Below are 57,110 nucleotides of genomic sequence, written 5' to 3' on the forward strand. Positions count from 1 at the left end.
GGACGCGTCACCTCGGGATGCTCGATATCGAACCACTGATAGCACTTGGGCGGCTTGCCGCCAGTGCCGCGCGAGCAGTTCGAATAGCCGAACGGCAGACCCATTTTGTAAGCGAAATAGGCGCGCAGGAAATAGACGAAGTCGGCGCAGTCGGGGCGAAGGCCAGAGCGCGCATTGTCCTCGCCGCGGCCGAGATGATTGAACAGGAAGTTGCGCGACCGGTCGTGCAGCACTTCATGCCACACCTTCCAGGACAGATCCTGGTCCGGCGGTGCGTCGAACAGTTTTTCGATCCAGGCAGCGAACAGTGTTTCCGTGGTGCTGTTCCAGCCGCCGCGCACCTGCCAGAAGCTCGCCGCGGTCACCGGCACAGGCGCAGGTTTCTTTGCGCTCACGGCGATGTCGCGCGTGATGGTGCGGCATTCCGCCGGGCCATCGTTCAGCGCCAACGTCGCGTGCCAGGTGCCCGCAGCCGGTGCGGCAATCTCGGCGAGCCAGAAGTACGGCGAGCCGCCGTGCCGGTCGGATGACTTCGCCGCCACGCGTCCATCAGGCGCGGTCAGCGAGAACACGCCCTTGAGCGGCTTCTCGGTGACGACCATGACCCGCAGCGGTGCGCCCGTCCAGGGCGCAAGCGGCGAAGGCAGAACCGTCAACTCGGCGGAGTCCTTGCAGATGCCGGCTGGCGCCTGGGCCTGCGATTCCATTGTCGAGAGGAGCAAGAAGAAACCGGCGATCAGCAACCATGCCGTCGCGGCAACAGCAAACCGACATGCGAGACGCATTGGAGTTGACCCCGCTGAACGCCCCCGTACTGCATTCCCCCGAGGGCGAATGAGAGGATACGAATAAGCGGGGCATGAGTCAGCCGATTTGTCGGCTATTTTGCGATGGTTCCCCCACGCTCTCGACCGATCGCGAGGGCGACATCGTCAGTCGGGCACGCCGGGTCCGACACTCAATCGGTCAACTGACCGATTCCATTTTCCCGCGCACCAGTTCCACTTCACTGATTGGCGCTGCCGCAGGCACGTCGTTCGTCTTGCGGCTCCATACGATCATGAGCGCGCAGACAACATAGAAGCAGGCGCCGAGGGCATATGTCCTGGCGATGCCGAATTCGATCGACAGGGCCATGCCCAGCACCGACGCAAACATCGATGTGATCCCGTTGGCGCTCCAGAAGAAAGGAAGCAGCTCGGAGTGACGCCGCCAGATGCTGAGTCCGAGCGGGAACATCATTCCCATGCAGAACGCCGGAGGCGCCAGCAGCAGCACCGACAGCAGAATGCGCGTCTCGGTTGCTTCGGATCGCGCCCACGTGGTGAGCCACGGGGTCAACAGCCCCGCGACGACGAGCGTTGTCAGCAGGGCAACAATCCGCACGGCAACCGACACCGGCCGGGGAGCCTGCGCGCCGACCGTGGCGCTGCCGATCCCGCCAAAGAGAAGAATCGTGAAGAGCACGACGCTCAGCCCGTAAACAGGATGTCCGAGGAAAACCATCAGCCGCTGCATCTGGGAGATTTCGATCAGCATGAAACCCATGCCGATCGCACAGAAGTACACCACCGGCGGCGCCAGTTCCGAAAACGGCATCTTCCGCGCGAGAGGGACGAGAGGGCCGACGACATAGTACGCGCAGGCGCACAGCGTCAGGACGATGAGCAGCAGCGTCGTGCGGATCGCGGCATTGTTGTTCGCGATAGCCGTCGCGGGTTTGGCGGCAAAATCGCCGAAGCGGGCTGTAAAGAAAAAGAACGGATTATCGTCCGTCGAAGGCGTGATGTTTTCCGGCAGCGACGCAAAGTAAGCGGCGTCGGCCGTGCCGGACATCAGCTTCGACGCAACGGCGTCGAACGTGACATCGGGACCCAGCAGGATCTTGAAGCCCTGCGCGGTAAGCCTCTCGCGCGCGCCCTGCCACTGCGCATCGGTCAGCGCATCTGGCCGGGTAATCACAGTGACGATGTTATCGACATTCAGCGCGATCACATGGCGCGACAGCTCGGCTGCGGGCACGCCTTTGCGCTGGAGCGCGCTCGATGCGATGGCCAGCAGGCGATAGAACTCGGCGCGGTGCGTGTTCGGATCGTACCATCGCGACACCGACAACATCCCGCCGGGATTCAAAGCCCGATAGAAATCATCCCATGCCTCAACGGTATAGAGGCGGTTTTCCGTGAGCGTCAGGCCGCCGGCAGCCGTCGCGGCCCAGGTGTCGATCAGCGAAATCTGGACGAGGTCGTATCGATCGGAAGAATGGTTGATGTAGCTGCGGGCTTCGGCGTTGACCAGCGACACACCTTGCAGGCGATCGAGATGGCCGGAGAAATCCGCGAATTTATCGGTCAGGACTTCAAATATCGCGGGATTGATCTCGATGCCGGAGATGCGCTTTGCGCCGAAATAGAGTCCGGACAGGATATCGCGGCCGCCGCCGACGCCAACGACAGCCACGCTGGCCTGCGGCTGCACCAGATAGGCGGCGTTGATGACATCGTCCTTGAGGTAGGACAGCTTGCTGATATCGCCGTCGAACCGGGTGATGACCGTGCCGGCGTCGGCATCGATATCCAGACGCTTCTGCTCAATCCTGGTTGTCTGCGTATGCGCAAAACCCCAGCCGAACGGAACGGATTCGCCAAGCTCAGTGACGCGCACCCGCGAGTAAGTGTTCCAGCGCTCAAACAGCGTGCCCATCTGCTCGACCCCCTTGGCCCAGACGACGCCAAGATGACCTTTGCCGGAAACGCTAAACCCGGTGTGCGCAGTCGCTGCGAGCGCGAGCATAAGTGCAACAGCGCCGCTCAGGCGCAGGGTACGCAGGTCGCCGCTGTTCCGCACTACCATCCAGCCCGCGCCGGCCGCGAAGGCGCCGATCCACAGTGTGGCGCTCACAGGATCGACAACGAGCAAGACGAAGATAACCCCGAGGCAACCCAGCGCCGCGCCCAACAGGTCGGCCGCATAAAGCCATCCCCCGCCATACGGCAAACGCGTCAGCAACAGCGTGATGCACACGCCGCTTTCGGTAAACGGAAGAACGAACGTCAGCGTCGCAATGGCCAGAACGACCGGCACATAGTCCACAGGCGTGATGAGCGGCAGGCACAGGAAGACGATCATGGTGCCGACGCCGGTGATGGCGAACCACGAGGCGTGGCGCGCGAATTCCACGCCAACCCGCTCGGGCGCATAGCGCTCCGGCTTGCCGTAGACCTCCATCGCTCCGCGCGTCAGCCCAAACATGGCTAATGAAATCGCAGCAAATGCGAAGTGATAGTACAGCATGACGCTGAAGAAGCGGGTGATCAGGATCTGGTAGGACAGGGTGGCAGAGGCCAATACGAAAATTGCGAAATAATAACGGCTCGGGATCCTGGAAATTGCTTGCAAGGCACTGCCCCTCAATAACGTTTTCAACCCATATGAACGGCAAACCCGCTCGCGATCAGGCTGAATGAAACCCCCTAACATCCCGCTAAATCTTCTTCTCCGTTTGTAACCGATCCGATCCATTTGATGATGAGCGAACCCGCGCGCGCGGATGCTTTCGCTGACATGTTCCCGCGGACGTCAAATGCACACTATATTCACCACAAATCCCCAGCTAGAATGATGCCCTTTCGTTGATGCCAGACTTTAAGGCTGTCCCTTGATCCGTCTTTACATTCGCGTTCTTGAATTGCTCGGCAAGGAATCCCGGCTCGGCTGGTTTCTCGCTGCTGCCAACCTGGCACTCGCTGTGGCGCAGTTCGCCGAACCGGTGCTGTTCGGCCGCATCATCGATGTGCTGTCCGGCAAGCCGAGTCCGGACACGCTGTTCGGCGCGATCACGTCACCATGGCCGCTGCTCGGCGCGTGGGTGGCATTCGGACTGTTTACGATCGTCTGCAGCGCGTTCGTCGCCTTGCAGGCGGATCGCCTCGCACACCGGCAGCGGCAGGCGGTTCTTACCGGATATTTCGAACACATCATGCAACTGCCGCTTACCTTCCACACCGGCACGCATTCCGGCCGTCTGATGAAGGTGATGCTTCAGGGCACCGACGCGTTGTGGCGGCTGTGGCTGAGTTTCTTCCGCGAGCATTTCGCGTCGATCGTCTCGCTGGTCGTGCTGCTGCCGCTGTCGCTGTACATCAACTGGCGGCTTGCGATCCTGCTGTTCGTCCTGTGCGTCGTTTTCACCATCCTGACCACGCTCGTGGTGCGCAAAACCTACGGCCTGCAGATGGAGGTCGAGGAGCATTACGGCGATCTCGCTGCTCGTGCCTCGGACGCCCTCGGCAACGTGGCGCTGGTGCAGAGCTTCGTGCGCGTCGAAGCCGAGGTGCAGGGCCTGCGCGGCGTCGCCGACAAGCTGCTGTCGGCGCAATTGCCCGTGTTGTCATGGTGGGCGCTGGTGGCGGTGATGACCCGCGCATCCACCACGATCACGATTCTGGCGATCTTCGTGGTCGGCATCATTCTGAACAGTCAGGGACAGGCCAGCGTCGGCGAAATCGTGATGTTCGTGAGTTTCGCCACCATGCTGATCCAGAAGCTCGAACAGGTCGTCAGCTTCATCAACAATGTCTTCATGGAAGCGCCCCGGCTGCGCGAGTTCTTCGACGTGCTCGACGCGGTGCCGGCAGTGCGCGACCGGCCCGACGCCATCGATCCCGGCCGCCTCACCGGCCTCGTGGAATTCAACGACGTCTCGTTCTCCTATGACGGCAAGCGTCCCGCCGTCGAGGACGTCTCGTTCACCGCGCTGCCGGGACAGACCTTCGCGCTGGTCGGCGAAACCGGCGCCGGCAAATCCACCGCGATTGCACTCCTGCATCGCGCGTTCGATCCGCAGTCGGGCGTCATCAAGGTCGACGGCATGGACATTCGCGGCATGACGCTCGCGGCGCTGCGCCGGAATATCGGCGTGGTGTTCCAGGAAGCGCTGCTGTTCAACCGCTCGATCGCCGAGAATCTGCGGGTCGGCAAGCCCGACGCGACTGATGAGGAACTGCGCGCAGCGGCCGAGGGCGCGCAGGCGCTCGACTTCATCGAACGCAGCGACCTGAAATTCGAAACCAATGCCGGTGAGCGCGGCCGCATGCTCTCCGGCGGTGAACGTCAGCGCCTCTCGATCGCCCGCGCGCTGCTGAAAAATCCGCCAATCCTGATCCTGGACGAGGCGACCAGCGCCCTCGATGCGGTCACCGAAGCTAAGGTCAACGCCGCTCTCGATACCGTCATGCAGGGCCGGACCACATTCGTGATCGCCCACCGGCTCTCGACCATCCGCAATGCGACGCGGATTCTGGTGTTCGACAAGGGCAGGGTGATCGAAAGCGGAACGTTCGATGAACTGGTGGCCAGCGGCGGTTATTTCGCCAGGCTCGCAAGGGCGCAGTTCATGGTTCAGGAAGGTGCTCACCCGGAACCGGCGGTGCGACCGACCGCAGTTTCGCGGACATAAAGTTGTGGTGCATCACCGGTCTTGTCCCGGTGATCCCGATAAATTGAGCACAGTGCCCCGTCCGCCGGGACGGCCGGAACAAGTCCGGCCATGACAGAACCAAGTCCGGCCATGACAGAACAACGTGTGGGCATTGTCGAATTTTGGCCCATTTCATGCTTGATTGAGCCTCAAAGCCCCTGTTCGGACGGGTGCGCTACGGTATAAGTATTGTGCGCATCTGATTTGGCGATTTCGATTGCTCTCAACCCGCATGCAACACGCCGAGGAGACCATGGTTTCATTCGCCGCAGGCGTGCTCTTGAACATCGGAATCCGGTAGTGGCGTTGCTCCCTGCCCTGTTCCGGCTGCTCCCGCTGCGAGCGTCTGCGCTCGTTGCAGCGATGCTGATCGTGGTCATCGCGCCGCGCATCGCGCAGGCCGAAGCGCTGCTGCTCATCGAGGCCGACACCGGCAAGGTGCTTCAGGCAGAGAACGCGACCTATCCGTGGTATCCCGCATCCGTCACCAAGATCATGACGGCCTATGTCGCGCTCAAGGCGGTCAAGGACGGCCGCATGACGCTCGACACGCTGCTGACCGTGTCACCGACGGCGGCTGCGCAAGCGCCCTCGAAAATGGGCTTCCGGCCCGGCACGCAGGTCACGCTCGATAACGCGCTCAAGATGATGATGGTGAAGTCGGCCAACGACATTGCCGTTGTCATCGCCGAAGGCGTCGGCGGATCGATCGACGGCTTCTCCGCCGAAATGAACAAGACCGCGCAGCGGCTCGGCATGACGCAGACAAGCTACGTCAATCCGAACGGCCTTCCGGCGGAAGGACAGATCACTTCGGCCCGCGACCTCGGCATTCTGGCGCGCGCGATCATCCGCGATCTGCCCGAGTACGAATATTTCATGCACATTCCGGCCATCAAGTTCGGCCGCCGCGTGACCGCGAATTTCAACAAGCTGATCGGCCGTTATCCCGGCGCCGACGGCATGAAGACCGGCTTCATCTGCGCCTCGGGCTTCAACCTTGTCGCCACCGCGACACGCAACAACAGGCGGCTGATCGCCGTCGTGCTCGGCGCACAGTCATCCGCGCAGCGTGCGGCGAAAGCAGCGCAACTGCTCGAACGCGGCTTCGGCGGCAACAAGCTGTCGTGGCTGAAGCCCTCGCTCGGCACCGTCGATGCGCTGGCGCCGATCGACGCATCGCCACCGAACCTGCGCGACGAGATGTGCGGACCGAAGCGCAAGCGGCCGGGCGCCGAGAACGAAGAAGACGATCCGGATATCGTGGCTGACAACAACAGCAGCAATAATGAAGCCGGCGTGTCGATGTTCACGGCCGGGCTTCAGCCGCCGACCATGAAGGTGTCTGACCTGCTGGCGATGCCGGCTGCCGCCGCAACACCGGTCATCGTCTATACCGGCCCGGCCCGGACCGGCGCGGCCATTCTGGAAGCCGATGCCGCCGAGGCCGCCAACCAGGCAGCGTCCGTGGGGAAGCGGAAGAAGGGCGCCAAGGCGGCAAAGCTCGCCGCCAAACCGGATGCCGAGGCCGCCAGGAAGGACGCAAAACCCGCCGCGAAGCCTGACGCCAAACCGGCGGCAGCGGCCCCAAAGCCGAAGGCTGCCGCAGTGACGCCTGCCGGCGCGCCGAAATCCGACAAGAAGCCGGATGCGTCCGCCAAACCTGCTGCGGCCAAACCTGCAACTGCCAAGCCCGCCGCCAACTCGGCAGCCAAACCTGCCGCCGCTCCCGCCGCCAAGCCGGCGGCCAAGCCCGCCGCCCAGCAAAAGCCCGACACCGCGCCTCGCGGCTAACTCGCTCATCCGGCTAGGATTGTGCCTTGCGAAATCCGCATGCGTGAGCGGCCGGAGGCCCGCGTTTAGAGCCTCTCAAGTGCGTCGTTACCACGCACAGGCTTGCTATGGCCTGCGGCTTCGCTCAATACTTATTTCAATACTTGAGAACATAGCCCGAGCACCCCGCCACAAGACGGGGGCCATCAGGAAACATCTGAGGGGAGTCATCATGGAACGTATCTGGCTCAAGCAATATCCGGCCGGCGTACCCGCCGACATCGACGTCAACCAGTATCCGTCGCTGGTTGAACTGCTGGAAGAGAGCTTCAAGAAGTTCGCCGACCGCAAGTCCTTCATCTGCATGGACAAGTCGATCACCTATCGCGACCTCGACGAAATGTCGGCGGCGATGGGCGCCTATCTGCAAAGCAGGGGCCTGAAAAAGGGTGCGCGCGTCGCCATCATGATGCCGAACGTGCTGCAGAACCCGGTCGCATCGGCGGCCATCCTGCGCGCCGGCTTCACCGTGGTGAACGTCAATCCGCTCTACACGCCGCGCGAACTCGAGCATCAGCTCAAGGACTCCGGCGCCGAAGCGATCCTGCTGCTGGAAAATTTCGCCACCACACTGGAGAAGGTGCTGCCGAACACCAGCGTCAAGCATGTCATCATCGGCTCGATGGGCGACCTGCTCGGCTTCAAGGGCGTGATCGTCAACTTCGTCGTGCGCAACGTGAAGAAGATGGTCCCGGCCTATTCGATCCCGAGCGCAGTGTCGTTCAACGATGCGCTCGCCGCCGGCCGCAAGCTGAAGCTGGCCAAGCCGGCGCTGACCGGCGACGATGTCGCGTTCCTGCAATACACCGGCGGCACCACCGGCGTGTCCAAGGGCGCGACGCTGCTCCACCGCAACATTCTCGCCAACGTGCTGCAGAACGATGCATGGCTGCAACCTGCATTGAAGAAGCCGCCGCATGTCGATCAGCTCTTCATCGTCTGTGCGCTGCCGCTCTATCACATCTTCGCGCTGACCGCGTGCTTCCTGCTCGCGGTGCGCGCCGGCGGCGTGAACCTCCTGATCCCGAACCCGCGCGACATGGCGGGCTTCGTCAAGGAACTGTCGAAGTATCAGGTCAACAGCTTCCCGGCGGTGAACACGCTCTACAACGGCCTGCTCAATACGCCCGGCTTCGACAAGCTCGACTTCTCCAAGCTGAAGAGCTGCTTCGGCGGCGGCATGGCGGTGCAGAAGCCGGTGGCCGACAGGTGGACGCAGGTGACCGGCGTGGCGCTGTCCGAAGGCTACGGCCTGTCTGAAACCTCGCCGACGCTGACATGTAATCCGGCGGACACCGACAAGTTCTCCGGCTCGATCGGCATCCCGGTGCCCTCGACCTGGCTGTCGATCCGCGACGACGACGGCAACGAAGTGCCGCTCGGCCAGCCCGGCGAAATCTGCGCCAAGGGTCCGCAGGTGATGGCGGGTTACTGGAACCGGCCGGAAGAAACCGCGAAGGTGATGACCGCCGACGGCTACTTCCGCACCGGCGATATCGGCATCATGTCGCCGGACGGCTACACCAAGATCGTGGACCGCAAGAAGGACATGATCCTGGTCTCGGGCTTCAACGTCTATCCGAACGAAGTCGAGGAAGTGATCGCCAGCCATCCGGGCGTGCTCGAATGCGCGGTGATCGGCGTTCCCGACGCGAAGTCGACCGAAGCTGTGAAGGCCTTCGTGGTGAAGAAGGACCCCAACCTCACCGCCCAGGACGTCATCAAGTTCGCAGCGACCGAACTCACCGGCTACAAGGTGCCCAAGCACGTCGAGTTCAGGACGGAATTGCCGAAGACAAATGTCGGCAAGATCCTGCGCCGCGAACTGCGCGACGAGAAGCCCAAGGCCGCCGCCGCTGCGGCGAGCTGAGGCGGCGATGATCCTTCACCTCTCCCCGCCTGCGGGGAGAGGTCGGATCGTGAAACGATCCGGGTGAGGGGCAGCCCGCATGCGCGGACCGGATCACAAAGCCACCGGTATCGCTCGCAAATTGCGAGGCCTGCAAACAGACGCCGAAACAAAACTATGGCGTCACTTGCGGAACCGGCAGATCTCCGGCGCCAAGTTCGTTCGTCAGGAGCCCGTCGATCGGTACGTTTGCGATTTCGTCTGCCGCGAACTGAAATTAATCGTAGAAGCGGACGGCGGCCAGCACCTCGAATCCGGCACAGACGCGGTACGAGATCGTAATCTTTCTGAAATCGGCTATCGCGTGTTGCGGTTCTGAAACAACGACATTCTTCAAAACATTGAAGGTGTCGTGCAGACGATCGAATCCGCTATTCAAGATGCCCCTCACCCCAACTCTCTCCCCGCAAGCGGGGAGAGGGAGTAAACGAGAACGATGACCGATATTCTTCCTTCCCCCTCCGACGTCCTCACGTTCTGGCGCGACGCCGGATACGATCGCTGGTACGGCAAGGACGACGCGTTCGACCAGCAAATCCGCGACCGTTTCATGGGCGTCTGGGAAGCGGCCTGCGACGGCAAGCTGGACGCGTGGCAGGACTCCGACGACGGCGCGCTGGCGCTTGTGATCGTGCTCGACCAGTTTCCCCGCAACATGTTCCGCGATGATCCGCGCGCATTCTTAACCGACCCGCTCGCCCGCGCAGTTGCCGCACGCGCCATCGCGGAAGGCCGTGACTTGCGCACCGAGAAAGCCCTGCGTGCTTTTATCTATCTGCCGTTCGAGCATTCCGAGAACATGGCCGATCAGGAGCGCAGCATCACCCTGTTCGCGCCGGTCGGTGAGGACAGCCTGAAATGGGCGGTGCTGCACGCCGACATCATCCGCAAGTTCGGCCGCTTCCCTCATCGCAATGCCGTACTGGGACGAGCCACGACGCCGGAGGAAGCGGTATTTCTGGCTGAGGGTGGATTCAAGGGGTAGGACCAGCCTTGCGCAAATCGACTCCCAATTGTCATGGCCGGGCCTGTCCCGGCCATCTCGATGACCGAAGCGCCGTGCTCACCTGATCGAGATCACCGGGACAAGCCCGGTGATGACAGCTTGGAGTATCATCTCGCTTCTCCATCCTCGCGGGGCGAGGTCACAACCACCAAATCTTAACGAATCCTTGCTAAGGCGCATTCTGCCGCCGCGTGGCGGAAGAGGATGGAATGCCGTGGCGGTGGTGGAAGCTGAAAACGCATCGGAAGCAAGGCCTGCAGGCCTGATCGCGCGGCTGCGCGATGTGCTCACCGGCACCTCCGAAGCCTCACTGACCAAGCGGCTCGCGGGCACCGTGTTCCTCATTCGCGTGCTGAGCGCGGGCCTCGCCTATTTCTCCCAGGTGCTGCTGGCGCGCTGGATGGGCGGCTCCGACTACGGCATCTATGTCTATGTCTGGACCTGGGTGCTGCTGCTGGGCAGCGTGCTGGACTTCGGCATCGCCGTGTCCGCACAAAAAATCATTCCCGAATATCGTGCCGGCGGACAGCTTTCGTTGCTGCGCGGCTTTCTGTCGGGCAGCCGCTGGATGACGCTGGCCGCGTCGACCACCGTCGCGCTGCTGCTCGCGGGTCTGGTGACAATCCTGTCGCCGTCGATCGATGCGAAGACCGTGCTCCCGCTTTACATCGGCTGTCTCGTCCTGCCCGCGTTCGTCGTCGCCAACACCCAGGACGGCCTCGCGCGTTCCCATGACTGGATGCGCCTGGGTCTGATGCCGCAGTTTATCATACGGCAGACGCTGATTATCGGATTCACCGCAGGCGCGGTGGCGCTCGGCATGAATCTCGGCGCGACCGATGCGATGATCGCCAGCGCAGCCGCGGTGTGGATCGCCATGATCGGCCAGTTGATCGTTCTCAATCGCCGCCTCAAGGCCAGCGTCGAACCCGGACCGAAGACCTACGATGTGCAGAGCTGGCTGAAGGTGTCGCTGCCGATCATGATGGTCGAGGGCTTCTACCTGCTGCTGTCGTACACCGACGTGCTGGTGCTGCAGCAGTTCCGGTCATCGGAAGAAGTCGGCGTCTACTTCGCCGTGGTGAAGACGCTCGCGCTGGTGTCCTTCATTCACTATGCGATGTCGGCGACGACCGCTCACCGTTTCAGCGAATATCACGCCTCCGGCGACAAGGAGCGCCTGTCGGCCTATATCGCGCACGCGATCAAGTGGACGTTCTGGCCTTCGGTCGCGGCGACCGCCGTGCTGCTGGCGCTGGGGAAGCCGCTGCTCTGGCTGTTCGGGCCGCAGTTCACCGCCGGTTATGGCATCATGTTCGTCGCCGCGATCGGCCTGATCGTGCGCTCCGCCATCGGCCCGGTGGAACGGCTGCTCAACATGCTCGGTCACCAGAACATGTGCGCGCTGGCCTACGCGCTGGCGTTCCTGGTCAACCTCGTGCTGTGCGTGCTGCTGGTGCCGCGCTTCGGCGGTTACGGCGCCGCCGCCGCAACCTCCATCGCGCTGGTGTTCGAGACGGTCCTGCTGTTCTGGATCACCCGCACGCGGCTGGGCTTCCACGTTTTCGCGTTCGGGAAGAGAGCGCTCTCAACATAACCGTCATTCCGGGACGCGCTCTTCGCGCGGGCCCGGAATCTCGATCAGTCTGACATCAGAACTTATAGCATCTGGATTCCGGGCTCGCTCGCTATGCTCGCGCCCCGGAATGACGGCGATAATTACGCCGCCGTCCAGCCGCCGTCGATGGACAGGTTCGCGCCGGTGATCTGTGCCGCGTCGTCGCCGCAGAGGAACAGCGCCAGCGCTGCGACCTGCTCGACAGTGACGAATTCCTTTGTCGGCTGCGCATCGAGCATCACGTCGTTGATGACCTGCTCCTTGGTCATGCCCCGCGCCTTCATGGTGTCGGGAATCTGTTTCTCCACCAGCGGCGTCCAGACATAGCCCGGCGAGATGCAGTTCGCGGTAATCTTGTGGGTCGCAAGCTCCAGCGCCACGGCCTTGGTCAGGCCCGCGATGCCGTGCTTGGCCGACACGTAAGCCGACTTGAACGGCGACGCGACCAGCGAATGCGCAGAAGCCGTGTTGATGATGCGGCCCCAGCCGCGCTTCTTCATGCCGGGCACCGCGGCGCGAATGCTGTGAAACGCCGACGACAGGTTGATCGCGATGATCATGTTCCACTTGTCGATCGGGAATTCCTCGATCGGCGAGACGAACTGGACGCCAGCATTGTTCACGAGGATGTCGACCGAACCGTAGGTCTTCTCACCGAGCGCAATCATCTCGGCGATTTCCTCGGGCTTGGTCATGTCGGCGGGCGAATGCACCGCCTTGACGCCGAAATCCTTCTCGATGGCCGAACGCTCTTTCTCGATGTCGGCCGGCGCGCCGAAGCCGTTGATCACGATATTCGCGCCCGCGCCCGCGAAGGCCCGCGCATAGGCGAGACCAATGCCGCTGGTCGAACCCGTCACCACTGCCGTCTTGCCGGAAAGAGTACCCATTCTTCGCTCCTGTTTACTTCTTGATATACTGCAACCCGCTTTCGCACAGGTCATACATCACCATGGTTTCGTCGGATTGCGGCCGCTCCAGCCACTCCGGATGGTTCATCGAAGCGTAGACATCGCGCTCACCCGCTGCCCAGTGCTCGACCATCCCGATCCGCGAGAAATCGTAATCCTTCGACGAGGCTTCATGGGTCTTGCTGCGATAGATCAGGTGAACCACCGTGATGGTGTTTTCTTTCGCTGCTTCGTTGAGCTGCGCAACCAACGGATCGCCCTTGAAGCTCTCCGGCAACTTGGCGATCAGTTCACGCACCGCCTTCTTGGCGTCGTGAATCCTTTTGGCCTTGTCGGTGTTCAAGCGGGTGCGGCTGGAATAGCGGATGTCTTTTTCGCGCTCGGCCGCATCGATCAAGCCCTGCGGTAGCGGCCCGCGCGCGCTGAACAGATCGACCTGGAAGATCAGGAGATCCGTTTTGGTTTCAGCATCGAGCACATAGTCCAGCGGCGTGTTGGATGCGACGCCGCCGTCCCAGTAATGCTCGCCCTCGATCTCGATGGAGGGAAAGCCGGGCGGCAGCGCGCCGGAGGCCATGATGTGCTCCGGCCCGATTTTCTTGCCCAGCTTCTTGAACTCGACATTGTCGAAATAACGGAAGTTGCCGCTGGTGACGCTGACCGCGCCCACGCTGAGCCTTGTTTTCAGATCGTTGATGCGGTCGAAATCCACCAGCCGCTCCAGCGTCGCGCGTAGCGGTGTGGTGTCGTAATAGCTCTGCGATTGCGGGCTGCCCGGCGGCCAGACCGGGGCCGGCGGAAAGCGCGGCGTGAAAAAGCCCGGCACGCCGAATGTCGCGATCAGCGCGGCGCTGGTCTCGTTGAAGACCGAGCGCGCCTGGTCACTCTGCACCAGCGGAGCCCATGGCATCGGCGAACCCGACGACACCATTTCCCAGAACTCCTTGAGCTTGCCGACCCGCTTGTCGCGGTCATTCCCGGCGATGATCGCAGCATTGATCGCACCGATCGAAATGCCTGCAACCCACTTGGGCTCGAAATCATGATGGCAGAGCGCCTGATAGGCGCCGGCCTGATAGGAGCCGAGCGCACCACCACCTTGCAGCACCAGCACGCGCTCCGCCTCTGCGGGGATCGATACGGCGGTCTCTCTATGGGGGGAAAGCTGATCCATGGCCATCACTCACCTAGCGTCCCGTATCCGAGGTTCGTTTCGGTATGCATCACTCTCCGAGCGAACCCCGGATATGTTGCAGCACGGTGGCCCCAGTTCGCAGCCGCGTCAATTGGCGAAAATTGCGGTTATGTCACAGAAGGTTTATCTGGAATCCGGCGCAGCCAGGATCAGGGTCCAGAACACCTTGTATTTGGTATTCGGAACGTAGGTCGCCGCGATGCCCATTTTTGTGACACCGCTGGCCAGCATGTTGGCCTTGTGCGGCGGCGAGTCCCGCCAGCCAGAGAAGGCTTCCGCGAGGGTGTGATAGCCCGCCGAGACGTTCTCGACCGCCTTGGTGGCGTCGAAACCGGAAGCCTTGATGCGCTTGTCCAGCGGACCGGCGACATTGTGGTCGAGCTTGTTGCGGCTGCCCATGGCCTGGGACTGGGCTTCCGCCGCCTTCATCAGCAGGGGATCGACCTGGACCGCGCCGAGGCCGTTGTTCTGCCGATAGCCGGAGATCATCGAGGCCGCGACATTCGGGTCGAGCTTCGCGCCGGCACTGGCCATGCTGAGATAGAACGCCGGCTGCTCGGTGGACGGTTCGCCGCCCGTTCCGCAGCCGCTCAGGATCGTCAGCGCCAGAATGGCCCCCGCCACGCGTATCATATGCTTCCCCAACCAATGGTCGGCATTTGTTGCACACCAACCGTGGCTGAAAGGTGAACGCGGCGTTGATTAGGGGGAACCTTGTTGATTAGGGGGAACCTTCCATTCCGGCGACAGTCCCAACCGTCATTGCGAGCGAAGCGAAGCAATCCATTCTTGGGAAAGCTGGATTGCTTCGTCGCTTGCGCTCCTCGCAATGACGGAAAAGAGCGATCAGGACGCGGCCGGGAACAGCCGGTAGCGCCGAGGCTGAAGGCTGACCACGTCGCCGGGCTTGAGATCGCGGTCGCGCGGCGCATCGATCTCGATCAGGGTCTCGGTCGCGCCGTTGTGCAGCACCACGTCGGCGCGCTGGGTCGGGCCGAATGCCCGCACATGCTTGACGTCGCCCTCGAAGATGCCGCTGCCGTTCGGTACGATCGAGACGTCATGGCGACGGATGAACAGGTTCGACGGACCCGACGCGGCGTCGCGCGGCTCGAGGTTCAGAATCTTGTCGCCGAGCCGGACCTTGCCGTCGGCCACCTGCACCGGCAGCACGATGGATTCGCCGATGAAGCCGTGAACGAAGGCGGTGGCCGGATTGTCGTAAACGTCGCCGGGCGTGCCGATCTGTTCAATCTTGCCCTTGTCCATCACCACCACGCGGTTGGCGACTTCGAGCGCCTCTTCCTGATCGTGGGTGACGAAAATCGAGGTGACGTGAATCTCGTCGTGAAGCTGGCGCAGCCAACGGCGCAGCTCCTTGCGCACCTTGGCGTCCAGCGCGCCGAACGGTTCGTCCAGCAGCAGGATGCGCGGCTCGATGGCGAGCGCACGCGCCAGCGCGATGCGCTGCCGCTGACCGCCGGACAACTGGCTCGGATAGCGGTCCGCCAGCCAGTCGAGCTGCACCAGATCGAGCAGCTCCTTCACGCGTTTCCTGATGTGCGCCTCGTCCTTGCGGATCGATCGCGGCTGCACGCGAAGACCGAACGCGACGTTCTCGAACACGCTCATGTGGCGGAACAGCGCGTAGTGCTGGAACACGAACCCGACGTGGCGCTCGCCGGCGCCGCGGGACAGCGCATCCTCGCCGTCGAAGATCACCGAGCCTTCATCCGGCCAGTCGAGGCCCGCGATGATCCGCAGCAGCGAGGTCTTGCCCGAGCCCGACGGCCCGAGCAGCGCCACCAGCTCGCCGGTCGCGACCTTGAGATCGACATGATCGAGCGCGGCAAAGGTACCGAACTTCTTCACGATGTTACGGACTTCAATCGTCACTTGCGGTTTGTCCTTCTTCGAGATGGCTTTCGAGGACCGTTTTCACGATCAGCGTGACGAGCGCCAGGAATGCGAGCAGCGAGGCGATCGCGAACGAAGCCACAAACTGGTACTCATTGTACAGGATTTCGACGAGCAGCGGCATGGTGTTGGTCTCGCCGCGGATATGGCCCGAGACCACCGAAACCGCGCCGAATTCGCCCATGGCGCGGGCGTTACAGAGCAAAACGCCGTAGAGGATGCCCCATTTGATGTTGGGGATGGTGACGCGCAGGAAGGTGCGCAGGCCGGACGCGCCGAGCGAAATCGCCGCCTCCTCCTCCTGGGTGCCCTGCTCCTGCATCAGCGGGATCAGTTCGCGCGCCACGAACGGAAACGTCACGAAGGTTGTCGCCAGCGCAATGCCGGGCACCGCGAACAGGATCTGGACGCCATGCTCCATCAGCCAGGTGCCGAAATAGCCCTGCGCGCCGAACAGCAGCACGAACACCAGACCCGAGATCACCGGACTGACGGAGAACGGAAGATCGATCAGGGTAACCAGGAACACCTTGCCGGGAAATTCGAACTTCGCGATCGCCCACGCCGCGATCACGCCGAACACGAGGTTCAGTCCCACCGAGATGACCGCGACGGTCAGCGTCAGCCTGATGGCGGACAATGCCTCGGGATCGGAGAGCGCGGCGAGATAGGCGCCGATGCCTTTCGAGAACGCTTCGGTGAACACCACCACCAGCGGCAGCACAACGAAGATCGTCAGGAAGCCGACGGCAATGGTGATGAGAAACCAGCGCACAAATGCGGGCTCGGTTCTGACCTGATACGCGGGCGCGATGCGTTGTTTGGTGGCCATGACGCCGCTCAGACCGAAACCGCGACGCCGCGCGTTTGCGCCCAGCGTTGAATGCGGTTGATGGTGAAGATAATCAGGAACGAGACGACCAGCATAATGACAGCAATCGCCGTCGCATCCGCGTAACGAAACTCCGACAGCCGGATCACGATCAGGAGCGGCGCGATTTCCGAGACGTTCGGCAGGTTGCCGGCGATGAAGATGACAGAGCCGTACTCGCCGACGGCCCGCGCGAACGCCAGCGCGAAGCCGGTGAGGATCGCCGGCGTCAGGCTTGGCAGGATCACGCGCCGGATAATGTCCCAGCGCGACGCGCCAAGACTTGCGGCGGCTTCCTCGACCTCGACTTCAAGATCGAGCAGCACCGGCTGGACCGTGCGCACCACAAACGGAAATCCGATAAAGATCATCGCGACGAAAATGCCGATCGGCGTGAAGGCGACTTTAATGCCCCACTCCGCCAGCGGCGCGCCGAGCCAGCCCTTCTGCGCGAACAGCGCCGTCAGCGCCACGCCCGCAACGGCGGTCGGCAGCGCGAACGGAACGTCGACAATGGCGTCGAAGATGCGGCGGCCGGGAAACCGGTAATGCACCAGCACCCAGACGATCACCATGCCCATCACCAGATTGACGATGGCGGCGAGGAACGCGAGGCCGAACGAAATCTTCAGCGCGTTGAGGGTGCGGCGGGCGGTGAGAATGTCCCAGAACTGGAACAGGCTCAATTCCGAGGTCTTCAGGAAGAGGCCCGCGAGCGGAATCAGCACAATGATCGACAGCCACGTCAGCGTCAGCCCCATGGTAAGGCCAAAACCCGGCAATGCCCGTCGTCGTCCTGCTCCTCCGCTCACGATGCCCCCATCACTCCGCGATCAGATCAGTTCTTGTAGATCTGATCGAAAACACCGCCTTCACCGAAGTGCTCCTTTTGCGCCTTGGTCCAGCCGCCGAACACGTCGTCGATGTTGAAAAGGTCAACCTTTGCAAAGGCGTCCGCGTATTTCTCGCCGACCGCTGCGTCGCGCGGGCGATAGAAATTCCGCGCCGCAATTTCCTGGCCTTCCTTGGTGTACCAGTATTTCAGATAGGCTTCAGCAGCAGCGCGGGTGCCCTTCTTGTCGGCGACGGTGTCGACCACCGCAATCGGCGGCTCGGCCAGGATCGACAGCGGCGGCGCCACGATCTCGAACTTGTCCTTGCCGAATTCCTTCACCGCGAGGAACGCCTCGTTCTCCCAGGCCAGCAGCACATCGCCGACGCCGCGCTCGACAAACGTCACCGTCGAACCGCGTGCACCGGTATCGAGCACCGGCACGTTCTTGAAGATATCGCCGACGAACTTCTTCGCCTTGTCCTCAGAGCCGTACTTCTTCAGCGCGTAGCCCCAGGCCGCGAGATAATTCCAGCGCGCGCCACCGGAGGTCTTCGGGTTCGGCGTGATAACCTGCACGCCGCTCTTGATCAGATCGTCCCAGTCCTTGATGCCCTTCGGATTACCCTTGCGCACGAGGAACACGATGGTCGAGGTGTACGGCGACGAATTCTGCGGCAGGCTCTTCTGCCAGTCCTTCTTCAGCAGCCCCTTGCCCGCGATCGCATCGATGTCATAGGCGAGCGCCAGCGTCACCACATCGGCCTGCAAGCCGTCGATCACCGAACGCGCCTGCGATCCCGAGCCGCCATGCGATTGCTTGATCTCGATGCTCTTGCCGGTGTCCTTCTGATACGCGGCAGCGAACGCCTTGTTGAAATCACCATAGAGCTCGCGCGTGGGATCGTACGACACGTTGAGGAGCGACACATCCGCGGCAAGCGCCGAGCCTGCCCAGACCAGACTTCCGATCACGAGAAAACGGCTAATCACTGAATTGGGGCGAACCATTTCAAACTCCATTCGAACTGACGACATCATCGCCATCAGGGAAGGCGTGAAATTCTGGAACTCGCGTGGTTATGTCAACGAAACCGGATTTCATTGTTAGCAGGATTGCAGGACAAACGTTCCAGGAAATACCGATTTTCAAGAAGGCAAAATTTTACGAAGTTTTGGTGACGTGAATCCCGCACTCCGTCTTGCCGCGGTCGCGCCAGCGGCCCGCGCGCGGATCCTCGCCGGGAAGCGTGCGGCTGGTGCAAGGCATACACCCGATCGAGGTGAAGCCGGATGCGACCAAAGGATGCGGCGGCAGATTCATCGTTGCATACAGCGCCTTGAGTTCCTCCAGCGTCGCGTTCGCCAGCGGATTGAATTTCAGTCGCGCACCGTCGGCTTCGACGACCGGAATGGCGGCGCGGTCGCCGCCCTGGAAACGCTTGCGGCCATTGATCCAGCCATCGAACGACGACAGCGCACGCGCAAGCGGCTCGACCTTGCGGATGAAACAGCATTGATCGGGATTGGAGAACCACAGGTCGCGGTCCTTGTCCTCGCGCTCCAGTGTATCGTTCAGCGGATGAATGGTGCGGACATCGGTCAATCCGAGCAGCTTCGTCAGCGTATCGCGATAGGCCAGCGTTTCCTCGAACAGCCAACCGGTGTCGAGAAACACCACCGGGATCGCCGGATCGACATCCGCCGCAATCTTCAGCAGCGCTGCGGACTCGGTGCCGAACGACGACACCACGGCGAGCTTGTCGCGCCCGACAGCCTTGATGGCAGCCGCGATGATCTCTCCCGGCGACGCCTTGGCGAGCGCGCGGTCGAGTTCGGCCGCTTCGGCAACGATCAGCGATGACGACGGTGTCTCGGGAGACTGCGACAGGAATGAGGGTGCAGCAGTGGTCATGAACGCACTCCTTCCGGCAGATGCATCAGCCGGCGGTGAAACGCCGTGACGCGGCCGTCGCCGGTCGGCTGATAGAACACCGAATAACGCTTCGCGACGACGGCGAAAGCTTCGGCGTCGCTCTGCTTCTTCACTTCAAACGCATCGAACCCGGCGCGAAGCATGAACACGAACTGATCGCGGAGCACCTGACCGGTTGCGCGGAGTTCGCCGCGGAACTTGTAACGCTCCCGCAGCAGGCGCGCCTGCGTGTAGGCGCGGCCGTCCCGGAACACCGGAAACACCAGCGCCACCGCCGCCAGTCTGCCGAGATATGGCAAGAGATCGTCGACGTCGCGGTTGTTCGGCCAGATCACGCCGGTTTTGTCCTTGCGCGAAAGCGCCTTCTCTGGATCGGCAAGAAAGCGCTCGGCCGAGACCAGCACCGCGCCGTCCGCGGGAAGCTCCGCGTCGTCGGCAAGATGCACGAATTCGTCGGTGACGATGGCGTTGCCCTTAACGAGTGGCATAGACCCGCTCCTTGAAAGGCTCGACGCCAAGACGCTTCACCGCATCGACGAACAGCTCTTGAGGACGCTGGCGCAGCGCCAGATAGGCCTCGACGATATCCTCGATCACATCGGCCACCTGATCGAACGGCACCGCAGGCCCCACGAGATGGCCGAGCACGGCATTCTCGTCGGCGCGGCCGCCGATGGTGATCTGGTAGAATTCCTCGCCGTTCTTTTCGACGCCGAGAATGCCGATATGGCCGACGTGGTGATGACCGCAGGCATTGATGCAGCCCGAGATATTGATGTGCAGCCGGCCGATCAGGTTCGCGGTGTCGTGATTGGCGAACCGCCGGGTGATCTCCTGTGCGATCGGAATCGAACGGGCGTTGGCGAGCGAGCAGTAGTCGAGACCGGGGCAGGCAATGATATCGGTGACGAGGTTGACGTTCGGCGTCGCGACCCCGATCCTGTCGAGCGCGCGCCACAACGCCGGAAGATCGCGCCTGGCGACATGCGGCAGCGCCAGATTTTGCTCGTGGCCAACCCGGATTTCGCCGAACGAATACTTGTCCGCGAGATCGGCGATCTCGTCCATCTGCTCGGCGGTGGCGTCGCCCGGAGGCCCGCCCACCGGCTTCAATGACAGCGTGACGATGCCGTAGCCGGGCTGCTTGTGCTCAGCGACGGAGTTCTTGTACCAGGCCTCGAAATTCGGATTCAGCAACGCCTTCTTCAGTTCGTCCGGCGTGTCCGAGAGCTTTTCGTACTTCGGATAGAAGAAGCGTGAGCGGATATCCTCGATTTCGGCATTATCGAGCGCCAGCGCGCCGTCGCGCATCTGCACCCACTCCTCTTCGACCTCCTGCTTGAACTTCTCGATGCCAAGCTCGTGGACCAGGATCTTGATGCGTGCCTTGTAGATGTTGTCGCGGCGGCCGTACTGGTTGTAGACGCGCAGGATCGCCTCGACATAGCTCAGGATGTCGCGGTGGCTGACGAATTCGTTGATGGTCTTGCCGATGAACGGCGTGCGGCCAAGACCGCCGCCGACCAGCACCTCGAAGCCGGTCTCGCCCGCGGCATTCCTGTGAATGCGCAGGCCGATGTCGTGAACCTTGATGGCGGCGCGATCGTGTTCGCTTGCGGTGATGGCGAACTTGAACTTGCGCGGCAGGAACGAGAACTCCGGATGCAGCGTCGAATACTGACGCAGGATTTCGGCCCAGATGCGCGGGTCTTCGACTTCGCCTGGCGCCACGCCCGCCCACTGGTCGGACGTCACGTTGCGGATGCAGTTGCCTGAGGTCTGCATGCCGTGAATGCCGACCTCGGCGAGATCCGCCAGCGCGTCGGGCAGTTCAGCGAGCTTGATCCAGTTGTACTGGATATTCTGCCGGGTGGTGAAATGGCCGTAGCCGCGGTCATACTTGCGCGCGACATGCGCCAGCGCGCGCATCTGCTTCGACGACAGTGTCCCGTACGGGATCGCGATCCGCAGCATGTAGGCGTGCAGTTGCAGATAGACGCCGTTCATCAGGCGCAGTGACTTGAATTCGTCTTCCGTCAGTTCGCCGGACAGACGGCGCGCCACCTGATCGCGGAATTCCAGGACGCGTTCGTTGACGATGGTCCGGTCGAGTTCGTCGTAAGCGTACATAACGATTGCCTTGAAGGGTCGCGGCTCAGGCCGAAACGAGAAGATCGATGGTGACGCCTTGCTGGCGGATTTTCTCGCGCAGATTGCCCGGCTGGATGCCGTCCTCGCCGATCTCCACCGGCGCGATGTAGGCGCCTACGGCGCCGACGTCATCGGCGACGGATTCAGCGAGCAGGGCACGCGCATCATCTGCGTTCCGGACGATGGCGGCGTCGGACAGCCTGACCGACCAGCCATGAGAAACGGTGCGATAGATCACGGCTCCATCGCCGGTGCGGTTAGCGGTGACGATGGACGGGCCGGTGATTTTGATTTTCTGTTGCAGAGGTGAGGTCATTCGGCAGCCATTAACAGGTCAGAGATGAGGTCATCCGGGTTCGCATTGCGCCACGGGGCGGATCGAGCGACGACGTCGCCGATAATCAGGATTGCAGGACCGCGTTCGACCTGTTCGGCGAGCGCAGGCAGATCGCGAAGCTTGCCGACCACGGCCTTGGCATCAGGCCGGGTCGCGCGCGCGAACACACCGACCGGCGTGTCGGGCGATCGTCCAGCGGTCAGCAGGCCTTCGCGAATGGTCGGCGCAGCCGTCATGCCCATGTAGACCACGACGGTCATTTTCTTATCGGTCAGCGCCGACCAGTCGACGTTGCCGGCATCTTCCGCCTTGTGGGCGGTCAGGAAGGTGATGCGCAACGCTTCCTGGCGATAGGTCAGCGGCACCTCGGACTGGGCTGCGGCGCCCAATCCAGCGGTGATGCCGGGAATGACGGAATAAGCCACGCCTGCCGCGCGCAGCGCCGCGATCTCTTCACCGCCGCGCCCGAAGATAAAGGGATCGCCGCCTTTCAGGCGCACAGCACGTTTGCCGGATTGCGCGGCCTCGATCAGCAAGCGATGAATCTTGTCCTGTCCGATGCCGGGCTTGCCGACACGGCGGCCAACCGGCACCCGCGCCGCGTCACGGCGCACGCGATCGAGAATTTCAGGTGAAACGAGGTCGTCGTAGAATACGACGTCAGCGTCCTGCAATGCGCGCAGCGCCTTGACCGTCAGCAGGTCCGGATCGCCCGGCCCCGCGCCGACCAGCGTGACGAAACCTTCGCCGCCGCTCGCCGCGAACGCCACCGGATCATGAATCGAGATCAGCTTGCGCTCGGCGTCCTGTACGCGCCCCGCAAGAATGTCCGCGCCGATCGGCCCGTCGATCACGCGCTCCCAGAACAGCCGGCGCATCGCCAGGTCGGGAAGCCGCGCCTTGATCGAATCGCGCCAGCGTCCGGCGAAGGACGCAAGATCGCCGATCCGCGCAGGCAGCAGCGCCTCGATGCGCTCGCGCACACGGCGGGCGACAACAGGCGATGTGCCGCCGGTGCCGACGGCGACCACAACGTCACCGCGATCGACGATGGCCGGGACGATGAATGTGGAATGCGCAGTTTCGTCCATCACGTTGACGGGAATGCCGAGGACGCGTGCACGCGCCGCCATGGCGTGACCGGTATCACCGGCGCCCGCGCAGAGAATGGCAATGACATTGGCAAGATCGGCGCTGAGCGGATCGCCCACGGCGCGCTCAATGCGCTCGGCCGACGCAGCATCAAGCCGCGAGACATCATGATTGCCGTCGGTCGCGAACCATCGCACGCGCGCATCCGCCGCCAGCAGCAGGCGCAATTTTGCCTGCGCAGGCTCGCCTTCCCCCACCAGAACGATGGGGCCGGCTTGCAGATCAAGGAATACCGGCAGAAACCGCATGCGAAACTCCGCTTCCCCATTTACAGGGTTGACTGAAATTATTTTCTATTTATGTATCTTGCAAGCGGCATAAAGAGAAAATTATTTCTTCTACGCTGCGCCGCAAAATTAGAATTTGGTACCACAAACCGCGCGCAAAAGAGATGCATCTTCTCATGACACATCTGGATGGCGATCCGTCCCGTCTGAGTGCCGCTGCATCCCGCGAAACCGATGGCCCGTGGGCGCCGTTCGCGTCCAGGATGGAGTAACGTCATGGCGACTTCTTCCACACCTTCGAAATTGTCCGTGCCTTCCATGGACCATCTCGATGAGCTCGAAGCACAGAGCATCTACATTTTCCGGGAAGCCTTCGCGCGGCTGAAGAAGCTCGCGCTGCTCTGGTCGCTCGGCAAAGACTCCAATGTGATGATCTGGCTGGCGCGCAAGGCGTTCTTCGGCAAGGTGCCGTTCCCGGCGCTGCACGTCGACACCCAAAAGAAATTCCCCGAGATGTACGCCTTCCGCGATCAGTACGCGAAGGAATGGGGCCTCGACCTGAAAGTCGATTTCTGCCCGCCGATCGAGGAGATCGATCCGACGCTGCCGCCCGCCGCACGCTCTGCTGCGCGCAAGACCGAAGGCCTGAAGCTCGCACTCGCCAAGTATGGTTTCGACGGACTGATCGCCGGCATCCGCCGCGACGAAGAAGCGACGCGCGCGAAGGAGCGCGTATTCTCGCCGCGCGGGCTTGAGGGCGGCTGGGACGTGCGCGATCAGCCCCCGGAATTCTGGGACCACTTCAATGCCTCGCCGCCGCAGGGCGCGCATCTGCGCATCCATCCGATCCTGCATTGGACCGAGGAAGACATCTGGGCCTACACCCAGCGCGAAAACATTCCGATCATCCCGCTCTATCTGTCGAAGAACGGCAAGCGCTACCGCTCGCTCGGCGATCAAGACATCACCAATCCCGTTGTATCGAACGCCTCGAACATCGACGAAATCCTGGCCGAACTGAAAGCCACGAAAGTGCCGGAGCGCGCCGGACGCGCGCTCGACCACGAAACCGAAGATGCCTTCGAGCGGCTTCGTGTCGCCGGTTATCTCTGACGTTAGATGAGCGCCCCGATGAACATCGCTGTTTCCAAAATCGAGTCCAAGGCTTCAATCGCCCCCGCGCCGCATAGTGCGACCCGTCCTCAGGTCCGCATCGTCATCGTCGGACACGTCGATCACGGCAAGTCGACGCTGGTCGGACGCCTGCTGCATGAAACCGGCAGCCTGCCCGACGGCAAGCTGGAGATGCTGAAAGCCGTCAGTGCGCGGCGCGGCATGCCGTTCGAATGGTCGTTCCTGCTCGACGCATTGCAGACCGAGCGCGACCAGGGCATCACCATCGACACCACACAGATCCGCTTCCGCACGCCGTCGCGCGATGTCGTGCTGATCGACGCGCCGGGCCACGCCGAATTCCTGCGCAACATGATCACCGGTGCCTCGCAGGCCGACGCCGCAGTTCTCATCATCGACGCGCTCGAAGGCGTGCGCGACCAGACCCGCCGTCACGGCTATCTGCTGCATCTGCTCGGCGTCAAACAGGTCGCCGTTGTGGTCAACAAGATGGACCGCGTCGATTACAGCGCGGCGCGCTTCAAGGAGATCAGCGACGAGATTTCCGCGCATCTCACCGGCCTCGGCGTCACGCCGACCGCCATCGTGCCGATTTCGGCGCGCGACGGCGATGGCGTTGCCGAACGTACCGCCAATATCAACTGGTACAGCGGACCCACGGTGGTCGAGGCGCTCGATGCGCTGACCCCGGCACGGGCGCTGGATGAGCTCGCACTGCGGTTTCCGGTGCAGGCGATCTACAAGTTCGATGACCGCCGCATCGTCGCAGGCCGTGTCGAATCCGGCAACATCGGCACCGGCGACGAAATCGTGATCATGCCCGCGGGCAAGATCGCCAAGGTCAAGTCGGTCGAGAGCTGGCCGCAGACGCCGTTGCTCGCGCGGCAAGGCGCGGGCCGCTCGGTCGGCATCACGCTCGACCGCGAACTGTTTCTGGAACGCGGCGACATCATCGCGCATTCGCACGCCACGCCCCGCGATACCCGCCGTCTCCATGCCCGGATTTTCTGGCTGCACGATACGCCGCTGAAATCAGGCATGTCGGTTCTGGTCCGTCTTGGCACCATGGAGACCCGCGCCACCATCGTCGAGATCAACAAGGCTGTTGATCCCGGCGAGCTTGCGAGCGTCGAGACGACCGCGATCGGCCGCAACCATGTCGGCGAAATCGACATTGCGCTGGCGAAGCCCGTCGCAGCCGACCCCTATACCGACAATCCGCGCACCGGACGCCTTGTCATCGAAGTCAACGGCCGCATCGCGGGCGGCGGCCTCGTGCTCAGCGTCGATTCCGGTCAGCGCGCGATTCCCATCGACATCGTGCCGGTCGAATCCGCACTGCGCCCGGAAGAGCGTTCGGCGCGTTACGGTCACGGCGGCGCCGTGGTCTGGCTGACCGGCCTGCCCGGTTCGGGCAAGTCGACGCTGGCGCGCGCCTTGGAACGCAAGCTGTTCAGCCGCGGCGGTTCACCGCTGCTGCTCGATGGCGACACCTTGCGCGCGGGTCTCAACGGCGACCTCGGGTTCTCGCCGACGGATCGCACCGAAAACATCCGCCGCCTCGCCGAAATGGCGACGCATCTGGCACGCAACGGCCATATCGCCATTGTCGCCGCCGTCTCTCCCTCCAGCGACGACCGGGCACAGGCGCGGCGCATCGCCGACGACCTGTTCCGCGAGGTCTATGTCGCCACGCCGGCCGAGGTTTGCGAAAGCCGCGATCCGAAAGGCCACTATGCCAAGGCGCGCGCGGGCAACCTGCCGAGCTTCACCGGCATCGCCAACGACTATCAGCCGCCTGCCAACGCCGAACTGACCATCGACACCTCGACACGTTCGGTCGCTGACGCCGCCGACGAGATTGAGCGGCTGCTGGCAAATACCGGCGTTCTGTTCGGCGAACTCGGCGATCTCGCCGCCAACATTTAAGAAACCGCTCGACGCGTACAGGAGATTCTATTGCGCAAGACCCTCATCGCTCTCGCCGCCAGCCTCAGCTTCGTCACCGCGGCCCACGCGCAGACGCCGAACACGCTTCTGAACGTGTCCTATGACATCGCCCGCGAACTCTATGCGGCGGTCAATGTCGAATTCGCCAAGCAGTGGAAAGCCAAGACCGGCCAGGACGTCACCATCAACCAGTCGCACAATGGCTCGACGCGTCAGGCCCGCGCCATTCTCGAAGGCCTCGAGGCCGACGTCGTCACCTTTAATCAGGTGCCGGACGTGCAGGTGCTCGCCGACAAGGGCAAGCTTATTCCCGCCGACTGGCAGAAGCGGCTGCCGAACAACTCGTCTCCGTACTATTCTCTTCCGGCATTCCTGGTGCGTGCAGGCAACCCGAAGAACATCAAGGACTGGGACGATCTCGTGAAGCCCGGCGTGCAGGTGATCTTCCCGAACCCGAAGACGTCGGGCAACGCCAAGTACACCTATCTGGCCGCCTATGCTTACGCCAAGACCAAGTATGACAGCGCCGAGAAGGCCGACGAGTTTGTCAAGAAGCTGTTCGCCAACGTTCCGGTGTTCGACACCGGCGGCCGCGCGGCGACCACCACCTTCGTCGAGCGTCAGACCGGCGACGTGCTGATCACCTTCGAGGCAGAGACCAACGGCATCCGCGACATCGCTGGCGCCGACAAGTATCAGGTCGTCGTGCCCTCGCAGAGCCTGCTCGCCGAATTTCCGGTGGCTGTGGTCGACAAATATGCCGACAAGCACGGCACGCAGGCGCTCGCCAAGGCCTATCTGGAATTCCTGTACACGCCGGAAGGGCAAACCATTCTGGCCAAGCAGTACAACCGCGTGAACGACAAGACCGTCGCCGAGAAGTTCAAGGACAAGTTCCCGGCGGTGAAGCTCGTTACCATCGAAAAGGAGTTCGGCGGCTGGGACAAGGTCAACGCCGAGCACCTCAATCCCGGCGCGAAGCTCGATCAGTTGTTTGGCGGCGCCAACAGATAAGGCGATTTTCGTCATTGCGAGCGAAGCGAAGCAATCCACCGGTCTATGGAAGATGGATTGCTTCGTCGCCAATGACAGGGAAAGATCGTTCTTTCACTTCGGAAGTGGATGATTCAATTTGCGACGCCGGGTCATCCCAGGTTTCGGATTGGCGCTGGGAACGACCGTCCTCTATCTCGGGGCGATCGTCCTGCTTCCGCTTTGCGCGCTGCTGCTGAAAGCCTCGGGCATCGGCGCGGCGCAGCTCTGGGACATCCTGTCGTCGCCCCGCACGCTGTCGGCGATCCGGGTCACGGCGTCGATGGCCTTCGCGGCCACCATCTTCAACGCCATTTACGGTTTGCTGCTGGCATGGGTGCTGGCGCGCTACGAGTTTCCCGGCAAGCGCATCCTCGATGCGCTGGTCGACGTTCCGTTCGCGCTGCCGACCGCGGTCGCGGGCCTCGCGCTGACCGCGCTGTTCGCCAAGAACGGCTGGTTCGGTGCGCCGCTCGACAAGATCGGCATCGCGGTCGCCTACACCCCGCTCGGCATCGCCATGGCGATGGCGTTCACCAGCATTCCGTTCGTGGTGCGCACGGTGCAGCCGGTGATCGAGGATCTCGGCTCGGAAGTCGAGGAAGCGGGCCGCTCGCTCGGCGCCAACGATTTCCAGATTTTGTGGAAGATCATCTTCCCTGCGATCTTCCCGGCCTTCCTTGCCGGCTGCTCGCTGTCGTTCGCCCGCAGCCTCGGCGAGTTCGGCGCGGTGATTTTCATCGCTGGCAACCAGCCGATGAAAACCGAAATCGTCGCGCTGCTGACCTACATCCGGCTCGAGGAATACAACTATGAGGCCGCGGCGGCGATCGCCACGATCATGCTGCTGATGGCATTCGTGATGCTGCTGTTCACCAACGCGGTGCAGGCCTGGCACCTGCGCTATGTCGGGCGCGGGGAAGTCTGATGTCCATTATACCCGATCGCGCCAGCGAACAGGCCGAGTGGATGCATCACCCCGTTGGCGGGGGCACGGTGACGCGGCGGATCGTGCTGTGGACCGTGCTGGTGCTGACGGCATTTTTTCTGGTGGCGCCGCTGGTGCTGATCGTCACCTCGGGTCTCTCCTCCGGCGTCGGCGTTTTCATGCGCAACCTCTCGGAGCCCGCGACGGTCCACGCCATTTTCCTCACGCTGCTGACGGCGCTGATTGTCGTGCCGATCAACATCCTGTTCGGCCTCGCGGCGGCATGGACGGTGACCAAATTCGAATTCAGGGGACGGACGCTGCTGATCTCGCTGATCGAACTGCCCTACTCGATCTCGCCGATCGTCGCCGGTGTCGCCTATCTCTTCGTCTACGGCTCGCAGGGCCTGTTCGGGCCGCTGCTTGAATCGCTCGGCATCAAGGTGATGTTCGCGCTGCCTGCGATCTTCCTCGCGAGCCTGTTCGTGACCGCACCCTTCGTCGCGCGCGAACTGATTCCGCTGATGCAGGTGCAGGGCACCGACGAGGAAGAGGCCGCGGTGACGCTCGGCGCAGGCGGCTTCACCACATTCTGGCGCGTTACGCTGCCGAACGTGAAATGGGCAGTTGTCTATGGCGCCATCCTCTGCAACGCGCGCGTGATGGGGGAGTTCGGCGCGGTGTCGGTGGTCTCCGGCAACATCCGTGGCCAGACCACCACGCTGCCGCTCCAGATCGAACTGCTCTATCAGGACTACAACGTCGCCGGTGCCTTCGCCGCCGCGACGGTGCTGACCGCCGTGGCGCTGGTCACTATCCTGATCAAGGTGGCGCTGGAACGGTACAGCAGCGAAGTACCGCACAGCGGAATTGGCCACTAACCGCTGCAGAATGGCTTGTGAAACGCAGCGGTTGACGGCCCCTGCGGACGGGGTGGTATACGCCTTTCGGACGAGGGAAGGGCCTTCTCATAGGCCCGCCTTTGGCGCTAAAACCTTTCGCACGACGCCACTTTTCCGTGGCCATCACCACCTTACCTGAGGCCTCAAAACAGCGTTTCAAAACGCCGTTTTCCGTGGGATTTATCATGAAACGTATCGACGCCAGCGGTCTGAAGATCGCTCCTGTTCTGTTCGACTTCATTGCCAAGGAAGCAACCGCCGGCACCGGCGTTTCAGCCGACGCCTTCTGGGACGGCCTTGCGGGAATCGTCAAGGATCTGGCTCCCCGGACCCGCGAACTGCTCGCCACCCGCGATGCGCTGCAGGCCAAGATCGACGGCTGGCACAAGGCGAACAAGGGCAAGGCGTTCGACATGAATGCCTACACCGCCTTCCTGAAGGAAATCGGCTACCTTCTGCCGGAGCCTGCCGCAAAGGAAGTTCAGACCGCGAATGTCGATGAAGAACTCGCCTCCATGTTCGGGCCGCAGCTTGTGGTTCCGCTCACCAATGCGCGCTACTCGCTGAACGCGGCGAACGCCCGCTGGGGCAGCCTTTATGACGCGCTCTATGGCACCGACGCGATCCCGCACGATCCGTCCGAGGGCGGCAAGGGCTACAACAAGGCGCGCGGCGACAAGGTGATCGCCAAAGCCAAGGCGTTTCTCGATTCCGCCGTGCCGCTCGCAACCGGCAACCACAGCGACGTCACCGGCTATCACATCGAGCACGGCCAGCTCGCCGCCAAGCTCAAGAGCGGCAACGCCACCGCGCTCAGGAACAAGGCCCAGCTCGTGGGCTATCAGGGCGATGCCGCCTCCCCGACCTCGATCCTGCTGGTCAACAACGGCCTGCACATCGACGTGCAGATCAACCGCAACAGCCCGATCGGCAAAGACGATCCGGCCGGCGTCGCCGACATGATTCTCGAGTCCGCCGTCTCGACCATTCTCGACATGGAAGACTCGGTTGCCGCCGTCGATGCCGAGGACAAGGTTCTGGTCTACCGCAACGTGCTCGGCCTGATGGACGGCACGCTGTCGGCCGACTTCGAGAAGGGCGGCAAGACGCTGACCCGTGCGCTCAATGCCGACCGTGTCTACACCGCGGCAGACGGCAAGGGCGAAGTGAAGCTGCACGGCCGCAGCATGATGCTGATCCGCAACGTCGGCCATCACATGTTCACCGATGCCGTGCTCGACAGCTCCGGTGAGGAAATTCCGGAAGGCCTCCTCGACGCCGCCGTCACCGGCCTGCTGGCGCTTCACGACCTGAAGGGCAAGACCAAGCTGAAGAACAGCCGCAAGGGCTCGGTCTATATCGTCAAGCCGAAGATGCATGGCCCGGATGAAGTCGCGCTGACCGTCGATCTGTTCGGCCGCGTCGAGAAGATGCTCGGCCTTCCGGCCAACACCATGAAGGTCGGCATCATGGACGAGGAGCGCCGCACCACGGTGAACCTCCAGGCGTGCATCCAGAACGCCGCGCAGCGCATCTGCTTCATCAACACGGGATTCCTCGATCGCACCGGCGACGAAATCCATACGTCGATGGAAGCGGGCCCGATGATCCGAAAGAACGACATGAAGGCGCAGCCCTGGATCAAGGCTTATGAAGACTGGAATGTCGACATCGGTCTGGCCAACGGCCTGCCGGGTCACGCCCAGGTCGGCAAGGGCATGTGGGCCGCTCCCGACAAGATGGCCGACATGCTGGCGCAGAAGATCGCGCATCCGCAGGCCGGCGCATCGACCGCGTGGGTCCCCTCGCCCACCGCCGCAACGCTGCACGCCCTGCACTATCATCAGGTGGACGTCGGCGCGCGCCAGAAGGAACTGAAGAGCCGTCCGAAGGCGAAGCTGTCGGACATCCTGACCATTCCGGTGTCGCAGTCGAACTGGGCGCCGGACGACGTCAAGCAGGAGATCGACAACAACTGCCAGGGCATCCTCGGTTATGTGGTGCGTTGGATCGATCAGGGCGTCGGCTGCTCCAAGGTGCCTGACATTCACGATGTCGGCCTCATGGAAGACCGCGCCACGCTGCGCATCTCCGCGCAGCACCTCGCCAACTGGCTGCATCAGGGCGTCGTCACCAGGGATCAGGTGATGGAGTCCCTGAAGCGCATGGCGGCGATCGTGGACAAGCAGAACGCAGGCGATGCGCTCTACAAGCCGATGGCGCCGAAGTTCGACGGCGTCGCATTCCAGGCCGCCTGCGACCTGATCTTCAAGGGCCGCGAGCAGCCGAACGGCTACACAGAATTCATCCTGCATGCGCGCCGCAAGGAAGCGAAAGCGGCAGGCTGATCGGCCGACTTCATTGACGTGAAGATGAAAACCCCGGCGCACGCGCCGGGGTTTTTGTTTGAGCGGTATACCGATGTCATCCGTTTTACGGTTTACGCCATCTTAACAACGGGTCGTGAATGATCGATTCGGTGGCACGCCTCGCGCTGACCACCCTCAAAGACGGTCCCGCCCTTCCTGCGCGAATGCAGGCTTCAAACAAGGAAGAAGAACTCTATGCGTGCATCGCTTGCCACGAAGCTGTCCTCTATGGCCGCGATCGGCCTCGCCGCAGTCACCGGCGCCAGTCTCTGGATCGCGGACGCCAGCATCGAATCCGAACGGCAGGCGGTCGCACGGCAGGCCGAATTCAAGCAGTTGGGCGCCGATCTCGCCGCCGGCTCCGACTTGCTGACCAACGAGGCGCGGCGATACACCATTTTCGGCGAGAAGAAGCATTACGACGCGTACTGGCGCGAGGTAAATCAGACTAAAACCCGCGACCGCGTCGTCCAGCGCCTGACCCAGCTCGGCGCGCCGAAGGCTGAACTGGACTTGATCGAAAAGGCCAAGGCCAATTCCGACGCCCTGATCAAGACCGAGGAAGCGGCGATGGCCGCCGTGCAGAAAGGCGATCTCGAGCAGGCCCGCAAGCTGATGTTCGATACGAACTACGATCGCAACAAGGCCGTGATCGTGCAGCCGCTCGATGAATTCCAGAACAAGATGAACACCCGTGCCCGGCTCGAAGCGGAAAGCGCCCAGAACCGCGCACGCTGGATGGGCAACATCGCCGAGGTGATGACCATCCTGTCCGCCGTCACGTTCATCGCGATCCTCTATTTCGTATTCAACCGCCGTGTGGTCACGCCGCTGACTCAGCTTGTCACCGTCGTAACGCGCCTTGCCAAGCAGGACTACGCCGCCGAGGTGCCGAACACGCAGCGGCAGGACGAAATCGGCGACATGGCCCGCGCCGTGCAGATTTTCAAGCAGAACGGCATCGATCGCGAGCGGCTGGAAGCCGAGCAGCGCGACGAGCGCTCCGCAAAGGAACGCCGCGCCGCGCAGATGGAGCGGCTGACGCTCGAGTTCGAAGGAAAGGTCGGCAATCTCGTTCAACTCCTGTCGAAGGCGTCGAGCGACATGCAGATGACAGCTCAATCGATGTCGGCGACCGCGGAAGAAACCAACCAGCAGTCCACCGCCGTCGCTTCCGCCGCGGAAACGGCGTCGCTCAACGTCGAATCGGTCGCCGCGGCGGCAGAGGAGCTTTCATCGTCGATCGGCGAAATCAGCAGGCAGGTCACGCAGTCAGCGACCATTGCCAACACCGCAGTGGCCGAGGCTCAGCGCACCGACCAGACCGTGCAGGCGCTTGCCCAAGGAGCCCAGAAGATCGGCGAAGTGGTCACGCTGATCCAGACCATTGCGTCGCAGACCAACCTGCTTGCGCTCAATGCCACGATCGAAGCGGCTCGCGCGGGTGAAGCGGGACGCGGCTTTGCCGTCGTTGCGACGGAAGTCAAAAGCCTCGCCACCCAGACCGCCAAGGCCACCGAGGAAATCTCGGCGCTGGTGGACGAGATTCAAATCGCCACGCGCGATGCCGTCGGCGCGGTGCAGAACATCGGAACGACGATCAACGACATCAGCAAGATCGCGTCCGCCATCGCAGCCGCAGTCGAAGAGCAATCCGTCGCAACCAAGGAGATTGCCCAGAACGTACAGCTCGCTTCGGCCGGCACCGCGGAAGTCACCGCCAACATTGGCGGCGTACGGCAGGCGGCGACCGATACCGGTTCCGCTGCCGAGAAGGTACTTGGTGCGGCTGGCCGGTTGTCGCAACAGTCCGACGAATTGCAGAGTGAGGTTCGCGTGTTCCTCGGCAGCGTGAAGGCGGCGTAGCGGGAACGTTCACGCCACCCCATCGTTATCGGTCTTTCCAACACTGGAGGATGACGATGGATTGGAACCGCGTTGAAGGTAACTGGAAGCAGTTCAAGGGCGCCGCCAAGGAAAAATGGGGCAAGCTCACCGATGACGATCTCAATGTCATCGAGGGCCGCCGCGAACAGCTCGAAGGCAAGCTCCAGCAGCGCTACGGCTTCGCCAAGGATCAGATCAAAAAGGACGTGGACGACTGGTTCAAGACGTTAAAGTAATCGCATCAGATTGATGAAAAGCCCCGGCACTGCGCCGGGGCTTTTTGTTTTACGACAAGAATGTCGCTCAGGATTAGAACACCGCGAGATATTTCAGAATCGAAATAATACCGATGATGATGACGATGGCGCGGACGATCTGCTTGGCGCGGCCGTCGATCGGCAACAGGTTGACGAGATAAAGAACAAGAATGACGACCAGGAATGTAATCAGGACGCTGATAAGCAAAGACATGGTAACCCCTCATGAATCGGTTCGGCTGGGTGCGAGAGCCATGTCCCGTATCCCGGTACGTCAACCATTCCGCTGAGGTTTGGTTCCCTTTAGGGAACAACGATCATGGTCGTGCTTACTGCGCCGCGACGACAGGCAGCCGCTCGAACTTCTCCCGGACGGATTTCGGCGCCGGCGTAAAATTCAGCGCGGCGCTGCGGCGGCCGCTGTTCGCGACCATCAGCCCGTCCGCGCCGGCGACGATGTCACCCTTGCGCAGGGTCGGATCGTCTTCGATCTTGACGGGGGCCAGCCCCACCGAATCCTTGCCGTTGCAGGTGCAGCCGGAGACCAGTTCCTTGCGGTAGCGGAAAGCGTTCGGCAGGTCCGAGTACGATCGGCCCGTATCGCTGGATGCGTTGTCGATCGATCCGCCGTGAAAGATTTTTGTTTCTGTCGCCGGACAGAAGCTTCTGCAGGCTTCCGCCTTGGTCTGGCCGTCAGATGCCGTGACCGGGAAGTAGCGGCCATCGCAGGTCCGCACGCAGTACGTCGTCGATCCGCCGCTATAGCTGCCGCCATAGATGTTGACCCGTCTGTTCGGCTGCGCTTCGCCGAACGGCGATGCGAACGGCATTGATGGCTGCGGACTTGACGCGTTATCGTTCATCACACCGCCGAAGAAGGCGGAGAAGAAATCGCGCGCATGCGCTGATGATGCACTGAAGGACACTGCGACAAGCCCCATCGCGACGGCAGCCGCCATCGATCGGTAATACAACTTTCCCTGACGCATCATGCCCCCTGCAGCCTCGGTCCATCCGCTACACTGCATGCTCAAATTTTCGCTCAATACAATCCGGACAATTTGACGTTATGTGACGTGTGCGGCGCCGTGTCGCTGACGCGAAGCGGCTTCGGCGCGCCTGCCCTCGGCACCACTCGTTCCTTGCTCACACCCGCTTCGAGACGACTGCTCTTCGGCAGCACGATCACCTTGGTGCCGACCGTGACGCGGCTGGCTAGGTCCTGCACGTCCTCGTTGGTCAGACGGATGCAGCCGCTGGAGACGAACTTTCCGATGGTGGACGGATCGTTGGTGCCGTGTATGCGATAGGAGCTGGAGCCGAGATACATCGCCGCCGCGCCCAGCGGATTCCCCGGACCGCCGGCGACGAAGCGCGGCAGATAGGGCTGGCGCGCGATCATCTCTGCCGGCGGATGCCAGTCCGGCCATGCAGCCTTGCGAGACACGGTCTGGACGCCTGACCAGGTGAAGCCCTCGCGGCCGACGCCGACGCCGTAGCGAATGGCGCGGCCGCCGCCCAGCACGTAGTAGAGCGTGGTATTGCCGGTATCGATCACGATGGTGCCGGGCGCTTCGCGGCTCTCGAACGAGACGATCTTGCGCTGCAGCCGCTCGGGGAGAACCGTGGCGCTATCGTCCTCGGTCACGTCCGGCGATGGCAATGATCGCTGGTCGGACCAGAACGTCCCTTGAGACGATCCTTGGTAAACCCCAGCATATCCAAGTGTTTGAGACATTGCCGGTGTCGCCAGAAGGGCCGGGAGTGCAATCGTCGCGACGGCAAGACCGCGGACGGAGCAAAGGGATGCGGAGAAGAACCGGGAAATGGATTTCGAAGACACTGAATTCGCCTGCATCGAATGTGTCATGACCTGCCTCGAGTTCTGCGATGGCATCGTGTGATGCTGATACAGAGCGAACGCGGGCTTACCGCTTTTGGTTCCGAACGCGCTTCATCCGAAATGATTTGTGAGAACCGGCAGCCGGCAGGTTCAAGCCGCGGCGGCGGAACATTGGGACTGCCTGACGGTTAGCGGTCCCTGAAGCCGGAGCATGACAGTGGGCCCCGGCGTAAATCGAGGACTTTAGTCATGTCTCTAGGCACCATTCTCGTCATTATTTTGATTCTGATTCTGCTCGGCGTCATTCCAAGCTGGGGCCATAGCGCGAACTGGGGTTACGGCCCGTCAGGTATCGTCGGCACCATCCTGGTGATCGTGGTCATTCTTCTGCTGCTCGGCAGAATCTGACCATGGCCAACGTGCGCCGAGAGGTGCGCGAGACAAGGAATCCGGCGGTGACAACACCGCCGGACGAGCGCAAAGAACGACGACCTCGAGCCGTGAGCCGCGCGGACATTGTTTCGTTCTCTTTGGTTGCATTATTGATTATCAGCGTCATTGCCGTTCTGTACGTCGCGCGGGCCTTCTTCCTGCCCACGGTCACCGCCCTGGTGATCGGAACGATGCTCTCCCCCGCCGCAAAATTTCTGGAGCGATACGGAATCCCCCGATCGATCTCGGCGGTCCTTATCGTGTCCGCGACCTTTGCCGGGCTCGCCTTCATGATCGCGCTGATCTCTGCGCCGGTGATGGAATGGTCGACGCGGCTTCCGGAGCTTGGCCCATCGCTGAAGGACAAGTTTCACGTCTTCGACCGCCCGCTTGCGTTCTGGCATCAGTTGCAGATGCTGTTCGGGGCAACGGCCACGCCCGGGGAGCCAACTTTTTCTCTTCCGAAGATCGAATGGGTCCAGCCGACGCTGGAATTCCTCTCTCCGACGCTCACCGAGATCCTGCTGTTCTTCGCGGTTCTCGTGCTTTTCATTGCAAGCTGGCCCGACCTGCGCCGCGCCCTGGTGCTGAATTTCAGCGATCGTGACGAGCGGCTGCGCGTCTTGCGTATCCTGAACGAGATCGAAAGCAATCTCGGCGGCTATCTTCTGACGGTGACGCTGATCAATATGGGCCTCGGCATCGCGACGGGACTGATCTGTGCCGCCACCGGAATGCCCAACCCTGCGGGTCTGGGCGCACTCGCCGCAACGCTGAACTACATTCCGATCATCGGTCCGATCGTAACATTTCTCGTCCTCGCCGCGGTAGGTGTCATCACGTCATCCACTCTCGCCGGCGGATTGGCGGCCGCAGGCGGCTTTGCTGTGGTGGCCTTTATCGAAGGACATTTCGTGACCCCGTCGATCATCGGCCGGCGGCTGGCGCTGAATGCGCTCGCGGTCTTCATCGCACTCGCTTTCTGGACCTGGCTGTGGGGGCCGATGGGGGCGTTTCTGTCGTCGCCGATCCTGATCGTCGGCCTCGTCCTCAAGGAGCACTTGATGCCGGTCAAAGACACCCAGTTACCGGAGGGGTAAGCGATGGAACCTTCGCATCCGCGGTGCGTTTCCGCACCGAGCATGCGGCTATCGGGAGTTTTAGATGTCTAGCACCGACGGTGAAGACGCAATGAAGAACATGACGGACAAAGCCACCTATGAACGCCTTCAGAAGGATGTAGACGCCGTGAAAAATGATATCTCAGCACTCGCAGACCAGATCTCGGATGTTCTCGAAGCATTCAAGGGCGACGCCCGCAAGCAGGCCAAGCGGGCCTACAAGCAGGCCCGATCGGAGGTGGATTCCGTGATGTCCGATGTCGGCAAGCGCGGAAGCGAAGCCCTGGACGCGGCGCAGGAGTATGCCGGCACGCTTGAGGAATCCCTCGAAGATGCGATCACCCAGCGCCCCCTCGCCGCCGTTGGCCTGGCCGTCGGCCTCGGCTTTCTGATCGGCGTGACGTGGCGCCGTTGATGTCAGCAGATTTCTGGCGCTGCCGGGCCCCGCCGGCGGCGCCGATGCATGCTTTCGTTGACGGATATTGATCGGATTCTCGATGCTTCAGAAATTCATGGATGACTTCCGGGAGAGCACCGGCAGCGCATTACGGCTTACCTCGCTGGCGATTGCCGTTGCGGTCTGCCTCTTCATCACGACGGCGTTCCTGTGTGCGGCCGCCTTCGTCTTCGTGCTTCAGAAATACGGTCTGCTGCAAGCCTGCTTCGCGGGAGCCGGAGTGTTTTTCGTGGCGACGATACTGGCTGCGATCAGCTATGCCGTGCGCAAGCGGCAGATCAGGAAGCGGCCCGTTGAGGCGGCGAAGTCCACCATGCAGACAGCGCTCAGCGATCCTATGGTGCTCGCCGCCGGTTTGCAGATCGTGCGAACGATCGGACTCAAGCGCATCATTCCACTGATCGCGGTCGGCGGCATTGCGCTGGGCGTGATGGCGAGCCGCCGCGCAGCACCCGACGATGAACCCGAGGAAGGGTAAACCGGGATATCGCAAAATAAAAAAGAGCGCCATCTGGCGCTCTTTTTTTATGCCGATTTAGCGGAGGATCAGGTAATGCAGCGCCCAGGCGCAAGCTGTTTCGCAACGGCGGTGAGAACGCTTACAACGGGCTCGCACGCAACAGGGCGTGTCCCCGCGGACGATCCCCTGCCTGTACCAACTGTCGAGGGAGCCTTGCGCACGGCCTCAGCGGCGTCACCCGAAGGCATCCGCACCATGACCGAGGAGTCGGTCATGCCGGGGACCTTGAAAGAGATCGTCACGCCGCCCGGAACAGCCGCCACAGGATCGCGATCGCCCTTGGCCGAACGATCCACGTTGACCGCCATCGATTCACCGGCCGGCATGGTCGCCGCCGCCTCGCCGCGCTGAACCGGACCAAGCAAATCGTTTCCTGCCGAAACTTCAAGATGCACGGCACCCAGTGCCAGCACCGCGGCCACCACTCCGAGAGTTCCAGAAGCCATGTTTGACATCTGCCGCCCCTACGTTGCCATGCCGCATGATCGCGGCTTTGGGATTCAACGTGGTCCGCCCGGCTTTCGTTCCGGGCTCCGCAGCGCACCGCCGGAGAAAAAAGTTTTGAGCGACCGGGAACGCTTTCGTGTGACGGGCGTCATTCCCGAAGCCGGTCAATCCCCCTGCCCCTAATCGACCGGCTCACGGGGGTGTGGTCGTGGTGATGCCGACCGCACCCCTTTCTTTTTTTTTCGCTGGAATGCGGTCATACAAAAAGCCGGAGCACGGGATGTCCGCGTTCCGGCTTTCTGTCGCATTCCGTGGTGCTCGATGCCTGATGTCTCAGGAAGCCGCCGCCTTGGGCCGGCTGCGCGAGTTACGCTGGAAGAACAGCGCCTGGCTTGCCACAGCCGACACCATGGCCGGCTGGAACGGTTTCGAGATCAGGAAGGCTGGTTCAGGCCGCTCGCCGGTGAGAAAACGTTCGGGATATGCGGTGATGAACACCACCGGCACCTCGAAGTTCTTGAGCAACTCGTTTACGGCATCGAGCCCCGAACTGCCGTCGGCGAGCTGGATGTCAGCCAGGATAAGACCTGGCTTCTTCGAGTTCGCCAGCGCAACGGCGTCGGTGTGGGTCCGTGCCACGCCGATGACATTGTGTCCGAGGTTCTTGACCAGGCTCTCCAGATCCATCGCGATGAACGTCTCATCTTCGATGATCAGCACATCGGTCGCGATTTCCGCGGCCAGTTCGCGGCCGGCGGTATCCGCCAGTTCACGAACATGTGTGATTTCCGTATCGAGGATGTGAGCCACTTCCTCCTCAGAGAAGCCTTCGAGCGAAAGCAGCAGGAAGGCCTGACGCGGAAGCGCCGTGAGATTCGTAAGCCGCTGTTCGGAGGCCTGCGCAGGGCCCCTGTCGGCGCTCTCGTTCAAGGACACGGAATTCCAGATCTGCGTGAAAAGCCTGAACAATCCCACGCGCGGCCCGAATTTTTCTTCCAGCAGCGAGGGGTCTTGCAGCAGGGCTTCAAGCATGGCTGCGACATAGGCATCTCCCGACGCCTGGCTTCCGGTCAAAGCGCGGGCATACCGCCGCAACAGTGGCAAATGTTCAGCTACGAGCTGAGAACGAGACATACCCCCTCCAATCGGTCTTAAATTCAGGTTTGGCCCGGCAACGCGACTGAAGCGACCGCCGGTTCCCCCGCTTCGGACTATCTACGCATAAATCGGAGAAAAGTTCCTCCCGGTCGGAACTTTCCGCTTACCCCCCCGTTTATGACTGGATCAGGCGGGCTAAAGCTTCGCCGGGGGACAAAAACTCCCGTGTTTCTAGCTAGTTAGCTCATGGGGAAAAACGGATAAAGCCAATGAAAGATCAAAAGCCGCCGTCAAGCAGGCCACCGGGCAAGCCGGGAGGGCTGAATTCCGAAATTCAATCCAGGATCGGACATCAGTTGCGCGCCATGTACGACGATGTCGTGCGTCAAGGCGTACCGGATCGCTTTGCCGATCTGATTCGTCAGCTTGATTCACAAGAGGCGGCTTCACAGATATCCGGAGAACCGACAAAAGATGGGAGGGACTAATGCCTCTCACTGACTCACTTCGCGACGATATTCTCGCCACCGTTCCGAGTCTGCGTGCGTTCGCTATTTCGCTGAGCGGCAATGCCGATCGCGCCGACGACCTCGTGCAGGAAACGCTGCTGCGTGCACTTGCGCATATCGACTCGTTCCAGCCGGGATCGAATCTTCCAGCTTGGCTGTTCACAATCCTGCGCAATCTGTTCCGCTCTGACTATCGCAAGCGGCGGCGTGAGGTTGAGGACGCCGATGGCAGCTATGCCAAGACGCTGAAGTCCCAGCCGGCCCAAAGTTCGCATCTGGAGTTCGAGGAATTCCGGACGGCGCTCGACAAGCTTCCGCAGGATCAACGCGAGGCGCTTATTCTCGTCGGTGCATCCGGCTTCTCCTATGAAGATGCCGCAGCCATCTGCGGTTGCGCGGTCGGCACCATCAAGAGCCGCGTCAATCGCGCACGATCGAAGCTGAGCGCCCTGCTCTACGTCGACGGTGCGGAAGACTTCGGCCCGGACAACACCATTCGCGCCGTCATCGGCGGAGGCGGCGGCTAGGCCGTCACCTCAACAGACAGAAAAAGCGGCCACCTGAGGTGGCCGCTTTTTATTGTTTGCGATTCAGTTGAGGCCACCAAAGGCCCAGATCAAGATCAGAACGGGAATAGGAATCCCGAGAAACCACAACAGCAGATATCGTCCCATCATACTTTCCTTTGCGTGACAGCGTTTGCTGCTTAATTCGTCGCGGGAAAGTTTGTTCCTCTGCCGGCCGGGTCAGCGCTTCTTCTTCACCGGCTTGGCGATGCGCTCGGTACGGTCCATTTCAGCTTCGTCAACCACCGTCGCCATCGGCGCCGTGAGTTCGTAGACGTAGCTGACATCCGTGAAGTAGCGCTTCGACGTACCGCCCAGCGCTTCCGGCGCAACCCGGTCCAGAAGCACCAGTCCGAATTCGCTGTCAGCGCGGCGCGTCGCCGCGCTGGTGTTGAATTCCTCCCAGCGGAAATGAAAGACCGGGTCGGGTTCGTCCGACACCGTCCAGCCCGCGACAATATGCGGATGCTTGCCGACCAGCGACAGGCCCTCATCCGCATGCGATGCCAGTTCAAAGAAAAGCAGCGACAGGCTTTGCGCCGCGCGGGCGCTGACGGTGATATCCGGCCCTGTAAGCGCAATGCGGTCCGCATGGGGAATCGCACGCGACTCGAACAGTCCCTTGAGTTTGACGCCCTGCCACTGGCTTTCGCTAAGCAGTGACACGACATGCGACATGGCGTGAATGCGGCCGATCAGGAGTTCGCGTGCAACGTCGATGTCGGCGCCGTGACGCATCGTGCGGGTCACGATCGACTGAATTACCGCAAGGATGTTCTTCACGCGATGATTGAGCTCATCGATGACGGCCGTGAGCCGCCGCTCGAAGTCGATGCGGGTCTGGATCTCCCGGCTGAGCCGGATGTTGTTGTAAGACACGTATCCGAACAGGCCGCAGAAAATGAGGGTCAGCGCTGCGCCGATCAGCATGACAATGCCTGCCAGCTCCTGGGCACGCGTCGCTGCGTTCGTTTTCGCGTAATAGATCAGCGTCCAGTCCCGCGCGCCGAACGAAACGACCCGCAGCAACGGCGGATTGTCCGCATCAAGTTTCAGCGGAACCGATTTGACGTTTCCTTCCGCATCGGCGGTCAGATTGTCCGAGGCATTTCGTGGATCACGCAGCGCCACCGAGAACAGCGACAGTTCCTCATTGGTGAGCATCAGCGGCGCCAGCCGATAGGATATGGTCAGAAAGCCTGCAACGGTGGGGCTCGTATCCGCCCGCACCGGCGAGGCCAGCACGATGCCCATGGGGCCACCGGTACGCAGCAGCACGAAGGGATCGGACGAGACCGGCCTGTCCTCCTCCACCGCACGGTTGAACATCGGCGCGATCACCGGATGGTTGTTCAGCATGCGACCGACGAAGGTCTTGGTTTCGTCGTTCTGCGGCTCGACATCCATCACAACGGTCGCCGGATCGGGTACCGCCTCCGGATTCAACGGCGTGTCGTTGAAGTTCCGGATTGTCGGGTTCGGAAAACCGGCAGCCTTCAGTTCGTTCTGGGCCCGGCCGAAATCGGCGCGCGGGATGCGAGCCACCCAGCTTGCGACAAGAAAATCGGTCTTGAAGGCATAGATCGACGACCGCAGCGGCTGCAATGCATTGGCCATATTGGTCGAGGGCGACCGGAACAGACCGACCGCAACCCGCGCCAGCAATTCGCGCTCGCTCAGACGTTCCTGAACCAGGCTGGCGTGGGTATCGACCGCGCGCGCAAGGTCGCTCCGGCCGAGCGACAGTTCCTGATCGTAAACCTTCATGGCTACGAGACCGGAGAGGACCAGCCCGATGATCGCCATCAGTCCGATGATGAAACCGAGACGGAGCACGCAGTTACTCGAAAAGCGGGGATGAAAATGACCACCGGCAACCAACGCGGCTTTGGTGGAAACAGTAATCGAATGCGGATACCGAACTGATAATCATGGGTGCTCTGATGCTGCCGGGTTGTTGGGCGCAATCCGGCCCGGCCTGAATGTCTCGCGAATGGATTAATGTAAGCGTTGCCAAGTGGTTCCCGGAGCGGGAAAATATACCTGTCGGCGCTTATGGTAAATCCGCCACCGCCCCGGTGAGTGACGCAAACAGCATTGGGCTAGCTCACGACCAGCGCCAGCCCAGTAACAACTGCGACGATTCCAAGCAGAATCGCGCCAAGAAAGATGCCGCTATAGTCTCTGCCGGGTGCTGTGAAAACGGACTGCTTCATGCAGGGCTAACACACCGCCCGCGCAAGCGTTCCTGAAAATATCCATGCGTCAGGACTGTCCTGTGGGAAAACGGGTGTGCAGTTCCGGTTCAATTAACGTTCTCTGGAACCGATGCCCGAAGACCGCCCTTCGCCTCAATAAAGCGGATGATGCGGTCCAGCCCCTCGCTCTTTTTCAGATTTGTCATGACAAAGGGCCGCTCACCCCGCATGCGCTTCGCATCGGTGTCCATCTTCTCCAGCGATGCGCCGACATGGGGCGCGAGGTCGATCTTGTTGATGACCAGCAGATCGGATCGCGTGATGCCGGGGCCGCCCTTGGACGGAATCTTGTCGCCTGCTGCAACGTCGATCACGTAAATGGTGAGATCAGCAAGTTCCGGCGAGAAGGTCGCCGCGAGATTGTCGCCGCCGGATTCGATCAGCACCAGATCGAGATCCGGGAACTTGACCCGCATGTCGGCGACTGCCGCAAGATTCATCGACGCGTCCTCGCGGATCGCCGTATGCGGACAGCCGCCGGTTTCGACGCCCGCGATGCGATCCGGCGTCAACGAACCCGAGCGGACCAGAAACTCCGCATCCCATTTGGTGTAGATGTCGTTGGTGATGGCCGCGATCTCATAGCGCTCGCGCATCGATTTGCAGAGCAGGTCCATCAGAGCGGTCTTGCCCGATCCGACTGGTCCGCCGATACCGACGCGCAACGGTCCGTTCATGCTGGTGCTCATAGGGACATCTTTCTCAAGACCGGAACAGCCGGGTGTATTGCGTTTCATGGCGCATGCTGGCGAGATCGGCACGGAACGTCGCGCTGCCGAGATCGTCCAGCGAACCCAGCAAGGATTTTTCCGCCGTCGCGGCGATCGCGCCTTCAAGCGCGGCGAGCACGTGCTGACTGTCGGTCTGTCCGAGAGGGATAAGACGCACGCCCGCCGAAATCCAGTTCGACGTCGCGGCGTGGAGAAACGCATGCAGCGTCGAGCTGAGCGAAATGCGGTGTCCCGCCGCGAGCACGCCGACGGCAACCGGATAGGTGATCGGGCCGGTCACATGCGATGACAGCAGGTCCAGTGTATCGCAGTTCCAGGCCGAACGGGCGATCTCGACAAAGGCGCGGCCCTGCGCCGTTGTTTCCAGATGCCGCTCGCGCGACGGTGTAAAAGCCGCGGCAAGTTCTGCAATCTCGCCCAGTACCAGCCCCTCGCCCGCCTCGGCGGCGCGCCAGGCGTGGCACAGAAACAGGCCATCGCAGAATCCGGCTCCCTCCAGCAGCATCGCCGCGAGCCAATCCTGCAATGTCTGTCTGTCGGTGATATCACCGGCCTCAATCGCCCACTCGATACCGCTGGAATAGGAGAACGCCCCGACCGGAAACGACGGCGACAGCCATGTCATCAAGCGGAAGAGCGCAGCCGATTCCTCTGCCTCAGAGGCGATGCCATCGTGACCGCGATCATTTGTGGTCATGAGCATGGGAGTGACCGTGGTGATGATCGTGGTCATGCTTGCCGTGACCATGATCGTGATGTGCGTGATCGTGGTGACCATGATCATGATGGCCGTGGTCATGATGATCATGACCGTGCGACGCATGACCGCCGCCGGAATACGCCCCGCCTTCGGGATCGAACGGCGCTTCGATGGCGACAACGCGCGCGCCAAGGCCCCGCACCATATCCTCGATCACATGATCGCGCCGGATGCGAAGCCCCTTGCCGACAATCTGTGTCGGCAGATGGCGATTGCCGAGATGCCACGCGACGCGGACCAGATGATGCGGATCGGTGCCGCGAATTTCCACCAGAGGCTCAGGCGCCGCCACCACCTCGACCAGCCGCCCGTCTTCCAGCACCAGCGCATCGCCGCCGCGCAGCGCCACCGCTTCCTTCAGATCGAGCAGGAACTCCAGTCCGCGCGTGCCGGTCATCGCCATGCGGCGCCGGTGCCGATCGTCGAAACCGAGGACCACCGTATCGGCGGCCTCGGTCCAACTGCCGGGCGGATGAACCTGCGTCGCGCGGATCATGATGTGAGCTTCTGCACTTCGCCGCCGATAATGACTTCGATATTGGTCGGCGACGCCTTGAACGGGCCCGAGAGCGCGCGCCACGCCTTCAAATGCGGCGTGAGGCGATGCGCTGCGAGATCGTCATGACTTTCCCACCGCTCCACGAACACGAACGTATCCGGATCGGACACGCTGCCGTGGAGATCATACGCGACGCAGCCCTTCTCCTTGCGCGTCTCGGCGATGCAGTCCTTCGCACCGGCGACATAGGCCGCGCGGTGCTCGGGCTTTACCTTTGTGGTCGCAACCACGTAGATCATCGGACTTCCACATTCGCTGGCGTGATGACTTCGATCTTCGGCGGCGCTGCGAGGCAATTCACGACCACGCGTCCGAATGTCTTCATGTGCTCGGCCTTGCGATGCGGCACCAGCGCCTCGGCATTTTCCCATTGCTCAACGAACACGAGCTTGGTGGGATCGGTCACGCTCTCATGCAGATCGTAAGCGATGTTTCCGGCTTCCTTGCGGGTCTCGGCGATGCAGGCTTTCGCCGCAGCGATCATGTCCGCACGCGTTTCAGGCTTGATGGTCAAAGTCGCAACAACGTAGATCAAGGGCATCCTCCCGGATTTTGCTATTTCAGGCCGGGGACCCTAGTACATGAAATAGCGCTGCGCCATGGGAAGCACCTCCGCCGGCGCGCAGGTCAGCAATTCGCCGTCGGCGCGCACCTCGTAAGTTTCGGGATCGACCTCGATATTCGGGGTCGCGCCATTGTGAATCATGCTCTTCTTGGAGATGCGGTCGCGGGTGTTTGAAACAGCATACAGCTTCTTGTCGATGCCGAGCTTCTTGGCCAGCCCGCCCGTAATCGCCGCTTTCGAGGTGAAAATCACCGACGATGCGGTCAGCGACTTGCCGTAGGCGGCGAACATCGGCCGGTAGTGCACCGGCTGCGGCGTCGGGATCGACGCGTTCGGATCGCCCATCGGCGCGGCAACGATCGAGCCGCCCTTGACGATGCAGTCCGGCTTCACCCCGAAGAACGCCGGCGACCACAGCACGAGATCGGCCATCTTGCCCTTCTCGACCGAACCGATCAGCTTCGACACGCCATGCGCGATCGCAGGGTTGATGGTGTATTTGGCAATGTAGCGCTTCACGCGGAAATTGTCGTTGTCCTTGCCCTTGTCTTCCGGCAGCGAACCGCGCTGCTTCTTCATCTTGTCGGCGGTCTGCCACGTGCGGATGATGACTTCACCGAGACGGCCCATCGCCTGACTGTCCGACGACAGCATCGACAGTGCGCCGAGATCGTGAAGGATGTCTTCCGCAGCAATGGTTTCCTTGCGGATGCGGCTTTCGGCAAATGCCAAATCTTCTGCGATCGACGGATCGAGATGGTGGCAAACCATCAGCATGTCGAGATGCTCATCGATGGTGTTGCGCGTGAATGGCCGCGTCGGATTGGTCGACGACGGCAGCACGTTTTTCAGACCGGCGACCCTGATGATATCCGGCGCATGGCCACCGCCCGCGCCTTCGGTGTGGAAGGCGTGGATGGTGCGGCCCTTGAACGCCTTGATGGTGTCCTCAACGAACCCTGACTCGTTCAGCGTGTCGGAGTGCAGCATCACCTGAATGTCGTAGTCGTCGGCGACCGAGAGGCAGTTGTCGATGGCGGCGGGCGTGGTGCCCCAGTCCTCGTGCAGTTTCAGCGCGCAGGCGCCCGCCTTGATCATCTCGACCAGAGCGGCGGGTCGTGAGGCGTTACCCTTACCTGAAATGCCGAGGTTGACCGGAAACGCGTCGAACGACTGGATCATCCGCGCCATATGCCACGGCCCCGGCGTGCAGGTGGTGGCGAAGGTGCCGTGCGACGGCCCCGTACCGCCACCCAGCATCGAAGTGACGCCGCTCATCAGCGCGTGTTCGATCTGCTGCGGACAGATGAAATGGATGTGGCTGTCGAAACCGCCTGCGGTGAGAATCTTGCCTTCGCCCGCAATGATGTCGGTGCCGGGGCCGATCACGATGGTAACGCCGGGCTGGATGTCCGGATTGCCCGCCTTGCCGATGGCGGAGATCATTCCATCCTTGATCGCGACGTCGGCCTTGACGATACCCCAGTGGTCAACGATCAGCGCATTGGTGATGACGGTATCGGCCGCGCCCTGCTTGTTCGTGATCTGGCTTTGGCCCATGCCGTCGCGGATCACCTTGCCGCCGCCGAATTTCACTTCCTCGCCGTAGACGGTGAAATCCTTCTCGACCTCGATGATGAGATCGGTGTCCGCGAGCCGAACCTTGTCGCCGGTGGTGGGGCCGAACATAGCGGCATAGACGGAGCGGGAAATTTTGGTGGCCATTAACGTGCCCCTGCCTTGAAAATGATGCCGTTCACAGCTTGCCCATCACGTCGCCGCGGAAACCGTAGATCGTCCGCTTCCCCGCAAGCGCCACGAGATGGACCTCGCGGGTCTGACCCGGCTCGAAGCGAACAGCAGTGCCCGCTGCAATATCGAGCCGCATACCGCGCGCTTTCTTGCGGTCGAACTTCAGCGCCGGATTGGTCTCGAAGAAATGATAGTGCGAGCCGACCTGGATCGGCCTGTCGCCGGTGTTCGCCACGGTCAGCGTCACCGTCTTGCGGCCGGCATTGAGTTCGATATCGCCGTCCTTGATGAAGAGTTCACCGGGGATCATTTGAATTCCTCAACGAATGGGTTCATGCACAGTCACCAGCTTCGTCCCGTCGGGGAACGTCGCTTCGACCTGAATGTCGTGAATCATCTCGGCGATGCCATCCATGCACTGGTCGCGGGTGATGACCTCCGCACCGGCCTTCATCAGGTCGGCGACGGTGCGGCCGTCGCGCGCGCCTTCAATGATGAAATCCGAAATGATCGCAATCGCTTCAGGATGATTGAGCTTCACGCCTCGTTCGAGGCGCCGCCGCGCGACGATGGCGGCCATGGAAACCAGGAGCTTGTCTTTTTCGCGAGGAGACAAATTCATGCGGGCAGTATCCGGTTTATCTGAATTCTAGTTAAGCCAAAGTCGCGGCAAGCCCGATGGGCTCACACGTTCCAGCACTTTCATCATATCGGCGCGAAGCCGCGCCGCATCCTGGGCGCAGAAACGCGCCATTGCAAATCCGTTCCACGCCGAAACGCCAACTTCCGCACCGAACGCATCGGACACCTCGCGAATGTGCTCAACAACAGCCTCGTCGCCGGGCACGATCAGCGCCGTTCCGATGGCGATGCCACCGTTCGCGACCGCGCGACTTGCCAGCTTGCCCGCAATGTCACCGTCGAGCCGGATGGTTTCGGCGAAAGCGAGTCTGCCGCCGATCCGTAGCCGCCAGCGGTCGGTGAAGCTGCCGTGCGCCATGACCTCGCCCATGGCGGCGCGGCCAAACACAACGATTTCGCAGAGCAGAAGCGATGCGCTCTGTGACAGATCGATGTCGATCCGCCGCATCACACGCGCCCGATCGAACAGGATGGTTTCCTGCGGTAACCACGCCAGACGCGCATCATCGCCCGCGCGCAGCGCGATATTCACCTGCGCCTCTGGTCCATGGGAGCGGTAAATCTTTTCGGCGGCTGCGGTGGTGACGGTGAGATGTGCCCCGTCCCCGGTCGCGATGCCGATGTCGAAACGGTCGCCACCCGCGATGCCGCCCGCCGTGTTGACGAACACCGCCGACAGACCCTGCTGCTCCGGTGAGGGAAACCGCACGCGGAGCGAGCCTTCTTCATGCAACTGGCGGCGGCGCGTCGCGCCGTCCTTGAGATGCACGTCGAACTTCACCCTGCCAACCGCTCGGTTGGCAGAGAACATCTCCGCTTCTGAGGCACTTGTCCTGCTCTGCATCCGCCCCGGCCAGTTCAGGTCACGCGATCCCGCTTCACAGCGCCATCTGGCGGCTGATTTCGGCGGGATCGAGATTGCTGCGGTCGCAGGTGAACTTCACCGCGCCGCGGTCCATGACCGCGAAATTGTCGCCGAGCTCGCAGGCAAAGTCGAGATACTGTTCGACCAGAACGATCGCCATGGTGCCCAGGCTGCGCAGATAGGTAATGGCGCGGCCGATGTCCTTGATGATCGAGGGCTGGATGCCCTCGGTCGGCTCGTCCAGCAGCAGCAGTTTCGGCCGCATCACCAGCGCACGGCCAATGGCCAATTGCTGTTGTTGTCCGCCGGAAAGGTCGCCGCCCCGCCGCCCCAACATGGTGTTCAGAACCGGAAACAGCGAGAACACGTCGTTCGGAATGGTGCGGTCTTCACGCTTGAGCGGCCCAAAGCCGGTCTTGAGATTTTCTTCGACGGTCAGCAGTGGAAATATCTCGCGGCCCTGCGGCACGAAGCCGATGCCCTTACGTGCACGCTCATAGGGCTTTAGCGGGCCAAGATCCGCGCCATCGAAGGTGATCGAGCCATCCCTGATCGGATACTGGCCGACCATGGCGCGCAGCAAACTGGTCTTGCCGACGCCGTTGCGACCGAGCACACAGGTCACCTTGCCGGGCTCGGCAGTCAGCGAGACGCCGCGCAAGGCCTGCGCCGCGCCGTAGTAGAGAGTGATGTTTTTTACGTCGAGCATGCCGGCATCGCCTCCGTCGATCTTCCCATTCTCCTTCCCTCCCCCTTGCGGGGGAGGGACAGGGTGGGGGGAAAGCCGCGAAACCTGAGCGCCGTTTCACCCCCCCTCCCCAACCCTCCCCCGCAAGGGGGGAGGGAGAAGTTTCGAGGTGCACGCAAATAATGTTGCGAAGCCTGAAACATCACCGCCCCAGATACACTTCGATGACGCGTTCGTTGTTCGAAACCTGATCCAGCGTGCCTTCCGCGAGAACCGAACCTTCATGCAGGCATGTGACGCGAACGCCCAGTTCGCGCACGAACGTCATGTCGTGCTCGACGACGACGACAGTCTTTTCCTTGTTAATCTCTTTGAGCAGTTCGGCGGTCTGGTGGGTCTCGACGTCCGTCATGCCCGCCACCGGCTCGTCGACCAGCAACAGTTTCGGGTCCTGCGCCAGCAGCATGCCGATCTCGAGCCATTGCTTCTGCCCGTGAGACAACGCACCCGCGAGGCGGTCGCGCGAATCCTTGAGGCGGATGGTCTCAAGCACGCGCTCGATACGCTCGCTTTCATCCGGCGTCTCGCGCCAGAACAGCGTGCCACGCACCCGATGATCGACATTCAGCGCCAGCAGCAGATTGTCCTCGATGGTCTGGCTTTCGAACACCGTCGGTTTCTGAAACTTGCGGCCGATGCCAAGCTCGGCGATCTGCGTCTCGTCAAGACGTGTCAGATCGGTCTTGCCGTCGAACAGTACGTCGCCTTCGTCCGGCCTGGTTTTGCCGGTGATGATGTCCATCATCGTGGTCTTGCCGGCGCCGTTGGGGCCGATGATGGCCCGCATCTCACCCGGCGCAATGGTCAGCGACAGGTTGTTGATGGCGTGGAAGCCATCGAACGAGACGTGCACGCCGTCGAGGTAGAGCATGGCCGAGGTCGCGCGGGTGTCCATGACATTCATATGCCCTACTCCGCTAAACCATGTTTGAGGCCGGGCTTGCTCACACCGTCTTCCGCCGCAGCGCTGGCCTCATCGGCAGCAAGCTGCTCACGGCGGCCCGCCCACCAATCCTTGACGGTGCCGACGATGCCTTTGGGCAGCAGCAGCGTGACCAGAATGAACAACGCACCGAGCATGAACAGCCAGTACGGCGCGAGCACACCCGATGTGAACACCGTCTTCGCGTAATTGACGACGATCGCGCCGAGCGCTGCACCGGTCAGTGTGCCACGGCCGCCGACCGCCACCCAGATGACGGCTTCAATGGAGTTGCCCGGCGCGAATTCGCCAGGATTGATGATGCCGACCTGCGGCACATACAGCGCCCCCGCGACGCCCGCCATGCAGGCGGATAGGGTGAACACGAACAGTTTGTAGTTCTCGACACGGTAGCCGAGAAAGCGGGTGCGGGATTCCGCATCGCGGATCGCGATCAGCACCTTGCCCAGCTTGGATGTGACGACGGCACGGCAAATCAGGAATGCGAGGGCCAGCGCGATACAGGACAGGATGAACAGCACGGCGCGTGTTCCCTGCGCCTGCACATTGAAGCCGAGGATATCCTTGAAATCGGTCAGGCCGTTGTTGCCACCGAAGCCGAAGTCGTTGCGGAAGAACGCCAGCAGCAGCGCGTAGGTCATCGCCTGGGTGATGATGGAGAGATACACGCCGGTGACGCGCGAACGGAACGCGAGCCAGCCGAAGCAGAACGCCAGCAGCCCCGGCACCAGCAGCACCATCAGTGCAGCGAACCAGAACATGTCGAAGCCGTACCAGTACCACGGCAGCGCCTTGTAATTCAGAAACACCATGAAGTCCGGCAGCACCGGATTGCCATAGACGCCGCGTGAGCCGATCTGGCGCATCAGGTACATGCCCATCGCATACCCACCGAGCGCGAAGAACGCGCCATGGCCCAACGACAGGATACCGCAATAGCCCCAGATCAGATCGATCGAGAGCGCGAGGATGGCGTAGCAAAGATACTTTCCGAACAGCGCCATCAAATAGGTCGGCACCTGCAGCGGCGACGATGCAGGCAGCAGCAGATTGGATAGCGGCACAAGGATGCCGACGGCGGCCACGATCAGCAGGAAGATCGTCGCGCTCTTGTTGAGCGAGCGGGTGAGCAGATACGGCATCATGCTTCCACCGACCGGCCCTTGAGCGCAAAGAGTCCGCGCGGCCGCTTCTGAATGAACAGAATGATGAGCACCAGAATGGCGATCTTGCCGAGCACCGCTCCCGCCACCGGCTCGAGGAACTTGTTGGCCATACCGAGGGTCAATGCTCCGACCAGGGTGCCCCACAGATTTCCGACGCCGCCGAACACCACCACCATGAACGAGTCGATGATGTAGCTCTGGCCGAGATTGGGACTGACATTGTCGATCTGCGACAGCGCCACGCCGGCTATACCGGCGATGCCCGATCCGAGACCGAACGTCAGCGCATCGACGCGCGAGGTGGCGATGCCCATCGAAGCCGCCATACGGCGGTTCTGCGTCACGGCGCGCATCTCAAGCCCGAGACTGGTGAAGCGCAGCATCCCGAGCAGAATGAAAAACACGGCGATCGTAAAGACCACAATCCAGAGCCGGTTGTAGGTGATCGTCATCTGGCCGATCTCGAACGCGCCGCTCATCCAAGACGGATTGCCGACTTCGCGATTGGTCGGGCCGAACATGGTACGGACCGCCTGCTGGAGCACCAGCGACAGTCCCCATGTCGCGAGCAGTGTCTCCAGCGGGCGGCCGTAGAGGAAGCGGATGATGGTCCGCTCGATGACGACGCCAATGAGTCCCGCCACAAGGAAGGCGAGCGGCACGGCGATCAGCAGCGAATAATCGAACAGGCCGGGATAGCGGGTACGAATCACTTCCTGCACCATGAAGGTGACATAGGCGCCGATCATCACCATTTCGCCGTGGGCCATGTTGATGACGCCCATCACACCGAAGGTGATGGCAAGGCCGATGGCGGCGAGCAGCAGCACCGAGCCAAGCGACAGGCCGTACCAGGCATTCTGCGCCGTCGCCCAGATCGCGAGCTTGCCCTGGATCGAACTGATGGCAGCGGCGGAGGTCCGCCCCAGCGCGGACGACGGATCGAACGACAAACCTGTCAGCAAAGCCAATGCTTCCTGATCGCCGCGATCGCGGATCACCGAGATCGCATCGAGCTTGTCGGCTTCGGAGACCTTCGGATCGAACAGCACAATCGCGGCCTTGGCTTCGGCAAAGGCCCGCTTTGCGCCGCTGTTGGTTTCCTTCTGCAATGCGCCCTCGATGACCGGCAGGAAAGCCGCGTCATGGGTCTTGAAAACAGATTGCGCCGCCTGAATGCGTTTCGCGGGGTCAGGCGACAGCAACGTCAGTCCGCCGAGCGCGGCGTCCACCGTGCGGCGCAGACGATTGTTGAGACGTACAGCTACGGCGCCCGATGGCGCAGTCGCAGCTTCACCGGTCGCTGCGTCGGTGACCTTGCCGCTCTTGTCCTTGACGAAAACCTTTCTGCTCTGCGGATCGGCCAGCAGGCGGCCGTCCTGAAGTGCGTCGATGATCGGAAACGCAAGCGGATTGCCGCTGGTCGCGAGCGCACCGACGGCGGCGTCGGTATCGGAAAATGAATCGTTGGCGAATTGCGCGACCGCGTCTTCAAAGGGGCCGGCCAGCACCGGCATGCCCGAGACGATCATCAATATCAGCACAATAGCCGCCGCACGGCAGCGATGAAGAACTAAGGAAAACACCTGACAACCCCGGCAGAGGTGAGAGGAAAGCGGCGACTGCCGCCGCCTTCCGGTCGTTTCAGATCAGAGCGTGATGCGCTGCGGGTGCATCACGCCGCGTGACGCTGCTCAGGAGCCCTGACCACCGCACTTGTTGGTCTTGGTGTTGAAGTTGCCGCACTTCTTGCCGACCCAGTCGCCAATCAGGTCCTTGGAGCCCTCAAGCTCCTTCGACCAGGCATCGCCAGCAACGAGGCCAGGGGTCTTCCACACCACATCGAACTGGCCGTCGGCTTTGATTTCGCCGATGAACACAGGCTTGGTGATGTGATGGTTCGGAAGCATTTCCGACACGCCGCCGGTGAGGTTCTTGGCCTTGGTGCCGGGAAGAGCGTCGATCACCTTGTCGGCGTCGACCGAACCGGCCTTCTCGACGGCCTTCACCCACATGTTGAACCCGATCACATGCGCTTCCATCGGATCGTTGGTCACGCGCTTCGGATTCTTTGTGTAGGCCTGCCAGGCCTTGATGAAGGCCTCGTTCTCTGGCGTCTTGATCGACTGGAAGTAGTTCCAGGCGGCGAGATGGCCGACCAGCGGCTTGGTGTCGATGCCGGCGAGTTCTTCTTCACCGACCGAGAACGCAACGACCGGAATGTCGGTCGCCTTGATGCCCTGGTTGCCGAGTTCCTTGTAGAACGGAACGTTGGCGTCGCCGTTGATGGTCGAAACCACCGCCGTCTTCTTGCCAGCCGAACCGAACTTCTTGATATCGGCCACGATGGTCTGCCAGTCCGAGTGACCGAACGGCGTGTAGTTGATCATGATGTCTTCAGCCTTGACGCCCTTCGACTTCAGGTAGGCTTCAAGGATCTTGTTGGTGGTGCGCGGATAGACGTAGTCGGTGCCGGCCAGAACCCAGCGCTGCACCTTCTCTTCCTTGGCGAGATAGTCGACCGCAGGAATCGCCTGCTGGTTCGGCGCCGCACCCGTGTAGAACACGTTGCGCTCGCTCTCTTCACCCTCGTACTGCACCGGGTAGAACAGGATCGAGTTCAGTTCCTTGAACACCGGCAGCACGGACTTGCGCGACACCGAGGTCCAGCAGCCGAACACCACGGACACCTTGTCCTTGGTGATCAGTTCGCGGGCCTTTTCCGCGAACAGCGGCCAGTTGGACGCCGGATCGACAACGACGGCCTCAAGCTTCTTGCCGAGAACGCCGCCCTTCTTGTTCTGCTCATCGATAAGGAAAAGTACCGTATCCTTCAGCGTGGTTTCGCTGATGGCCATTGTTCCGGAAAGCGAATGAAGGACGCCGACCTTGATGGTCTCCTGCGCCTTGGCCGCGCCGACCGTGGCGAGACCCAAAAAAAGACCTGCAGTTGCGGCCAGCCATTTACGGCGGCTGAACGGTGCAACTGCGACGCTGCTGAAATGCGTAGTCATGCGATGTCATCTCCCTGACGCAGACGTGAAACGCTGTGCGACGGCCTTCGGCCGCCGGCGTTAAGGGAATCGCAAGAACTATGCCATGGGACAGATTTGCCTAACCTTCTGATTTTGCAGGTCTAAATTCAGTTTCGGATCGACCCGGATGTCGCCTGCCCGTTTTTCAACCAGTTAAACTGACCTCCCTTTCGGCATTTGCATAAAAAATAATCAAAAACTCTGCGTTGTCTACAATTCAAGCAGGAAGCGGCCCGACAGGTACGCCCCTACGAAGTTTCCAGGCTCCTGCTGCCGCCCTCCGGTCGATTTCACCTTGAAAGCGCCGTCTTCCTGTTCCATATGAGCGCTACGACCTTGAGAATCATCGGGTCCTTGCGAGCCGCGTGTACTGATCCCGTTTACGGTTTCTGGCTTGCCCCTTCAGCTAACCAAAACCGACGCCCCAGACACGCGGGTGTCTCCGACACCCGCCCGCACCCGGCATCCGCTGGGCGCGCGCCGCGACTCATAGAAAGATACCCTTTTGACCTCCTTTCAGGATTTCGGCCTCGCCGATCCCATCTCGCGTGCACTTAAAGAAGAAAATTACGTCACGCCCACCCCTATTCAGGCTCAAACCATTCCCATCGCGATCACCGGACGCGACGTCATCGGCATCGCGCAGACCGGCACCGGCAAGACGGCGTCGTTCGCGCTTCCGATCCTGCATCGCCTGCTGGAAAACCGTATCAAGCCGCAGCCCAAGACCTGCCGCGTGCTGGTGCTGAGCCCGACCCGCGAACTCTCCGGCCAGATTCTCGAGAGCTTCAACGCCTACGGCCGGCACATCAAGCTGACCTCGGCGCTGGCGATCGGCGGCGTCCCGATGGGCCGCCAGGTCCGCTCCGTCATGCCCGGCATCGATGTCATGGTGGCGACACCCGGACGTCTGCTCGACATGGTACAGGGCAATGCCCTGAAACTCGGACAGGTCGAGTTTCTGGTGCTCGACGAAGCGGACCGCATGCTCGACATGGGTTTCATCAACGACATCCGCAAAATCGTCGCCAAGCTTCCGACGAAGCGTCAGACGCTGTTCTTCTCGGCGACCATGCCGAAAGACATCGCCGATCTCGCCGATCAGATGCTGAACAATCCAGCGCGTGTCGCTGTGACGCCGGTGTCTTCCACCGTCGAGCGCATCACGCAGAAGGTCCTCCAGGTCGATCATTCCGCGAAGCCCGCCATTCTGGCGCAGATCCTCAAGACCGAGCAGGTCAACCGCGCGCTGGTGTTTACCCGCACCAAGCATGGCGCCGACAAGGTCGTGAAAGGCCTCGTAAAGGCGGGGATTCCTGCTGAAGCCATCCACGGCAACAAGTCGCAGAACCACCGCGAGCGCGTGCTGGCGGCATTCCGCACCGGCGACATCCGCACGCTGGTCGCAACCGATATCGCCGCGCGCGGCATCGACGTCGACGGTATCAGCCATGTCATCAACTTCGACCTGACCAACGTGCCGGAAACCTACGTTCACCGCATCGGCCGCACCGCGCGCGCCGGCGCTGACGGCACAGCGATTTCGCTGGTGGCGGGCGGTGAGGAGCTTGGCTATCTGCGCGACATCGAAAGGCTGATCAAGGTCACCCTGCCGAAGGAAGATCGCCGCACGCCGGGACAGCAACAGCGTCCGGCCGCAGCCGCGCCCGCGCAGCATCACCGTCCGGCACGGTCAGGTGGTCATCACGGCCACAACGGACATAGCCCGCGTGCGAACGATGGCGCCCCCGGATCAAAGGGTCCGCGCCGCCGCCGTCGTCCGGGAGGAGGCGCCCCCGCGCAGGCAAACCGTTTCGAGGGCAATCGCCACGAGCAGTCCCGGCCGTCACAAGGCGGCAAGAGCGAGGGTATTCAGGGCGTCGCCTTCTTGCATCGTGAAAGCCGTCCGGCGCAAAATCAGCCCAATCGGAATCAGCGCCCGCAGCGGTCCTGAACCGGACCCGCGGACAGAATTAGCGAACTTGATTAGAAGGACTTGGAGACCCCTATGGCCAAAGAAGAGTTGATCCAGTTCGAAGGACTGGTGACCGAAATTCTTCCCGACGCACGCTATCGCGTCCAGCTCGATGCCGGACATGAGATCGTGGCCTACACCGCCGGGAAGATGAAGAAGAACCGCATCAAGACGCTGGCAGGCGACCGGGTGACCATCGAAATGTCACCTTACGATCTCGAGAAGGGCCGCCTGATTTTCCGGCACAAGGACGAGCGTCCCGGAGGCGCCGGCGGTCCACCCCGC

General features: G+C 61.9%; 56 protein-coding genes (2 of these 56 running past the window's edge). 22 read left to right on the forward strand and 34 right to left on the reverse strand.

The annotated features are described in order from the left end of the window. Positions 1-785 carry the beginning of a hypothetical protein gene (locus HMPREF9695_RS19805; RefSeq protein WP_006022677.1) on the reverse strand. Its footprint begins 1,204 nt before the window's first position, so 785 of the gene's 1,989 nt are visible here — the first part of the coding sequence; its start codon is at positions 783-785; the stop codon falls past the left edge of the window. A gap of 181 nt (positions 786-966) precedes the next feature. Then, positions 967-3,348, reverse strand: a complete 2,382-nt coding sequence (locus tag HMPREF9695_RS19810; RefSeq protein WP_245258799.1) for a spermidine synthase family protein — start codon at positions 3,346-3,348, stop codon at positions 967-969. A 310-nt stretch (positions 3,349-3,658) separates the two neighbouring features. Here HMPREF9695_RS19810 and HMPREF9695_RS19815 point away from each other — a divergent pair, with 310 nt between their 5' ends. From HMPREF9695_RS19815 to HMPREF9695_RS19835, 6 genes are all read left to right on the forward strand, one after another. Next, the gene (locus HMPREF9695_RS19815) at positions 3,659-5,458 is read left to right on the forward strand and encodes a glucan ABC transporter ATP-binding protein/ permease (protein WP_006022679.1); all 1,800 of its coding nucleotides are present in this window, start codon (positions 3,659-3,661) and stop codon (positions 5,456-5,458) included. Positions 5,459-5,779: 321 nt separating this feature from the next. Then, positions 5,780-7,273: a D-alanyl-D-alanine carboxypeptidase family protein gene (locus HMPREF9695_RS19820; RefSeq protein ID WP_006022680.1), complete on the forward strand. Its 1,494-nt coding sequence runs from the start codon at positions 5,780-5,782 to the stop codon at positions 7,271-7,273. A 211-nt stretch (positions 7,274-7,484) separates the two neighbouring features. Then, entirely contained in the window at positions 7,485-9,182 is a 1,698-nt protein-coding gene (locus tag HMPREF9695_RS19825; protein ID WP_006022681.1) for a long-chain fatty acid--CoA ligase, read from the forward strand. Positions 9,183-9,261: 79 nt separating this feature from the next. Continuing rightward, positions 9,262-9,540: an endonuclease domain-containing protein gene (locus HMPREF9695_RS25955; RefSeq protein WP_006022682.1), complete on the forward strand. Its 279-nt coding sequence runs from the start codon at positions 9,262-9,264 to the stop codon at positions 9,538-9,540. Positions 9,541-9,657: 117 nt separating this feature from the next. After that, positions 9,658-10,206 (forward strand): DUF924 family protein, encoded by a 549-nt coding sequence (locus HMPREF9695_RS19830; protein ID WP_006022683.1) that lies wholly within the window; start codon positions 9,658-9,660, stop codon positions 10,204-10,206. 235 nt (positions 10,207-10,441) lie between these two features. After that, positions 10,442-11,824 (forward strand): oligosaccharide flippase family protein, encoded by a 1,383-nt coding sequence (locus HMPREF9695_RS19835; RefSeq protein WP_006022684.1) that lies wholly within the window; start codon positions 10,442-10,444, stop codon positions 11,822-11,824. A 122-nt stretch (positions 11,825-11,946) separates the two neighbouring features. Here HMPREF9695_RS19835 and HMPREF9695_RS19840 read toward each other — a convergent pair whose 3' ends face one another. From HMPREF9695_RS19840 to cysG, 12 genes are all read right to left on the reverse strand, one after another. Next, positions 11,947-12,735: a 3-hydroxybutyrate dehydrogenase gene (locus tag HMPREF9695_RS19840; protein ID WP_006022685.1), complete on the reverse strand. Its 789-nt coding sequence runs from the start codon at positions 12,733-12,735 to the stop codon at positions 11,947-11,949. 13 nt (positions 12,736-12,748) lie between these two features. Further along, positions 12,749-13,930: a DUF3734 domain-containing protein gene (locus HMPREF9695_RS19845; protein ID WP_041712963.1), complete on the reverse strand. Its 1,182-nt coding sequence runs from the start codon at positions 13,928-13,930 to the stop codon at positions 12,749-12,751. 144 nt (positions 13,931-14,074) lie between these two features. After that, positions 14,075-14,584, reverse strand: a complete 510-nt coding sequence (locus tag HMPREF9695_RS19850; protein WP_006022687.1) for a CAP domain-containing protein — start codon at positions 14,582-14,584, stop codon at positions 14,075-14,077. Between the two features lie 213 nt (positions 14,585-14,797). Next, positions 14,798-15,847, reverse strand: coding sequence for a sulfate/molybdate ABC transporter ATP-binding protein (locus tag HMPREF9695_RS19855; RefSeq protein ID WP_006022688.1), 1,050 nt, complete (start codon positions 15,845-15,847; stop codon positions 14,798-14,800). Next, positions 15,837-16,700: a sulfate ABC transporter permease subunit CysW gene (cysW, locus tag HMPREF9695_RS19860; RefSeq protein ID WP_006022689.1), complete on the reverse strand. Its 864-nt coding sequence runs from the start codon at positions 16,698-16,700 to the stop codon at positions 15,837-15,839. The genes HMPREF9695_RS19855 and cysW (HMPREF9695_RS19860) overlap by 11 nt, the downstream gene beginning before the upstream one ends. An 8-nt stretch (positions 16,701-16,708) precedes the next feature. Then, positions 16,709-17,551, reverse strand: a complete 843-nt coding sequence (gene cysT, locus HMPREF9695_RS19865; protein ID WP_083875210.1) for a sulfate ABC transporter permease subunit CysT — start codon at positions 17,549-17,551, stop codon at positions 16,709-16,711. Positions 17,552-17,577: 26 nt separating this feature from the next. Further along, positions 17,578-18,582, reverse strand: a complete 1,005-nt coding sequence (locus HMPREF9695_RS19870) for a sulfate ABC transporter substrate-binding protein (protein WP_006022691.1) — start codon at positions 18,580-18,582, stop codon at positions 17,578-17,580. A 154-nt stretch (positions 18,583-18,736) separates the two neighbouring features. Next, on the reverse strand, positions 18,737-19,486 hold the full coding sequence (locus HMPREF9695_RS19875) for a phosphoadenylyl-sulfate reductase (protein ID WP_006022692.1): 750 nt from the start codon (positions 19,484-19,486) through the stop codon (positions 18,737-18,739). Continuing rightward, positions 19,483-19,995 (reverse strand): DUF934 domain-containing protein, encoded by a 513-nt coding sequence (locus HMPREF9695_RS19880; RefSeq protein ID WP_006022693.1) that lies wholly within the window; start codon positions 19,993-19,995, stop codon positions 19,483-19,485. The genes HMPREF9695_RS19875 and HMPREF9695_RS19880 overlap by 4 nt, the downstream gene beginning before the upstream one ends. Continuing rightward, positions 19,982-21,637 (reverse strand): nitrite/sulfite reductase, encoded by a 1,656-nt coding sequence (locus HMPREF9695_RS19885; RefSeq protein WP_006022694.1) that lies wholly within the window; start codon positions 21,635-21,637, stop codon positions 19,982-19,984. The genes HMPREF9695_RS19880 and HMPREF9695_RS19885 overlap by 14 nt, the downstream gene beginning before the upstream one ends. A 25-nt stretch (positions 21,638-21,662) precedes the next feature. Then, on the reverse strand, positions 21,663-21,974 hold the full coding sequence (locus HMPREF9695_RS19890; RefSeq protein ID WP_006022695.1) for a DUF2849 domain-containing protein: 312 nt from the start codon (positions 21,972-21,974) through the stop codon (positions 21,663-21,665). Next, positions 21,971-23,395 carry a siroheme synthase CysG gene (cysG, locus tag HMPREF9695_RS19895; protein ID WP_006022696.1) on the reverse strand — a complete coding sequence of 475 codons (1,425 nt, stop codon included), beginning with the start codon at positions 23,393-23,395 and terminating at the stop codon, positions 21,971-21,973. Before cysG ends, HMPREF9695_RS19890 begins: the two co-directional genes overlap by 4 nt. Before the next feature lie 255 nt (positions 23,396-23,650). Between cysG and cysD the strand changes: the two genes are divergently transcribed. From cysD to HMPREF9695_RS19935, 8 genes are all read left to right on the forward strand, one after another. Then, on the forward strand, positions 23,651-24,487 hold the full coding sequence (gene cysD, locus HMPREF9695_RS19900; protein ID WP_006022697.1) for a sulfate adenylyltransferase subunit CysD: 837 nt from the start codon (positions 23,651-23,653) through the stop codon (positions 24,485-24,487). Positions 24,488-24,505: 18 nt separating this feature from the next. Further along, positions 24,506-26,437: an adenylyl-sulfate kinase gene (gene cysC, locus HMPREF9695_RS19905; RefSeq protein ID WP_006022698.1), complete on the forward strand. Its 1,932-nt coding sequence runs from the start codon at positions 24,506-24,508 to the stop codon at positions 26,435-26,437. Between the two features lie 30 nt (positions 26,438-26,467). After that, positions 26,468-27,472 carry a thiosulfate ABC transporter substrate-binding protein CysP gene (gene cysP, locus HMPREF9695_RS19910; protein ID WP_006022699.1) on the forward strand — a complete coding sequence of 335 codons (1,005 nt, stop codon included), beginning with the start codon at positions 26,468-26,470 and terminating at the stop codon, positions 27,470-27,472. A gap of 118 nt (positions 27,473-27,590) precedes the next feature. Beyond that, positions 27,591-28,418, forward strand: coding sequence for a sulfate ABC transporter permease subunit CysT (gene cysT / locus HMPREF9695_RS19915; RefSeq protein ID WP_041712964.1), 828 nt, complete (start codon positions 27,591-27,593; stop codon positions 28,416-28,418). Beyond that, positions 28,418-29,299 carry a sulfate ABC transporter permease subunit CysW gene (cysW, locus tag HMPREF9695_RS19920; protein WP_006022701.1) on the forward strand — a complete coding sequence of 294 codons (882 nt, stop codon included), beginning with the start codon at positions 28,418-28,420 and terminating at the stop codon, positions 29,297-29,299. Before cysT (HMPREF9695_RS19915) ends, cysW (HMPREF9695_RS19920) begins: the two co-directional genes overlap by 1 nt. 206 nt (positions 29,300-29,505) lie before the next feature. Continuing rightward, positions 29,506-31,668 (forward strand): malate synthase G, encoded by a 2,163-nt coding sequence (locus HMPREF9695_RS19925; RefSeq protein ID WP_006022702.1) that lies wholly within the window; start codon positions 29,506-29,508, stop codon positions 31,666-31,668. A gap of 216 nt (positions 31,669-31,884) precedes the next feature. Next, positions 31,885-33,555, forward strand: a complete 1,671-nt coding sequence (locus HMPREF9695_RS19930) for a methyl-accepting chemotaxis protein (RefSeq protein WP_006022703.1) — start codon at positions 31,885-31,887, stop codon at positions 33,553-33,555. A 56-nt stretch (positions 33,556-33,611) separates the two neighbouring features. Then, the gene (locus HMPREF9695_RS19935; RefSeq protein WP_006022704.1) at positions 33,612-33,812 is read left to right on the forward strand and encodes a CsbD family protein; all 201 of its coding nucleotides are present in this window, start codon (positions 33,612-33,614) and stop codon (positions 33,810-33,812) included. A gap of 73 nt (positions 33,813-33,885) precedes the next feature. Here the strand turns inward: HMPREF9695_RS19935 and HMPREF9695_RS26165 are convergent, their stop codons facing one another. From HMPREF9695_RS26165 to HMPREF9695_RS19945, 3 genes are all read right to left on the reverse strand, one after another. After that, on the reverse strand, positions 33,886-34,047 hold the full coding sequence (locus tag HMPREF9695_RS26165; RefSeq protein WP_002714461.1) for a Thivi_2564 family membrane protein: 162 nt from the start codon (positions 34,045-34,047) through the stop codon (positions 33,886-33,888). A gap of 115 nt (positions 34,048-34,162) precedes the next feature. Further along, positions 34,163-34,822 (reverse strand): DUF2865 domain-containing protein, encoded by a 660-nt coding sequence (locus HMPREF9695_RS19940; RefSeq protein WP_006022705.1) that lies wholly within the window; start codon positions 34,820-34,822, stop codon positions 34,163-34,165. 53 nt (positions 34,823-34,875) lie between these two features. Continuing rightward, the gene (locus HMPREF9695_RS19945) at positions 34,876-35,703 is read right to left on the reverse strand and encodes a L,D-transpeptidase (protein ID WP_006022706.1); all 828 of its coding nucleotides are present in this window, start codon (positions 35,701-35,703) and stop codon (positions 34,876-34,878) included. Positions 35,704-35,925: 222 nt separating this feature from the next. On the opposite strand from HMPREF9695_RS19945, the gene HMPREF9695_RS25960 reads away from it, so the two are divergent. From HMPREF9695_RS25960 to HMPREF9695_RS19965, 4 genes are all read left to right on the forward strand, one after another. Then, a complete protein-coding gene (locus HMPREF9695_RS25960; protein ID WP_006022707.1) occupies positions 35,926-36,084 on the forward strand; it encodes a DUF3309 family protein in 159 nt (52 codons plus the stop codon). Positions 36,085-36,086: 2 nt separating this feature from the next. Then, on the forward strand, positions 36,087-37,208 hold the full coding sequence (locus tag HMPREF9695_RS19955; RefSeq protein WP_006022708.1) for an AI-2E family transporter: 1,122 nt from the start codon (positions 36,087-36,089) through the stop codon (positions 37,206-37,208). Between the two features lie 64 nt (positions 37,209-37,272). Then, positions 37,273-37,644, forward strand: coding sequence for an ElaB/YgaM/YqjD family protein (locus HMPREF9695_RS19960; RefSeq protein ID WP_006022709.1), 372 nt, complete (start codon positions 37,273-37,275; stop codon positions 37,642-37,644). Between the two features lie 82 nt (positions 37,645-37,726). Further along, entirely contained in the window at positions 37,727-38,164 is a 438-nt protein-coding gene (locus tag HMPREF9695_RS19965) for a hypothetical protein (protein WP_006022710.1), read from the forward strand. A 68-nt stretch (positions 38,165-38,232) separates the two neighbouring features. Here the strand turns inward: HMPREF9695_RS19965 and HMPREF9695_RS19970 are convergent, their stop codons facing one another. Continuing rightward, positions 38,233-38,652 (reverse strand): hypothetical protein, encoded by a 420-nt coding sequence (locus tag HMPREF9695_RS19970; RefSeq protein ID WP_244434424.1) that lies wholly within the window; start codon positions 38,650-38,652, stop codon positions 38,233-38,235. A 334-nt stretch (positions 38,653-38,986) separates the two neighbouring features. Further along, positions 38,987-39,787, reverse strand: coding sequence for a response regulator (locus HMPREF9695_RS19975; protein ID WP_006022712.1), 801 nt, complete (start codon positions 39,785-39,787; stop codon positions 38,987-38,989). 233 nt (positions 39,788-40,020) lie between these two features. Here HMPREF9695_RS19975 and HMPREF9695_RS25965 point away from each other — a divergent pair, with 233 nt between their 5' ends. After that, positions 40,021-40,239: a NepR family anti-sigma factor gene (locus tag HMPREF9695_RS25965; RefSeq protein ID WP_081710749.1), complete on the forward strand. Its 219-nt coding sequence runs from the start codon at positions 40,021-40,023 to the stop codon at positions 40,237-40,239. Beyond that, on the forward strand, positions 40,239-40,787 hold the full coding sequence (locus tag HMPREF9695_RS19980) for a sigma-70 family RNA polymerase sigma factor (RefSeq protein WP_006022713.1): 549 nt from the start codon (positions 40,239-40,241) through the stop codon (positions 40,785-40,787). The genes HMPREF9695_RS25965 and HMPREF9695_RS19980 overlap by 1 nt, the downstream gene beginning before the upstream one ends. 219 nt (positions 40,788-41,006) lie before the next feature. Here the strand turns inward: HMPREF9695_RS19980 and HMPREF9695_RS19985 are convergent, their stop codons facing one another. From HMPREF9695_RS19985 to urtA, 15 genes are all read right to left on the reverse strand, one after another. Then, entirely contained in the window at positions 41,007-42,662 is a 1,656-nt protein-coding gene (locus tag HMPREF9695_RS19985; RefSeq protein WP_006022714.1) for a CHASE domain-containing protein, read from the reverse strand. 469 nt (positions 42,663-43,131) lie between these two features. Continuing rightward, the gene (ureG, locus tag HMPREF9695_RS19990) at positions 43,132-43,773 is read right to left on the reverse strand and encodes an urease accessory protein UreG (protein ID WP_041712970.1); all 642 of its coding nucleotides are present in this window, start codon (positions 43,771-43,773) and stop codon (positions 43,132-43,134) included. A 13-nt stretch (positions 43,774-43,786) separates the two neighbouring features. Beyond that, positions 43,787-44,548 carry an urease accessory protein UreF gene (locus tag HMPREF9695_RS19995; protein ID WP_006022716.1) on the reverse strand — a complete coding sequence of 254 codons (762 nt, stop codon included), beginning with the start codon at positions 44,546-44,548 and terminating at the stop codon, positions 43,787-43,789. Further along, a complete protein-coding gene (locus tag HMPREF9695_RS20000; RefSeq protein WP_006022717.1) occupies positions 44,499-45,071 on the reverse strand; it encodes an urease accessory protein UreE in 573 nt (190 codons plus the stop codon). The genes HMPREF9695_RS19995 and HMPREF9695_RS20000 overlap by 50 nt, the downstream gene beginning before the upstream one ends. Then, a complete protein-coding gene (locus HMPREF9695_RS20005) occupies positions 45,068-45,373 on the reverse strand; it encodes a putative quinol monooxygenase (protein ID WP_006022718.1) in 306 nt (101 codons plus the stop codon). Before HMPREF9695_RS20005 ends, HMPREF9695_RS20000 begins: the two co-directional genes overlap by 4 nt. Beyond that, entirely contained in the window at positions 45,370-45,669 is a 300-nt protein-coding gene (locus HMPREF9695_RS20010; RefSeq protein ID WP_006022719.1) for a putative quinol monooxygenase, read from the reverse strand. Before HMPREF9695_RS20010 ends, HMPREF9695_RS20005 begins: the two co-directional genes overlap by 4 nt. A 39-nt stretch (positions 45,670-45,708) precedes the next feature. Further along, a complete protein-coding gene (gene ureC, locus HMPREF9695_RS20015; protein ID WP_006022720.1) occupies positions 45,709-47,424 on the reverse strand; it encodes an urease subunit alpha in 1,716 nt (571 codons plus the stop codon). Positions 47,425-47,455: 31 nt separating this feature from the next. After that, entirely contained in the window at positions 47,456-47,761 is a 306-nt protein-coding gene (locus HMPREF9695_RS20020) for an urease subunit beta (protein ID WP_002714443.1), read from the reverse strand. A gap of 9 nt (positions 47,762-47,770) precedes the next feature. Beyond that, entirely contained in the window at positions 47,771-48,073 is a 303-nt protein-coding gene (locus HMPREF9695_RS20025; RefSeq protein ID WP_006022721.1) for an urease subunit gamma, read from the reverse strand. A gap of 27 nt (positions 48,074-48,100) precedes the next feature. Then, positions 48,101-48,937 (reverse strand): urease accessory protein UreD, encoded by an 837-nt coding sequence (locus HMPREF9695_RS20030; protein WP_041712974.1) that lies wholly within the window; start codon positions 48,935-48,937, stop codon positions 48,101-48,103. Positions 48,938-48,971: 34 nt separating this feature from the next. Next, positions 48,972-49,667: an urea ABC transporter ATP-binding subunit UrtE gene (gene urtE / locus HMPREF9695_RS20035; RefSeq protein ID WP_006022723.1), complete on the reverse strand. Its 696-nt coding sequence runs from the start codon at positions 49,665-49,667 to the stop codon at positions 48,972-48,974. Positions 49,668-49,848: 181 nt separating this feature from the next. Further along, positions 49,849-50,610 carry an urea ABC transporter ATP-binding protein UrtD gene (urtD, locus tag HMPREF9695_RS20040; protein ID WP_006022724.1) on the reverse strand — a complete coding sequence of 254 codons (762 nt, stop codon included), beginning with the start codon at positions 50,608-50,610 and terminating at the stop codon, positions 49,849-49,851. 5 nt (positions 50,611-50,615) lie between these two features. Further along, positions 50,616-51,794, reverse strand: coding sequence for an urea ABC transporter permease subunit UrtC (urtC, locus tag HMPREF9695_RS20045; RefSeq protein WP_041712976.1), 1,179 nt, complete (start codon positions 51,792-51,794; stop codon positions 50,616-50,618). Then, on the reverse strand, positions 51,791-53,347 hold the full coding sequence (gene urtB / locus HMPREF9695_RS20050) for an urea ABC transporter permease subunit UrtB (protein WP_006022726.1): 1,557 nt from the start codon (positions 53,345-53,347) through the stop codon (positions 51,791-51,793). The genes urtC and urtB overlap by 4 nt, the downstream gene beginning before the upstream one ends. Before the next feature lie 162 nt (positions 53,348-53,509). Continuing rightward, entirely contained in the window at positions 53,510-54,829 is a 1,320-nt protein-coding gene (gene urtA, locus HMPREF9695_RS20055) for an urea ABC transporter substrate-binding protein (RefSeq protein WP_006022727.1), read from the reverse strand. A gap of 526 nt (positions 54,830-55,355) precedes the next feature. Here urtA and HMPREF9695_RS20060 point away from each other — a divergent pair. Together HMPREF9695_RS20060 and infA are read left to right on the forward strand one after the other, a co-directional pair. Continuing rightward, positions 55,356-56,804, forward strand: a complete 1,449-nt coding sequence (locus tag HMPREF9695_RS20060; protein WP_006022728.1) for a DEAD/DEAH box helicase — start codon at positions 55,356-55,358, stop codon at positions 56,802-56,804. A 54-nt stretch (positions 56,805-56,858) separates the two neighbouring features. Continuing rightward, on the forward strand, positions 56,859-57,110 hold the 5' portion of the coding sequence (infA, locus tag HMPREF9695_RS20065; RefSeq protein ID WP_006022729.1) for a translation initiation factor IF-1. It continues 36 nt past the right edge of the window; only the first 252 of its 288 coding nucleotides appear in the window; the start codon lies at positions 56,859-56,861; its stop codon lies beyond the right edge, outside the window.

It is taken from the genome of Afipia broomeae ATCC 49717 (genome assembly GCF_000314675.2).
Taxonomy (GTDB): Bacteria; Pseudomonadota; Alphaproteobacteria; order Rhizobiales; family Xanthobacteraceae; genus Afipia; species Afipia broomeae.

Bases quoted from the DNA above. Each gene is read 5' to 3' on its own strand.
- HMPREF9695_RS20030 (WP_041712974.1), bottom strand. From the start codon at position 48,937: ATGCAGAGCAGGACAAGTGCCTCAGAAGCGGAGATGTTCTCTGCCAAC.
- HMPREF9695_RS19890 (WP_006022695.1), bottom strand. From the start codon at position 21,974: ATGACCTCACCTCTGCAACAGAAAATCAAAATCACCGGCCCGTCCATC.
- HMPREF9695_RS19975 (WP_006022712.1), bottom strand. From the start codon at position 39,787: ATGTCTCGTTCTCAGCTCGTAGCTGAACATTTGCCACTGTTGCGGCGG.
- HMPREF9695_RS19940 (WP_006022705.1), bottom strand. From the start codon at position 34,822: ATGCGTCAGGGAAAGTTGTATTACCGATCGATGGCGGCTGCCGTCGCG.
- HMPREF9695_RS19850 (WP_006022687.1), bottom strand. From the start codon at position 14,584: ATGATACGCGTGGCGGGGGCCATTCTGGCGCTGACGATCCTGAGCGGC.
- cysW (WP_006022701.1), top strand. From the start codon at position 28,418: ATGTCCATTATACCCGATCGCGCCAGCGAACAGGCCGAGTGGATGCAT.
- HMPREF9695_RS25965 (WP_081710749.1), top strand. From the start codon at position 40,021: ATGAAAGATCAAAAGCCGCCGTCAAGCAGGCCACCGGGCAAGCCGGGA.
- cysG (WP_006022696.1), bottom strand. From the start codon at position 23,395: ATGCGGTTTCTGCCGGTATTCCTTGATCTGCAAGCCGGCCCCATCGTT.
- HMPREF9695_RS20020 (WP_002714443.1), bottom strand. From the start codon at position 47,761: ATGATCCCCGGTGAACTCTTCATCAAGGACGGCGATATCGAACTCAAT.
- HMPREF9695_RS25960 (WP_006022707.1), top strand. From the start codon at position 35,926: ATGTCTCTAGGCACCATTCTCGTCATTATTTTGATTCTGATTCTGCTC.
- HMPREF9695_RS19840 (WP_006022685.1), bottom strand. From the start codon at position 12,735: ATGGGTACTCTTTCCGGCAAGACGGCAGTGGTGACGGGTTCGACCAGC.
- HMPREF9695_RS20025 (WP_006022721.1), bottom strand. From the start codon at position 48,073: ATGAATTTGTCTCCTCGCGAAAAAGACAAGCTCCTGGTTTCCATGGCC.
- cysD (WP_006022697.1), top strand. From the start codon at position 23,651: ATGGCGACTTCTTCCACACCTTCGAAATTGTCCGTGCCTTCCATGGAC.
- HMPREF9695_RS19825 (WP_006022681.1), top strand. From the start codon at position 7,485: ATGGAACGTATCTGGCTCAAGCAATATCCGGCCGGCGTACCCGCCGAC.
- HMPREF9695_RS19960 (WP_006022709.1), top strand. From the start codon at position 37,273: ATGTCTAGCACCGACGGTGAAGACGCAATGAAGAACATGACGGACAAA.
- urtA (WP_006022727.1), bottom strand. From the start codon at position 54,829: ATGACTACGCATTTCAGCAGCGTCGCAGTTGCACCGTTCAGCCGCCGT.
- ureG (WP_041712970.1), bottom strand. From the start codon at position 43,773: ATGAGCACCAGCATGAACGGACCGTTGCGCGTCGGTATCGGCGGACCA.
- HMPREF9695_RS19885 (WP_006022694.1), bottom strand. From the start codon at position 21,637: ATGTACGCTTACGACGAACTCGACCGGACCATCGTCAACGAACGCGTC.
- urtD (WP_006022724.1), bottom strand. From the start codon at position 50,610: ATGAATGTCATGGACACCCGCGCGACCTCGGCCATGCTCTACCTCGAC.
- HMPREF9695_RS19965 (WP_006022710.1), top strand. From the start codon at position 37,727: ATGCTTCAGAAATTCATGGATGACTTCCGGGAGAGCACCGGCAGCGCA.
- urtC (WP_041712976.1), bottom strand. From the start codon at position 51,794: ATGATGCCGTATCTGCTCACCCGCTCGCTCAACAAGAGCGCGACGATC.
- HMPREF9695_RS19870 (WP_006022691.1), bottom strand. From the start codon at position 18,582: ATGGTTCGCCCCAATTCAGTGATTAGCCGTTTTCTCGTGATCGGAAGT.
- HMPREF9695_RS19955 (WP_006022708.1), top strand. From the start codon at position 36,087: ATGGCCAACGTGCGCCGAGAGGTGCGCGAGACAAGGAATCCGGCGGTG.
- HMPREF9695_RS19925 (WP_006022702.1), top strand. From the start codon at position 29,506: ATGAAACGTATCGACGCCAGCGGTCTGAAGATCGCTCCTGTTCTGTTC.
- HMPREF9695_RS19830 (WP_006022683.1), top strand. From the start codon at position 9,658: ATGACCGATATTCTTCCTTCCCCCTCCGACGTCCTCACGTTCTGGCGC.
- urtE (WP_006022723.1), bottom strand. From the start codon at position 49,667: ATGCTCGACGTAAAAAACATCACTCTCTACTACGGCGCGGCGCAGGCC.
- HMPREF9695_RS19945 (WP_006022706.1), bottom strand. From the start codon at position 35,703: ATGACACATTCGATGCAGGCGAATTCAGTGTCTTCGAAATCCATTTCC.
- HMPREF9695_RS19845 (WP_041712963.1), bottom strand. From the start codon at position 13,930: ATGGATCAGCTTTCCCCCCATAGAGAGACCGCCGTATCGATCCCCGCA.
- HMPREF9695_RS19875 (WP_006022692.1), bottom strand. From the start codon at position 19,486: ATGACCACTGCTGCACCCTCATTCCTGTCGCAGTCTCCCGAGACACCG.
- HMPREF9695_RS25955 (WP_006022682.1), top strand. From the start codon at position 9,262: ATGCGCGGACCGGATCACAAAGCCACCGGTATCGCTCGCAAATTGCGA.
- cysW (WP_006022689.1), bottom strand. From the start codon at position 16,700: ATGGCCACCAAACAACGCATCGCGCCCGCGTATCAGGTCAGAACCGAG.
- HMPREF9695_RS26165 (WP_002714461.1), bottom strand. From the start codon at position 34,047: ATGTCTTTGCTTATCAGCGTCCTGATTACATTCCTGGTCGTCATTCTT.
- HMPREF9695_RS20005 (WP_006022718.1), bottom strand. From the start codon at position 45,373: ATGATCTACGTGGTTGCGACCACAAAGGTAAAGCCCGAGCACCGCGCG.
- HMPREF9695_RS19980 (WP_006022713.1), top strand. From the start codon at position 40,239: ATGCCTCTCACTGACTCACTTCGCGACGATATTCTCGCCACCGTTCCG.
- HMPREF9695_RS20000 (WP_006022717.1), bottom strand. From the start codon at position 45,071: ATGATCCGCGCGACGCAGGTTCATCCGCCCGGCAGTTGGACCGAGGCC.
- ureC (WP_006022720.1), bottom strand. From the start codon at position 47,424: ATGGCCACCAAAATTTCCCGCTCCGTCTATGCCGCTATGTTCGGCCCC.
- urtB (WP_006022726.1), bottom strand. From the start codon at position 53,347: ATGATCGTCTCGGGCATGCCGGTGCTGGCCGGCCCCTTTGAAGACGCG.
- HMPREF9695_RS19935 (WP_006022704.1), top strand. From the start codon at position 33,612: ATGGATTGGAACCGCGTTGAAGGTAACTGGAAGCAGTTCAAGGGCGCC.
- cysC (WP_006022698.1), top strand. From the start codon at position 24,506: ATGAACATCGCTGTTTCCAAAATCGAGTCCAAGGCTTCAATCGCCCCC.
- HMPREF9695_RS19880 (WP_006022693.1), bottom strand. From the start codon at position 19,995: ATGCCACTCGTTAAGGGCAACGCCATCGTCACCGACGAATTCGTGCAT.
- HMPREF9695_RS19970 (WP_244434424.1), bottom strand. From the start codon at position 38,652: ATGGCTTCTGGAACTCTCGGAGTGGTGGCCGCGGTGCTGGCACTGGGT.
- HMPREF9695_RS19995 (WP_006022716.1), bottom strand. From the start codon at position 44,548: ATGACCACGATCATCACCACGGTCACTCCCATGCTCATGACCACAAAT.
- HMPREF9695_RS19930 (WP_006022703.1), top strand. From the start codon at position 31,885: ATGCGTGCATCGCTTGCCACGAAGCTGTCCTCTATGGCCGCGATCGGC.